The organism is Endobacterium panacihumi, from assembly GCF_050847465.1.
GTDB lineage: Bacteria > Pseudomonadota > Alphaproteobacteria > Rhizobiales > Rhizobiaceae > Neorhizobium > Neorhizobium panacihumi.
In genome coordinates this window covers 1-55,465 of record NZ_JBOZRA010000003.1, presented here as the reverse complement: position 1 = coordinate 55,465, position 55,465 = coordinate 1, and the positions used below count along the sequence as shown (strand labels likewise).

At 58.0% G+C, this 55,465-nt stretch carries 59 protein-coding genes; 31 read left to right on the top strand and 28 right to left on the bottom strand.

Going from position 1 to position 55,465, the window contains the following annotated elements:
* Positions 1-741 precede the first annotated feature (741 nt).
* The 3 genes from repC to repA all read right to left on the bottom strand — a co-directional run bounded on the left by repC (position 742) and on the right by repA (position 4,425).
* The gene (repC, locus tag ACRQ1B_RS15675; RefSeq protein ID WP_432294685.1) at positions 742-1,956 is read right to left on the bottom strand and encodes a plasmid replication protein RepC; all 1,215 of its coding nucleotides are present in this window, start codon (positions 1,954-1,956) and stop codon (positions 742-744) included.
* A 165-nt stretch (positions 1,957-2,121) separates the two neighbouring features.
* Positions 2,122-3,129 (bottom strand): plasmid partitioning protein RepB, encoded by a 1,008-nt coding sequence (gene repB / locus ACRQ1B_RS15670; protein WP_432294684.1) that lies wholly within the window; start codon positions 3,127-3,129, stop codon positions 2,122-2,124.
* A 93-nt stretch (positions 3,130-3,222) separates the two neighbouring features.
* Complete coding sequence (gene repA / locus ACRQ1B_RS15665; RefSeq protein WP_432295277.1) at positions 3,223-4,425, bottom strand: plasmid partitioning protein RepA; 1,203 nt, start codon at positions 4,423-4,425, stop codon at positions 3,223-3,225.
* A gap of 464 nt (positions 4,426-4,889) precedes the next feature.
* Here repA and trbB point away from each other — a divergent pair, with 464 nt between their 5' ends.
* From trbB to ACRQ1B_RS15605, 12 genes are all read left to right on the top strand, one after another.
* Positions 4,890-5,855: a P-type conjugative transfer ATPase TrbB gene (gene trbB / locus ACRQ1B_RS15660; RefSeq protein ID WP_432294683.1), complete on the top strand. Its 966-nt coding sequence runs from the start codon at positions 4,890-4,892 to the stop codon at positions 5,853-5,855.
* Positions 5,845-6,216: a TrbC/VirB2 family protein gene (locus tag ACRQ1B_RS15655; protein ID WP_432294682.1), complete on the top strand. Its 372-nt coding sequence runs from the start codon at positions 5,845-5,847 to the stop codon at positions 6,214-6,216. Before trbB ends, ACRQ1B_RS15655 begins: the two co-directional genes overlap by 11 nt.
* A complete protein-coding gene (locus tag ACRQ1B_RS15650) occupies positions 6,216-6,515 on the top strand; it encodes a conjugal transfer protein TrbD (protein ID WP_432295275.1) in 300 nt (99 codons plus the stop codon). Before ACRQ1B_RS15655 ends, ACRQ1B_RS15650 begins: the two co-directional genes overlap by 1 nt.
* A 10-nt stretch (positions 6,516-6,525) precedes the next feature.
* Positions 6,526-8,979 carry a conjugal transfer protein TrbE gene (locus tag ACRQ1B_RS15645; RefSeq protein ID WP_432294681.1) on the top strand — a complete coding sequence of 818 codons (2,454 nt, stop codon included), beginning with the start codon at positions 6,526-6,528 and terminating at the stop codon, positions 8,977-8,979.
* A gap of 10 nt (positions 8,980-8,989) precedes the next feature.
* Entirely contained in the window at positions 8,990-9,751 is a 762-nt protein-coding gene (gene trbJ / locus ACRQ1B_RS15640) for a P-type conjugative transfer protein TrbJ (protein ID WP_432295273.1), read from the top strand.
* The gene (trbK, locus tag ACRQ1B_RS15635) at positions 9,748-9,951 is read left to right on the top strand and encodes an entry exclusion protein TrbK (protein WP_432294680.1); all 204 of its coding nucleotides are present in this window, start codon (positions 9,748-9,750) and stop codon (positions 9,949-9,951) included. Before trbJ ends, trbK begins: the two co-directional genes overlap by 4 nt.
* Before the next feature lie 14 nt (positions 9,952-9,965).
* Complete coding sequence (trbL, locus tag ACRQ1B_RS15630) at positions 9,966-11,120, top strand: P-type conjugative transfer protein TrbL (protein WP_432295271.1); 1,155 nt, start codon at positions 9,966-9,968, stop codon at positions 11,118-11,120.
* Positions 11,121-11,135: 15 nt separating this feature from the next.
* A complete protein-coding gene (gene trbF / locus ACRQ1B_RS15625) occupies positions 11,136-11,798 on the top strand; it encodes a conjugal transfer protein TrbF (RefSeq protein ID WP_432294679.1) in 663 nt (220 codons plus the stop codon).
* Between the two features lie 16 nt (positions 11,799-11,814).
* On the top strand, positions 11,815-12,627 hold the full coding sequence (gene trbG, locus ACRQ1B_RS15620) for a P-type conjugative transfer protein TrbG (RefSeq protein ID WP_432294678.1): 813 nt from the start codon (positions 11,815-11,817) through the stop codon (positions 12,625-12,627).
* Positions 12,628-12,630: 3 nt separating this feature from the next.
* Positions 12,631-13,065, top strand: a complete 435-nt coding sequence (locus tag ACRQ1B_RS15615) for a conjugal transfer protein TrbH (RefSeq protein ID WP_432294677.1) — start codon at positions 12,631-12,633, stop codon at positions 13,063-13,065.
* A 10-nt stretch (positions 13,066-13,075) separates the two neighbouring features.
* Positions 13,076-14,389 carry an IncP-type conjugal transfer protein TrbI gene (gene trbI / locus ACRQ1B_RS15610; RefSeq protein ID WP_432294676.1) on the top strand — a complete coding sequence of 438 codons (1,314 nt, stop codon included), beginning with the start codon at positions 13,076-13,078 and terminating at the stop codon, positions 14,387-14,389.
* 223 nt (positions 14,390-14,612) lie between these two features.
* Positions 14,613-15,311: an autoinducer binding domain-containing protein gene (locus tag ACRQ1B_RS15605; RefSeq protein WP_432294675.1), complete on the top strand. Its 699-nt coding sequence runs from the start codon at positions 14,613-14,615 to the stop codon at positions 15,309-15,311.
* Positions 15,312-15,315: 4 nt separating this feature from the next.
* On the opposite strand, the gene ACRQ1B_RS15600 is transcribed toward ACRQ1B_RS15605, so the two are convergent.
* Positions 15,316-15,603: a transcriptional repressor TraM gene (locus ACRQ1B_RS15600; protein WP_432294674.1), complete on the bottom strand. Its 288-nt coding sequence runs from the start codon at positions 15,601-15,603 to the stop codon at positions 15,316-15,318.
* A 234-nt stretch (positions 15,604-15,837) separates the two neighbouring features.
* On the opposite strand from ACRQ1B_RS15600, the gene ACRQ1B_RS15595 reads away from it, so the two are divergent.
* Entirely contained in the window at positions 15,838-16,065 is a 228-nt protein-coding gene (locus ACRQ1B_RS15595) for a helix-turn-helix domain-containing protein (protein ID WP_432295269.1), read from the top strand.
* 5 nt (positions 16,066-16,070) lie between these two features.
* On the opposite strand, the gene ACRQ1B_RS15590 is transcribed toward ACRQ1B_RS15595, so the two are convergent.
* The 7 genes from ACRQ1B_RS15590 to ACRQ1B_RS15560 form a co-directional block, all read right to left on the bottom strand.
* Complete coding sequence (locus tag ACRQ1B_RS15590; protein ID WP_432294673.1) at positions 16,071-16,547, bottom strand: GNAT family N-acetyltransferase; 477 nt, start codon at positions 16,545-16,547, stop codon at positions 16,071-16,073.
* Positions 16,548-16,670: 123 nt separating this feature from the next.
* Positions 16,671-17,633 (bottom strand): threonine synthase, encoded by a 963-nt coding sequence (locus ACRQ1B_RS15585; RefSeq protein ID WP_432294672.1) that lies wholly within the window; start codon positions 17,631-17,633, stop codon positions 16,671-16,673.
* A 196-nt stretch (positions 17,634-17,829) separates the two neighbouring features.
* Positions 17,830-18,930 carry a succinylglutamate desuccinylase/aspartoacylase family protein gene (locus ACRQ1B_RS15580; protein ID WP_432294671.1) on the bottom strand — a complete coding sequence of 367 codons (1,101 nt, stop codon included), beginning with the start codon at positions 18,928-18,930 and terminating at the stop codon, positions 17,830-17,832.
* Positions 18,917-20,731 (bottom strand): ABC transporter permease subunit, encoded by a 1,815-nt coding sequence (locus tag ACRQ1B_RS15575; protein ID WP_432294670.1) that lies wholly within the window; start codon positions 20,729-20,731, stop codon positions 18,917-18,919. Before ACRQ1B_RS15575 ends, ACRQ1B_RS15580 begins: the two co-directional genes overlap by 14 nt.
* Positions 20,731-21,831, bottom strand: coding sequence for an ABC transporter ATP-binding protein (locus ACRQ1B_RS15570; RefSeq protein ID WP_432294669.1), 1,101 nt, complete (start codon positions 21,829-21,831; stop codon positions 20,731-20,733). The genes ACRQ1B_RS15575 and ACRQ1B_RS15570 overlap by 1 nt, the downstream gene beginning before the upstream one ends.
* Positions 21,832-21,900: 69 nt before the next feature.
* Positions 21,901-22,983, bottom strand: a complete 1,083-nt coding sequence (locus ACRQ1B_RS15565; protein ID WP_432294668.1) for an ABC transporter substrate-binding protein — start codon at positions 22,981-22,983, stop codon at positions 21,901-21,903.
* Between the two features lie 277 nt (positions 22,984-23,260).
* Positions 23,261-24,166 carry a LysR substrate-binding domain-containing protein gene (locus ACRQ1B_RS15560; protein ID WP_432294666.1) on the bottom strand — a complete coding sequence of 302 codons (906 nt, stop codon included), beginning with the start codon at positions 24,164-24,166 and terminating at the stop codon, positions 23,261-23,263.
* A 410-nt stretch (positions 24,167-24,576) separates the two neighbouring features.
* Here ACRQ1B_RS15560 and ACRQ1B_RS15555 point away from each other — a divergent pair, with 410 nt between their 5' ends.
* Positions 24,577-25,293 (top strand): winged helix-turn-helix domain-containing protein, encoded by a 717-nt coding sequence (locus ACRQ1B_RS15555; protein WP_432294665.1) that lies wholly within the window; start codon positions 24,577-24,579, stop codon positions 25,291-25,293.
* A gap of 28 nt (positions 25,294-25,321) precedes the next feature.
* Here the strand turns inward: ACRQ1B_RS15555 and ACRQ1B_RS15550 are convergent, their stop codons facing one another.
* The 3 genes from ACRQ1B_RS15550 to ACRQ1B_RS15540 are packed head-to-tail and all read right to left on the bottom strand — an operon-like array spanning position 25,322 to position 28,523.
* Complete coding sequence (locus tag ACRQ1B_RS15550) at positions 25,322-26,527, bottom strand: ATP-grasp domain-containing protein (RefSeq protein ID WP_432294664.1); 1,206 nt, start codon at positions 26,525-26,527, stop codon at positions 25,322-25,324.
* A gap of 42 nt (positions 26,528-26,569) precedes the next feature.
* Positions 26,570-27,625: a pyridoxal-phosphate dependent enzyme gene (locus ACRQ1B_RS15545; protein WP_432294663.1), complete on the bottom strand. Its 1,056-nt coding sequence runs from the start codon at positions 27,623-27,625 to the stop codon at positions 26,570-26,572.
* Between the two features lie 16 nt (positions 27,626-27,641).
* On the bottom strand, positions 27,642-28,523 hold the full coding sequence (locus ACRQ1B_RS15540) for a GHMP family kinase ATP-binding protein (RefSeq protein ID WP_432294662.1): 882 nt from the start codon (positions 28,521-28,523) through the stop codon (positions 27,642-27,644).
* 328 nt (positions 28,524-28,851) lie between these two features.
* Between ACRQ1B_RS15540 and ACRQ1B_RS15535 the strand changes: the two genes are divergently transcribed.
* Entirely contained in the window at positions 28,852-29,778 is a 927-nt protein-coding gene (locus ACRQ1B_RS15535) for a nucleotidyltransferase and HEPN domain-containing protein (protein WP_432295267.1), read from the top strand.
* 119 nt (positions 29,779-29,897) lie between these two features.
* The gene (locus tag ACRQ1B_RS15530) at positions 29,898-30,635 is read left to right on the top strand and encodes an SDR family oxidoreductase (RefSeq protein ID WP_432294661.1); all 738 of its coding nucleotides are present in this window, start codon (positions 29,898-29,900) and stop codon (positions 30,633-30,635) included.
* Positions 30,636-30,822: 187 nt separating this feature from the next.
* On the opposite strand, the gene ACRQ1B_RS15525 is transcribed toward ACRQ1B_RS15530, so the two are convergent.
* Positions 30,823-31,173 carry a VOC family protein gene (locus tag ACRQ1B_RS15525; RefSeq protein WP_432294660.1) on the bottom strand — a complete coding sequence of 117 codons (351 nt, stop codon included), beginning with the start codon at positions 31,171-31,173 and terminating at the stop codon, positions 30,823-30,825.
* Between the two features lie 532 nt (positions 31,174-31,705).
* Between ACRQ1B_RS15525 and ACRQ1B_RS15520 the strand changes: the two genes are divergently transcribed.
* Together ACRQ1B_RS15520 and ACRQ1B_RS15515 are read left to right on the top strand one after the other, a co-directional pair.
* The gene (locus ACRQ1B_RS15520) at positions 31,706-31,951 is read left to right on the top strand and encodes a hypothetical protein (protein ID WP_432294659.1); all 246 of its coding nucleotides are present in this window, start codon (positions 31,706-31,708) and stop codon (positions 31,949-31,951) included.
* Between the two features lie 23 nt (positions 31,952-31,974).
* A complete protein-coding gene (locus ACRQ1B_RS15515; RefSeq protein WP_432294658.1) occupies positions 31,975-32,175 on the top strand; it encodes a hypothetical protein in 201 nt (66 codons plus the stop codon).
* Positions 32,176-32,479: 304 nt separating this feature from the next.
* Here ACRQ1B_RS15515 and ACRQ1B_RS15510 read toward each other — a convergent pair whose 3' ends face one another.
* A complete protein-coding gene (locus ACRQ1B_RS15510) occupies positions 32,480-32,950 on the bottom strand; it encodes an Lrp/AsnC family transcriptional regulator (RefSeq protein ID WP_432295265.1) in 471 nt (156 codons plus the stop codon).
* A gap of 139 nt (positions 32,951-33,089) precedes the next feature.
* On the opposite strand from ACRQ1B_RS15510, the gene ACRQ1B_RS15505 reads away from it, so the two are divergent.
* The 3 genes from ACRQ1B_RS15505 (at position 33,090) to ACRQ1B_RS15495 (ending at position 35,339) form a co-directional block, all read left to right on the top strand.
* Positions 33,090-34,019 (top strand): DMT family transporter, encoded by a 930-nt coding sequence (locus ACRQ1B_RS15505; protein ID WP_432294657.1) that lies wholly within the window; start codon positions 33,090-33,092, stop codon positions 34,017-34,019.
* 469 nt (positions 34,020-34,488) lie between these two features.
* Positions 34,489-34,797, top strand: coding sequence for a type II toxin-antitoxin system TacA family antitoxin (locus ACRQ1B_RS15500; protein ID WP_432294656.1), 309 nt, complete (start codon positions 34,489-34,491; stop codon positions 34,795-34,797).
* Positions 34,797-35,339: a GNAT family N-acetyltransferase gene (locus tag ACRQ1B_RS15495; RefSeq protein ID WP_432294655.1), complete on the top strand. Its 543-nt coding sequence runs from the start codon at positions 34,797-34,799 to the stop codon at positions 35,337-35,339. The genes ACRQ1B_RS15500 and ACRQ1B_RS15495 overlap by 1 nt, the downstream gene beginning before the upstream one ends.
* A gap of 288 nt (positions 35,340-35,627) precedes the next feature.
* On the opposite strand, the gene ACRQ1B_RS15490 is transcribed toward ACRQ1B_RS15495, so the two are convergent.
* The 4 genes from ACRQ1B_RS15490 to traA are packed head-to-tail and all read right to left on the bottom strand — an operon-like array spanning position 35,628 to position 41,284.
* The gene (locus ACRQ1B_RS15490; RefSeq protein ID WP_432294653.1) at positions 35,628-36,242 is read right to left on the bottom strand and encodes a TraH family protein; all 615 of its coding nucleotides are present in this window, start codon (positions 36,240-36,242) and stop codon (positions 35,628-35,630) included.
* A 14-nt stretch (positions 36,243-36,256) separates the two neighbouring features.
* Positions 36,257-37,423 carry a conjugal transfer protein TraB gene (locus ACRQ1B_RS15485; protein ID WP_432294652.1) on the bottom strand — a complete coding sequence of 389 codons (1,167 nt, stop codon included), beginning with the start codon at positions 37,421-37,423 and terminating at the stop codon, positions 36,257-36,259.
* Complete coding sequence (gene traF, locus ACRQ1B_RS15480) at positions 37,413-37,976, bottom strand: conjugative transfer signal peptidase TraF (RefSeq protein ID WP_432294651.1); 564 nt, start codon at positions 37,974-37,976, stop codon at positions 37,413-37,415. Before traF ends, ACRQ1B_RS15485 begins: the two co-directional genes overlap by 11 nt.
* Positions 37,973-41,284, bottom strand: a complete 3,312-nt coding sequence (gene traA / locus ACRQ1B_RS15475; RefSeq protein WP_432294649.1) for a Ti-type conjugative transfer relaxase TraA — start codon at positions 41,282-41,284, stop codon at positions 37,973-37,975. The genes traF and traA overlap by 4 nt, the downstream gene beginning before the upstream one ends.
* A 253-nt stretch (positions 41,285-41,537) precedes the next feature.
* Between traA and traC the strand changes: the two genes are divergently transcribed.
* Genes traC through traG form a run of 3 tightly spaced genes read left to right on the top strand, consistent with a single transcriptional unit; the run spans position 41,538 to position 43,951 of the window.
* A complete protein-coding gene (gene traC / locus ACRQ1B_RS15470; RefSeq protein WP_432294647.1) occupies positions 41,538-41,819 on the top strand; it encodes a conjugal transfer protein TraC in 282 nt (93 codons plus the stop codon).
* A 4-nt stretch (positions 41,820-41,823) separates the two neighbouring features.
* Positions 41,824-42,039, top strand: a complete 216-nt coding sequence (traD, locus tag ACRQ1B_RS15465; protein ID WP_432294646.1) for a type IV conjugative transfer system coupling protein TraD — start codon at positions 41,824-41,826, stop codon at positions 42,037-42,039.
* On the top strand, positions 42,026-43,951 hold the full coding sequence (traG, locus tag ACRQ1B_RS15460; RefSeq protein WP_432294645.1) for a Ti-type conjugative transfer system protein TraG: 1,926 nt from the start codon (positions 42,026-42,028) through the stop codon (positions 43,949-43,951). Before traD ends, traG begins: the two co-directional genes overlap by 14 nt.
* Positions 43,952-44,682: 731 nt before the next feature.
* Here the strand turns inward: traG and ACRQ1B_RS15455 are convergent.
* A complete protein-coding gene (locus ACRQ1B_RS15455; protein WP_432294643.1) occupies positions 44,683-45,030 on the bottom strand; it encodes a hypothetical protein in 348 nt (115 codons plus the stop codon).
* A gap of 109 nt (positions 45,031-45,139) precedes the next feature.
* Between ACRQ1B_RS15455 and ACRQ1B_RS15450 the strand changes: the two genes are divergently transcribed.
* Positions 45,140-45,535 (top strand): PRC-barrel domain-containing protein, encoded by a 396-nt coding sequence (locus ACRQ1B_RS15450; protein WP_432294642.1) that lies wholly within the window; start codon positions 45,140-45,142, stop codon positions 45,533-45,535.
* Between the two features lie 287 nt (positions 45,536-45,822).
* Here ACRQ1B_RS15450 and ACRQ1B_RS15445 read toward each other — a convergent pair whose 3' ends face one another.
* Entirely contained in the window at positions 45,823-45,987 is a 165-nt protein-coding gene (locus tag ACRQ1B_RS15445; RefSeq protein ID WP_432294641.1) for a hypothetical protein, read from the bottom strand.
* Positions 45,988-46,215: 228 nt separating this feature from the next.
* Between ACRQ1B_RS15445 and ACRQ1B_RS15440 the strand changes: the two genes are divergently transcribed.
* The 3 genes from ACRQ1B_RS15440 (at position 46,216) to ACRQ1B_RS15430 (ending at position 48,139) form a co-directional block, all read left to right on the top strand.
* Positions 46,216-46,428 carry a hypothetical protein gene (locus ACRQ1B_RS15440; RefSeq protein ID WP_432294640.1) on the top strand — a complete coding sequence of 71 codons (213 nt, stop codon included), beginning with the start codon at positions 46,216-46,218 and terminating at the stop codon, positions 46,426-46,428.
* A 966-nt stretch (positions 46,429-47,394) separates the two neighbouring features.
* Positions 47,395-47,586, top strand: a complete 192-nt coding sequence (locus ACRQ1B_RS15435) for a CsbD family protein (RefSeq protein WP_432294639.1) — start codon at positions 47,395-47,397, stop codon at positions 47,584-47,586.
* Positions 47,587-47,872: 286 nt separating this feature from the next.
* Complete coding sequence (locus ACRQ1B_RS15430) at positions 47,873-48,139, top strand: WGR domain-containing protein (RefSeq protein WP_432294638.1); 267 nt, start codon at positions 47,873-47,875, stop codon at positions 48,137-48,139.
* Positions 48,140-48,306: 167 nt separating this feature from the next.
* On the opposite strand, the gene ACRQ1B_RS15425 is transcribed toward ACRQ1B_RS15430, so the two are convergent.
* The 3 genes from ACRQ1B_RS15425 to ACRQ1B_RS15415 all read right to left on the bottom strand — a co-directional run bounded on the left by ACRQ1B_RS15425 (position 48,307) and on the right by ACRQ1B_RS15415 (position 49,842).
* Positions 48,307-48,615, bottom strand: a complete 309-nt coding sequence (locus tag ACRQ1B_RS15425; RefSeq protein ID WP_432294637.1) for a DUF736 domain-containing protein — start codon at positions 48,613-48,615, stop codon at positions 48,307-48,309.
* A gap of 302 nt (positions 48,616-48,917) precedes the next feature.
* On the bottom strand, positions 48,918-49,088 hold the full coding sequence (locus ACRQ1B_RS15420; RefSeq protein WP_432294636.1) for a hypothetical protein: 171 nt from the start codon (positions 49,086-49,088) through the stop codon (positions 48,918-48,920).
* A 148-nt stretch (positions 49,089-49,236) separates the two neighbouring features.
* Positions 49,237-49,842 (bottom strand): J domain-containing protein, encoded by a 606-nt coding sequence (locus ACRQ1B_RS15415; RefSeq protein WP_432294635.1) that lies wholly within the window; start codon positions 49,840-49,842, stop codon positions 49,237-49,239.
* A gap of 452 nt (positions 49,843-50,294) precedes the next feature.
* Here ACRQ1B_RS15415 and ACRQ1B_RS15410 point away from each other — a divergent pair, with 452 nt between their 5' ends.
* Together ACRQ1B_RS15410 and ACRQ1B_RS15405 are read left to right on the top strand one after the other, a co-directional pair.
* The gene (locus ACRQ1B_RS15410; protein WP_432294634.1) at positions 50,295-50,720 is read left to right on the top strand and encodes a hypothetical protein; all 426 of its coding nucleotides are present in this window, start codon (positions 50,295-50,297) and stop codon (positions 50,718-50,720) included.
* A gap of 141 nt (positions 50,721-50,861) precedes the next feature.
* On the top strand, positions 50,862-51,443 hold the full coding sequence (locus tag ACRQ1B_RS15405) for a hypothetical protein (RefSeq protein ID WP_432294633.1): 582 nt from the start codon (positions 50,862-50,864) through the stop codon (positions 51,441-51,443).
* Between the two features lie 730 nt (positions 51,444-52,173).
* Here the strand turns inward: ACRQ1B_RS15405 and ACRQ1B_RS15400 are convergent.
* The gene (locus tag ACRQ1B_RS15400; RefSeq protein ID WP_432294632.1) at positions 52,174-52,482 is read right to left on the bottom strand and encodes a DUF736 domain-containing protein; all 309 of its coding nucleotides are present in this window, start codon (positions 52,480-52,482) and stop codon (positions 52,174-52,176) included.
* A 682-nt stretch (positions 52,483-53,164) separates the two neighbouring features.
* Positions 53,165-54,091, bottom strand: a complete 927-nt coding sequence (locus tag ACRQ1B_RS15395) for an ArdC family protein (protein ID WP_432294631.1) — start codon at positions 54,089-54,091, stop codon at positions 53,165-53,167.
* A gap of 364 nt (positions 54,092-54,455) precedes the next feature.
* Here ACRQ1B_RS15395 and ACRQ1B_RS15390 point away from each other — a divergent pair, with 364 nt between their 5' ends.
* Positions 54,456-54,698, top strand: coding sequence for a hypothetical protein (locus ACRQ1B_RS15390; protein ID WP_432294630.1), 243 nt, complete (start codon positions 54,456-54,458; stop codon positions 54,696-54,698).
* A gap of 102 nt (positions 54,699-54,800) precedes the next feature.
* Here ACRQ1B_RS15390 and ACRQ1B_RS15385 read toward each other — a convergent pair whose 3' ends face one another.
* The gene (locus ACRQ1B_RS15385; RefSeq protein ID WP_432294629.1) at positions 54,801-55,388 is read right to left on the bottom strand and encodes a hypothetical protein; all 588 of its coding nucleotides are present in this window, start codon (positions 55,386-55,388) and stop codon (positions 54,801-54,803) included.
* Between the last annotated feature and the right edge of the window lie 77 nt (positions 55,389-55,465).

Here is a 55,465-nt window from a genome sequence, read left to right as displayed (position 1 = left end):
ACAGATGAAGCATTTTCCCAGCTAAGACATGTGTCTGGTCGGGAAAATGGCCCTTCATTCGGCCCGCGATTTTTGTGAGTTATGATGATGATCTCCTGTGATTTCGATAAACTCGGATGAGGGCGGCAGACGCCTATTAGCCACTGTCTCCCGAGAAATATGCATGCAGAAACAATCATCATGTCACTACTGACACTGATCCTCGCCAAGCGCAGCTCCACGATCCGAAAGCGCTCCTGGCATATGATCGCCAACGCCTGTTTCCCTATTGGAACTACACAGCATAGGATGTGACCTTGCTGCGAGTACGTCGGCGTTGCGAGCAGAACGTGCGCGGCACTGCACAAGTCAATCCAAATCCGACGTCGAGAAGGAAAACACCAATCCGCCACATGACGAAGCCGACCCTTCTGATATCGCCGTCCTCACCTTTAGGTCAAAAAGTCTTTTTCACTTTGTCCGTGGGAACGCTCTCTCATTGAATTTTATTATCCTACTGGCAAAGCATCCCAGCATTCGAGCACCTCTGCAGCGTCGAATAACTGGCGCCATTTGCCGTTGCAGTGAAGATGTCCATTAATCACGCTTCGGGACCGGAAACTAACGCCACGCTAGTCCGCTGTAAGACCCCGCATCTGGTCGCGAGGACCCTGCCGTCAGGCAAGACTTGTTGATCCCGCCTTCCAGTACTTTCGATACAAGCTCGTCAAGTCTGGCCCTCCTGACAAATAGTTAGGTTCTTTAACCTGCTTTATCGAGACCATGTCCGTTTGCCCGAAGCTGCGCCATCACCATTGGTCCAAGCGAAAACTTACCATCAAGCGACCGGCGGGTGAGGGTGCGCAAATACCCGCCCGGCGCAGTGATCAGGTTTTCGCGTTCAAGCATGCAGGCTACGGCGATAGCTGCGTTCTCCGGACCCATTACCTCGCAGGCGTCCTGATAGGCTGACGGACTGATGCCCAGAGCCGATCGGACGACCACCCCGGCCGACATGAAATCGCGCCAGCTTTCAATCGCACCGCCGGCTGCGTAGTCAAGCATCTGAGGGCAAGCCTTCAGGACAACCGATAGCGGGAATGCTTTTGGCGGCTCTTGCAACGGTCGCTTATTCTCGCTCGGCTTTGCTCCCTGCTCTTTTCGAGAGCCAGGTTCAAATTCATTGAAGGATTCGGATTTTGAATTCTGTATGTGACGCTCAATATGAGCATCATTGCCGCTCATATTTTGAGTTTTACTATGAACTTCCAACTGGTTGACGATCTCTTCGCGCAGCAGCACCATTTCCTCGAGTAGATTGTCGATCTGCATGCGCGTCGGCGACCGTGGGATACGTCCGACAATTCCGACATACGTGTCTTCGACCCGCTGCCAGTCGCCGTCTGCACCTTCCTCCATGGCAGCCGATATCAGCTTGCGAACGTCGCGCCGGCAGATCGTCAGGCTCTCTTTTACTCGCCGGAAGGCTGCGCGGTCAGCGACGACCTTCTGTGCCATTTGTGCAAGTTCGCCGGCGCGCGCCAGAAGTGGGGAGAGATCGAAGCCGTAGGCCGATTCAACGACACCTTCATCATCCTTGCGCGCGTAACGTTTTCCGTTCGCGCTGTCGCGCCGTAAGATGAGCCCGCTGTTCACCAGCAGCGCAATATGTCGGCGTAGCGTTGCGCCGGCAATGCCGTGAGCGCGGAGCGTCAACTGTGCATTGGACGGAAACACGACCATCTGCGCATCGTGTGAGAGCTCACTTTCCGGATAAAAACTCAGCAATGCGTCCAAAACCGCCAGGCTGCGGTCCTGCAGGCCAAGTTCCAATCTCGCTTCCGAGGCGTCGCGGAACACTCGCCACTTCTCAGCCGTCCGTCCAGGCTCAATCTCGTTTGCGGCAAGCTGCCGTTTCACGAGAGCAAGCGAAACCGGCCGCCGCCCGAAGGGCGTCGTTACATTTCCCGTTTGCATTTTCTTCCACCTTCAAAAAGGCAAAGGAAATCCGCTCACCAAATAGGCGCCAAAGACTCTTGACTGCGATTCATGGAAATGCGATTCTCAGGCTGCTTAGACCATTGAGAGAGGCTTCCACGACGGCGACGTTTGGGGGCCTTTTTCTTTTGCTGTTCCTGTCCTTTATTTTTCCTCGGATGTCACAGCCTTGTTCCGGAAATCCTCATAGAGCTCCGGAAGCTGCTGCATGACGTATTGGGCGAAGTCGCCATCGCGACCGCGATCGATCTGAATTCTGCAATGCTTGGCCGAAAGCGCCAATGTGGCGATTTCGGCGCCCGCTGTTGAGCGGGCGACAAGCCAGTCAGGGGAGGGGGCAGGTGCGTCCTGTGCCTTGCCGGCACGCAGAACTGCCAAAAACCGATCGTCCGACTCCTTCTGAGTGAACGACTTTTCGTCGATCGCTCGGCGGGCCTTCTGCTCTCCATCACTGGCTTTCAAGAGATCGGCAAGTTCCTGCCATCTTGGTCGGCCAATCTTGGGTGCGCGTCCGATCGCCTCGACCAACCATGCTGGGACAGCTTTCGCGACGCTCAGGAGCTTAGATGTTTCCTGGCGGTCAACGGAGAGGGCCGTCTGAATCAGCGATCGCTGGAAGCCTCCAACCTCCAATTTGAGCGCAAAACTGGCACGCTCAATGAAGGTGAGGTCTTCTCGCGCCGAATTTTCGATACCTTGTGCGACGACGAGGCGATCATTGGAAAGTTCGCGGACATATGCTTTTACCTGCAGACCGAGGTCAGTGGCAGCTTTGACACGTCGATGGCCATAGGCAATCTGATAACGACCATGTTCGGTCGGATGCGGACGCACAAGAATAGGGATTTCTTGGCCATGTTCGCGAATGGAGGTCGTCAATGCCTCCACGGCAGCGGCGTCCTGATCCGCAAAACGATCCGCAAAAGGAGACGGATCGATCAAATCGGGATCGAGCTCGACAGGTATGGATCCGTTCGCGACCTGCTTTTTGAGTTCCTCATAGTCCCTCTCGACCGATGAGAACGTGTCCTTCAAAGACTTGACCGCACCCGACGCTACGCGCTGCACTGGCTGACGGGCGTCTTCGGCAAGCGCCTGTTCGTCGTCGCCTGCGAAGAGGTTGCGGATAGACTGTCTACGATTGCTGCTCATCTCAATCTCCCTGGTCACGGCCCCTGAAGGAACCGACGCCGTGGGCAGCTGACAAAAGCTCACCCTTGCGAACTTCAGTTACCTGCTCAGCTCTCATCGCCCCCAGACCTCGTTGATTAGACCAACTGCCTCGTTGTTGACGGCGTTAATTGATTCCATCGCCCGGTCATAAGTCGATCGACCTACTGCGCCGCGTGAAAGTTCGTAGAGGGACTGTTTTGTCAGACCGGCATTGGCGATTGCCGTCGATTTCCAAGCCGATGCAGCCATGACATCTTCTGCAAAAACGTCACGCAAAAGGCCGACGATTTCCTGCTCGGGCACATCGCGTGGATCATGCCGTGTCACAAGGAACCGCAGGAAATCGTAGTCGAGGCGGCCGCCCGCTTCCTCGATGACGGACACAAGGTCGGACGTCATCAGCAGGAACTGGCTCATGGATGCAACGTCGACCATCTGCGGATGTACAGTGACGATCATACCAGTCGCGGCATTGAGCGCCCCCATGGTCAAGAAGCCCAGCTGAGGTGGGCAGTCGACCACGACGACATCGAAATCGTCTTCCACCTGGGCAATTGCCGCTGCAACCCTTCGGAAAAACATGTCCTCGGGTCGTGAACGGTTCTGCAGCATGAAGCGGGGTGTCTGGTGCTCGAACTCCATCAGTTCGAGATTGCCGGGAACGATGCTGATTCCGGTAAAATACGAAGGCCGGATGACGTCTTTCATCGCGACGCGCTCTTCATCGTAGCGAATAGCGCCATAAAGCGTCGTGTTTTCGGCAACATCGAATTCAGGCTGGTAGCCGAACATTGCAGAAAGGGATGCCTGCGGATCGAGATCGATGGCGAGAACGCGGTAGCCCTGGAGCGCGAGGCCCTGCGCCAGGTAAAGCGAGGTGGTCGTCTTGGCAGATCCGCCTTTGAAATTGGCAACTGTAACGACCTGGAGCTTTTCACCGTCACGGCGGTGCGGCCAGAAGCGCACGGCTTCCTTCGGCCGCGCTGACGCCAGGTACTCACGCAACTGGTTGATCTGTTCCAAAGTATAGGAACGCCGTCCACCGGCACCGAGGTCGGGTGTTGGGCCGAGGCCGTCAAGTGAAAGCTGGCGCAGGTACCCGTCGGACACTCCGACAATCTCGGCAACCTCACCCGATGAAAATGAGCGGAGCGTCTTTTGCGCTGTCGGCGGAAAGGCACGTTCTCCGACTTTCCTCAAACGCGCAGACAGAGCTTCGGCGCGCTGCGTGATATGAGCGGATGTTGATGCTCTGTCGATGTCCCGGTGTACCACGTTCACGTCGGCCCCTAGTTTCAGACGGTTTCTCGGCGTTAGACGCGCTATTGCCGTCTCAAGCTAACGCACGATTCTGTCTCCGCTGCAAGAGAAATAGAGTTAACAAGAGGTTAACGCTGATTTTCACGGCTTCAATGAATCTGCGCGAGAATCGCTTATTCCATCGTGGAATCAGGATGATGCGGCCGCAGGACGGCAAATCGACGAAAAAACTTACTCACACTTTTGCGAGTGCTCAGCCAATTTTTAGAATGCGTGCCCGCCGCCGGCATGCCGCGAGAGAGAACCATCCACTCGCACTTTCGCGAGTGGATCATACTCCCAGAACGCGCAAGCCTCCTCCACGCAAGTCCGGAATGAATGCGTGGAGGCGCAGCGATGAGAACACCGACGCAAAAAACCGCGACTCGCGGGTCAGCTGCAGATGACGGATCGGCGCTTTTTACATGCGAGCGATAGACATGCACCACACAAACTCTCGGCCGCGATTGATCCGTAAACTTGAAGAGAGCCTCGGTCATCGCATCTGCGAAGCGCTTGATGATGCCACTGTCGTCGAAGTCATGCTCAATCCCGATGGCACATTGTTCATCGAGCACCTTGGCGGCGGGATGGTTGCTGCCGGCACCGTTGCCCCCGGTTTTTCAGAAATCGTCATCGGCTGTGTCGCGCATGTCTTGGGAACCGAGATTGGTGCAGATCGGCCAATCCTGTCGGGTGAACTGCCGATCGGTGGGCACCGTTTCGAAGGGCTGCTGCCTCCTGTCGTGGCGGCGCCTTGTTTTACAGTCCGGAGGCGCGCATCACAGCTCATTCCACTGGATCACTATGTAGTCAGTCAGGCGATGACCCCTGGGCAGGCTACATTCATTCGGGACGCAGTCGCCTCACATCTCAACATCGTCATCTCGGGCGGAACCGGTTCAGGCAAAACAACGCTCGCCAACGCAATCCTTGCCGAAATTGTCGCACAAGCACCGGAAGAACGGCTGATCATTCTGGAAGATACGGCCGAAATTCGATGTGCCGCGACGAATGCGATCGCTCTTCGAACCAGTGACACCGTCGATATGTCGCGGCTGCTCAAAAGCACCATGCGATTGAGGCCCGACCGCATCATCGTCGGTGAGGTGCGGGATGGCGCTGCCTTGACCCTTTTGAAAGGATGGAACACCGGCCATCCCGGCGGCGTGTGCACAATCCACGCAAATTCAGCGCGATCAGTGCTCCAGCGCCTCGAACAGCTTACGGCGGAAGTAAGCCAGCAACCGATGCAGGGCGTCATCGGGGAGGCCGTGGACCTGATCATCTCGATCGCACGCACACCTGATGGCCGACGCATCCAGGAGATGATCCGGGTGAGCGGTTTTTCAGACGGACGTTATCACATCGAACCTTTTCAGGAAGGAGCGCGACATGCCGCGTGACCATGGATTATCAAAGGTCATTTTTCTCGCACTTTTGGCAGGAGCAATCGCCACACCGGCGCTGGCGAGCTCCGGCGGTAGCCTTCCATGGGAGGGACCGCTCGAACAGATCCAGGAATCCATCACCGGGCCGGTTGCGGGATACATCGCGCTCGCAGCTGTTGCGATCGCAGGGGGCATGCTGATTTTTGGGGGCGAGCTGAACGACTTTGCCCGCCGCCTTGTCTATGTCGTGCTCGTCGCCGGCATACTGCTTGGAGCAACCACGATCGTCGGCCTGTTTGGAGCGACCGGCGCCTCCATCGGGCTGGGCACTGAGACGCAATCAGCTAATCAGACAATTGCGGATCAGGATGAATGATGGCCGACGCATTCAATAACCTGAACAGAAACCGCATTCACCGGGCGCTATCGCGTCCCCCCTTGCTGATCGGTGCTGACCGCGAACTTGTGCTCCTCACCGGGCTGGCAACGGTTATCCTCGTCTTCGTTGTCCTGACAATCTACTCGGTTTTATTCGGGATGGCACTCTGGGTCGTGGTGGTCGCCGCGCTCAGGATGATGGCGAAAGCCGATCCGCTTATGCGGCAGATCTACATCCGCCACATTTCCTATCACTCGCGCTATCTTCCAACCTCGGCACCCTGGCGTCGATACTGAGGGGCGAACAATGGTCTTACTCAAACGTTTTCGGGCGACTGGTCCTTCCTTTGCGGACCTCGTTCCTTATGCAGGCCTCGTCGACAATGGCATCATGCTCTTGAAGGACGGAAGCCTGATGGCCGGGTGGTATTTTGCCGGCCCCGACACAGAAAGTGCAACCGATTTCGAACGCAACGAGCTCGCCCGGCAGATCAATGCTGTTTTGTCACGACTCGGATCGGGCTGGATCATCCAGGTAGAGGCAATCCGTCTCGCAACAGCGGAATACGCGAACGAAGCCAGCTCGTTTTTCCCTGATCCAATCACGCGTGCAATTGATCGGGAGCGTCGCGTCTTTTTCGAGGAAAGCCTCGGACATTTCGAGAGCAAGCACGCGATCATCCTGACCTATCGCCCGGTGCAGTCGAAAGGCTCCAGTCTCAGCCGGTACATCTACGCTGACGAGGAAAGCAGGAAACGCTCCTATGCCGACACCGTCCTGCTGATCTTTTCCAATGCGATCCGCGAGATAGAACAATATCTCGGTAGCACACTCTCGATCCACCGCATGCGTACGATCGAGGTCACTGAACGCGGCGACACCCGAACGGGACGTTACGATGAACTGCTGCAGTTCGTGCGCTTCTGCATAACCGGCGAAAACCATCCGGTCCGCCTGCCCGATATTCCCCTCTACCTTGATTGGGTCGTAACCGCACAACTTGAGCATGGTCTGACCCCGAAGGTCGAAAACCGATATCTCGCAGTGGTGGCAATCGACGGACTTCCGGCGGAAAGCTGGCCCGGCATCCTCAGCAGCCTCGATCTTATGCCTCTGACCTATCGATGGTCATCTCGTTTCATTTTCCTCGACGCCGAGGAAGCTCGTCAGAAACTGGAGCGCACGCGCAAGAAGTGGCAACAAAAGGTACGGCCATTCTTCGATCAGTTGTTCCAGACACAGTCCCGTTCCATCGACCAGGACGCAATGACGATGGTGGCGGAAACCGAAGACGCCATTGCTCAGGCTTCATCGCAGTTGGTGGCATACGGATATTACACGCCGGTCATCGTTCTTTTCGACGATGACCGGGATGCCCTTCAGGAAAAGGCCGAAGCAATCCGGCGGCAAATCCAGGCCGAGGGCTTCGGCGCACGCATTGAAACCTTGAATGCCACGGACGCATATCTCGGGAGCCTGCCGGGGAACTGGTACGCGAACATCCGCGAGCCGCTGATCAACACTGCCAATCTTGCCGATCTTGTTCCACTGAATACCGTCTGGTCCGGCAGCGCATCAGCGCCTTGCCCGCTATACCCCGTGAACTCGCCACCGCTGATGCAGGTTGCAAGCGGCTCGACACCATTCCGCTTGAACCTGCATGTCGATGACGTCGGCCACACGCTGATCTTCGGTCCCACAGGCTCCGGCAAATCAACCCTTGTCGCATTGATTGCTGCGCAGTTCCGTCGCTATGAGAATTCCAAAATCTTCGCATTCGAGAAGGGATGTTCGCTCCTCGCGCTCACACTGGGCGCTGGCGGTGACCATTACGAGATCGGAGCGGATGCCGGCGATGGTCGATCGCAGCTGGCCTTTTGCCCGCTCGCCGAATTGTCAACCGACGAGGATCGTGCCTGGGCAGCCGAGTGGATCGAAAGCCTGGTGACAATCCAGGGCGTGGTGGTGACGCCGGACCATCGCAACGCAATTTCCAGGCAGATCATGCTCCTTGCCTTGTCGAACGGGCGATCGCTTTCCGATTTCGTTTCGGGCGTTCAAATGCGCGATATCAAGGACGCTCTCCATCATTACACGGTAGACGGCCCGCTTGGGCATCTTCTCGACGCGGAAACGGACGGGCTTACGCTGCAAGCGTTCCAGACTTTCGAAGTCGAGCACCTGATGAATATGGGCGAACGAAACCTTGTCCCGGTTCTCACCTATCTCTTCCGCAGGATTGAAAAGCGCCTCGATGGCGAGCCCGCCCTGATCATTCTCGATGAGGCCTGGCTGATGCTCGGCCATCCGGTGTTTCGCGACAAGATCCGTGAGTGGCTCAAAGTGCTGCGCAAGGCAAACTGCGCCGTCGTGCTTGCCACGCAATCAATCTCCGATGCCGAACGCTCAGGCATCGTCGATGTCCTGAAAGAGTCCTGCCCGACGAAGATCTGCCTGCCGAACGGTGCCGCGCGCGACACCGGGACGCGGGAATTTTACGAACGCCTTGGGTTCAGTGAACGGCAGATCGAGATCATCGCTTCAGCAACACCAAAGCGCGACTATTACGTGACGAGCCCTGACGGACGCCGGCTGTTCGACATGTCGCTTGGTCCTGTCGCCATGAGCTTCGTCGGCGCCTCGTCCAAGACAGATCTGAAAACCATCCGCGGACTCAAGGCGCAGCATGGGCCGAACTGGGTTTCACACTGGTTGTCCAGAAGAGGAGTGACAGATGTTTCACAAATCGAGGGTGCGTAAGTCGACGCTGATGGCGGCCGCGGTCTTCGCTATTCTAGCGACCGGTCCGGCTCTCGCTGGCACTGCGACCGGGGCGGCCACAGAATGGACGCAGCTTCTCAACAACGGCGAGCTGATCTCGCTGGTCGGTCAGTCAGGCGAGCAGGTTCAGAACCAGATCACGCAAATCACCCAGCTCGCAGAGCAGATCCAAAATCAACTCAACATCTACCGCAACATGTTGCAGAACACGGCGCAGTTGCCGAGCCATATATGGGGGGAGGTCGAGAGCGATCTCAATCAGCTTCGAGGCATTGTCGAACAGGGTCAGGGCATCGCTTTCTCCATGGGGAATGCGGACGATCTCCTCAAGGCACGTTTCAAGAGTTTTTCGGATTTCAGGTCCGCCTTGCCCGGCGTGGAAGATTTCTCGACGACCTACCAGACATGGTCCGACACCAATCGCGACACGATTGCCGGAACGCTGGGCGCAGCAAGTTTGACGGCACAGCAGTTCGACAGCGAAGAAGATACGATGGGGGAGTTGCGCACGATGTCGCAAACCGCCGACGGCCAGATGAAGGCGTTGCAGGTCGGTCACCAGATCGCAGCCCAACAAGTTGCGCAGATGCAGAAGCTTCGCGGTCTCATCTCTCAGCAGATGACGATGATGGGCACCTGGCTTCAAAGCGAACAGACCGATCGGGACCTTGCTCAGGCCCGCCGCGAGAAATTTTTCAACGCAGAGGTGAAATCGATCCCAACCGGGCAAAAGATGGAGCCGCGCTGGTGAAAAGCTTTGTTCTTCTGATCTGCCTGCTTGCCGCCGTCGCTGTGCTGTCGGCAACCACCGCGACAATCGTCATCAACTCAGAACCTGATGGCACGCCAAGAGGGTCTGAGGAACAGCGCTTGAGGCGTGAAAAATTCTTCGGCTCCAGCAAGGCCGATGCGCCGATCACGAAGGGACAGGAGATGCGTCCTCGATGGTAAGCGGTTCACCGACTATGCGGATCATTGTTATCAGCGCCATCTTCGCCATGACCCTATCGCCGGCACTTGCGCAGCAGGGTGAGGTCTTGACCGAACTCGAAAACCAGGTCTCAGCCGCTGCGAAGGGGTGGGAGCAGACCATCATGGAGGCCGCCCGATCGCTGTTCTGGATTCTGGCGGCGATCGAAATCGGGATTGCGGCCATCTGGCTGGCACTTCAGGCGGCTTCGCTGGACAGCTGGTTCGCCGAACTGGTGCGGCGCATCATGTTCATCGGCCTGTTTGCATTCATTCTGGCGGAAGGACCGGCCTTCGCGCGCGCCGTAGTCGACAGCCTCTTTCAGATCGGCGCCGGTTCCGGCACCGCGTCGCCTGCGGAAGTTTTTGACGCCGGCATCCGCGTGGCGTCGCAAATGTCGCAGCAGGTGCAGTTCGGCATGTTCGAGGACAATGCTCTGGCGATCGCAGCCCTTCTTGCGATGGTCGTGGTGGTGGTCTGCTTTTCCCTTGTCGCGGCACTGTTCGTGTCGGTGATGGTGGAAATGTATGTCGGCCTTCTGGCCGGCATGATCATGCTGGGCCTTGGCGGTTCGTCCTTCACCAAGGAGTTCGCCATCAAATATCTCGTCTACGCCTTCGCTGTCGGGTTGAATATGATGGCGCTGGTGATGATATCAAAAATCGGATCCGAGGTCCTTTTGGGCATGGCTCAGGCGCCGACAGCAGAGAGCGATCAGTTCATCACCACGCTCGCGATCGCCGGCATTGCCGTCGTTATATTTATCGTCGCCATGTATGTTCCAAACATCATGCAAGGTGTCGTGCAGGGCGTCTCCGTTACCGGCGGAATGGAGACAATCCGCCATGGTGGCCAGGCTGCTTCGTTCGCGGCTGGGGCAGGTTTCCTGGCAGCCGGAGCCGTTGGTGCAGGATTTGCGGCAGCGCAAGCTGCTCGGGCCGCTGGGTCCTCGTTGACCGCAGCGACGGTTAGGGGCGTTGGAAGCGGTATCGGCTCGGCCGCGCGGTCCACGGCATCCGCGGCCAAGGAAAAGGCTATCGGATCACCGGGTGCCTATGCCGGATCCATTCTCGGCCTGGCAAACGCGAAACTCGACAAGACGCACGCACGCGCATCTGCCGCTCCTGCGCCACCACGCGATGAAAGATGATCCATGGTCAAGAACATGACAAACAAGCCGGCCGCCGAAAACCCCTATCTTGCGGCACGGCAGGAGTGGTCTGAACGGTACGGATCCTATGTTCAGTCAGCCAAGGCTTGGAGGATCGTCGGCGTATTGGGTTTGACCATGGCACTTGTCGGTTTTACTTACGCCCTCTACCTGAGCACACAGGTCAAGCTCGTCCCTTACGTGATCGAGGTTGACAAGCTGGGCAATACGGTGACGGCCGGCGTTCCCCAGCAGATCGAATATGCCGATGTTCGCGTCGTCCGCGCGACTCTTGCAAACTTCATAACCAGTTTCCGCAGCGTGACCCCCGATGCGGTTGTCCAGAAACAGTATATCGACCGCACATATGCGCTTTTACGATCGACCGATCCGTCGACGGAAAAAGTGAATGCGTGGTTTCGGGGCAATTCGCCATTCGACAAGGCACGATTCGCCACGATCGCGATCGAGGTCAGCAATATCGTCGCCCTGTCGAACAGGACCCACCAGATCGACTGGATCGAATACGAGCGTGACCGCAAGGGCCGGGAAACGTCCAGTCGCCGTTTCCGCGGCATCGCCACGGTCACGCTCACGCCGCCGCAGGACGAAGCCACGATCCGGCTCAACCCAATCGGCCTTTATCTTCAGGATTTCGACTGGACTGCACAGCTCTAAGGTCAGGGGACCAAATATGCGAAAATTGGGACTATTGGCGACAGCATCGTTTCTCGCCGGGGCGTCGCTTGCGACAGGCGCCGATATGCAGTCGATGAGCTTTAAGGAAGCCAAGGGCGCTGCCATTTCGGGAAAATGGAGAGGCTCGAACGGTCTTGTCACGCATGGCGCGGACGGGAAAGTCATCTTCCTGTTCGGGCAGATCCAGCCCTCTGTGGTCTGCTCGCCTCTCCAGGTCTGCGATATCGAATTGCAAGGTGGCGAGATCGTTCGGGATGTTCTTGTCGGCGATACCATCCGCTGGAAAGTGGAGCCAGCAACATCGGGCGCGGCAAACGGCCAGGCGATCCACCTCGTGGTCAAGCCGGCAGAACCCGGGCTTGTGACGTCGATGGTCGTGACAACCTCGCGGCGCACCTATCATATCCAGCTGAAATCGCATCCGACCCAGTACATGGCGCGCGTCGGTTTTGAATATGCCGAAGATGTCTCTTCGAAACTGTCCGATATCAACAACCGGCTGGAGGCCGGCAGCATTCCAGGGGCGCCAGCCGACCGGTTGAACTTCTCCTACACGATCACTGGCCGGGCCTCATGGAAACCCAGCCGCGTTTATTCAGATGGGGAAAAGACCTATATCCAGTTCTCCCGGTCGATCCGCGGTCAGGATGCGCCGGTCCTGTTCGTCACGTCAGGGGGACAGAACCGCGTCGTCAACTATCGCATGAAACGCGACATGATGATTGTCGATTACGCGATCGACAAGGCGGTGCTGATTTCCGGCGTTGGCTGGCGCCAGCAGAAGATCACCCTGAAAAGGGGAGGCTGATGTATGCGCATCTTCTCCATGGTCATTCTCCTTTCCTCCGCCGGCCTCACCTCATGTCATGTAACCAGCAACGATTTTGGCGATGATCCGATCCCGACGAAGCTGTCGTCCCAGGCTGCGGGTATAATCGCCGGCGACCTGACTGGCCGGCTGGCAGAACAGATGACGCCGACATCGGTAATTTTGCGCCTGCAACCAGACGGCGATGAACTGGCGAAGGCTATCGATAGCGCACTGAAAGGCTGGGGTTTTACGCCGGTATCAGATCCCAATGGTGCTGCAGCAAAAACGGTTGTGATCACCTACTCGGCAGATATGCTGGATGGGCAGGTTCTCGCCAGATTGTCAGCGCCGACACTATCTCTTGCTCGGGCTTATTCGGTGGCCGCGAACGGCGCGGTGCCCGCCAGTCCGGTTTCCATCATGCGCGCCAATTGAGGGCAAGATCATGGTCCAATCACTCCAGCTCGGCGCGCCATCCAATCTTGGCGAAAGCGCCGGCATGCGCCGGGTTAACCGGGTTCCCATAGCACTAGGTGCAACGGCCACCCTGGTCTTTTTCGCAGTCGTTGTGCTTGGTCTTTCCTGGCGCGGATCGGCCTTCAACGGGGAAGGGGGGATAGAAGGCGGGTCCGAAGCGCCAGCGAGTTCGTTTGGCGATCAGCTCAAGCGCGGCATTTCCGATGGCATCATTGGCGACCCGACCGAACGGGAGACCTTTCAGCCGGCTCCGCCGGATGCTGTGCCGGAACAGTCGCATCGACCTGGCGCCGAAGCTCCAGACACCCGCCCGCAGCTGCCGCAAAGCCAGAAACCGGCAACGGACACGGAATGGCGCGAAAAACTGCTCCGCGAACAGGAAGAACAGACACTTCGTGAACGCAATCGGCAGCGTATGGCAAGGCTCCAGGCGCAAGCGGCCGCACTCGATTCTCCTCTTAACGTCGATACCTCGACCACCTCGTCAAGCATCGCGGAAAACAACCAGTCTCAGGGTCGAGGCAGCGCAAACGGGTTGGCTCCAGGCAATGCCGAGCTTTATTCCGAAGCCCTCCGCAAGGGCATGATGGGGTCTAATGCCGACCCCAATACGCAACTCGCAAAGGAAGAATTCTTCAATCAGGATATCAGGGATCTCGGGTATCTACCAAACAAGGTCGTGAACCCGCTGTCCCGACATGAGCTCAAGCGCGGTTCCGTCATTCCAGCGACATTGATCACCGGGATCAATTCGGACCTGCCGGGCAGGATTATCGCGCAGGTGAGCCAGAACGTTTATGACAGCGCCACAGGCTACCGGCAGCTCATCCCGCAAGGCGCCAAATTGTTCGGTCGGTACGATTCGAAAATATCCTTCGGTCAGAAGCGTGTTCTCGTCGTCTGGACCGATCTCGTCTTTCCGGATGGCGCGACACTGCAGATCGGAGGTATGGCCGGCACGGATGCCGAAGGTTATGGAGGCTTCAGCGACAAAGTCGACAGACACCTGTTGCGAACCTTCGGTTCGGCAGCTCTGGTTGCCATTATCGGAACGGGCATCGACATGTCCCTGCCGGAAAGTTCGACGCTTGCGACCAAGGACACGGCAACCGATGCGGCCCGTCGCAATTTCGCCGAAACATTTGGCCGTGCCGCCGAGCAGACGATCTCGAAAAACCTCAATGTGCAACCGACAATCAGGATTCGTCCCGGCTACAAGTTCAATGTCCTGGTCGATCAGGACATTATCTTTCCTGCCGCAACCGGCGCCCCGTCACGTTAGTCGCCACGGCCATTTTCCAGCCGTGCCTCAACCTGTTTACTCGCGTCGTGAAGGCGCCCGATCCCACGGTGACGCTTCTTCCATCCGTCCCCTTGAAAACCGGGGTTGACCGATTGCAACCGGTCTGTCATTCACGAAATGCGATATTTTGTTGCATTTTTTTCGATGCCTATTTCAGTTGCATTTTCACTGCGTTCATCGCCTCTTTCAAGGGAGCCGTGGATTGAATGTCTGGTTTCAGCATCTGACCGAACGAATATCGGTCGTCCAAGATGACGCGTCGGCCGACGCCGTCCTTGCGGAACTTACGACGCTCGCCGGGTTCAGATCGTTTGCCTATGTCAGCCTGCAGGCGGCCACCCAGAAGGTCATAACCAACTACGCCCCTGATTGGGTCGCGATCTACAATCGAAAATCCTACATTCGGATCGATCCCGTCATGAAGGGGCTACGGGACAGGATCGAAGCGTTTCGCTGGATATACCCGTCCGACACTCGCGCGAGAGCGCGAAAAACATACTTTGACGAGGCTGCAAGATTTGGAATTCGATCGGGCGTCACTATTCCAATCAATCCTGGGTTCGGTAATGTTGCAATGCTGACGCTCGCCTGTGACGACCCAGCATTTTCAGAAAGCAAAATATTGAATCCGGTCATCGCCGCGGCGGCTGTCGGCCAGATGCATGCGCACCTCGACCACCTGAACCCCACACCCGCTCTGAAGGTTTCAGCATCGCTCAATGCCAAACAGCTACTTTGCCTGCGATGGCATGCCGAAGGCAAGACAGGCCGCGACATTGCGGTCCTGATCGATGATACTTACGGCAACGTGCGCTACTATCTCACCGGCGCCAAGAAAGCCTTGGGCGTAACTACACTCGGCCAAGCGGTGAGAACCGCGATGTCACTCGGCCTTCTGTGAAAAGCTAGTTGGCCATGTCGCTCGATACGTGCGGAATGTAGCCAAGAAGATCCACGAGGGTGGACACTGCCGTCTGCTGTGTGTGGAGGGTGATCATGGCTGAAAGATATGCGTACTCAGCCTTCGCCCTCTCATCACCCGCTGACGTATTCATCTGCAATTCCAGCTTTGTCGCGACGTCGATCAGTCGACGATGCTCCCTTATTTGCTCGATCGTAAGTGTCTCGATCAAATCCTGAGGCTGTGCGCGCAACAGCCCGATCAGCGGCCTTATAGTCGTCTTGTCCAGCACGATTTCCCGCGGTCCCTTCGAGAGAACTTAACTGCTTCCGGTCCAGATCGCTTCTACTGCGCCAACATTTCTTACAGGGCCCAGACGCCGAGCACTTATCACAATCGCCTGGTGCCCGATATAGACAATGTCTGGGTAACAATACCCTGCAACGGCAAGGGAATTTTACGCCGCGCCGTCTCTGTAGAGAATACTCCGTGGTGGAATACTCTACAAGCGACTGATGTCGCGGGTATGGAAATACGTGAGGTTTTTGCAGAGAATCTTAGGGTGGCACGGCAGGCAGCAGGGCTGTCGCAGGAGGAGCTTGCCCACCTCGCGGACATCGACCGGACCTATATCAGTTCGCTGGAGCGCAGCGTCTACAATGCCAGCATCGACGTGGTCGAGCGTCTGGCTGTGGCGCTGAATACAGAAGCGGCGGAACTACTGCGGCGCGCGCCTTCGGAAAAGGAACGGTGACCCGGTCAATCGAAACCGGCTGCCTGCCGCTCTTCGTCGATCATGAAATATCGCTTGCCGATCTCTTCGACAGCTCCAATCCGCTCGTAGAACGCGATGGCCGCCTCATTCGAGCTCGCCACGCCCCACTTCACGCGAAAGCAGTCTAGCGACCAAGCCTCGGCACACACAGCCTCCATAAGGGCACGCGCGACGCCACCGCGCCTGCAAGCCTCATCGACCATCAGGTCATTGAGATAGAGCATGGGCCTGTTGCGGAACGTGACATCCTGCAGGAAGTAGAGAGCATATCCTTCAATTGTTCCACATGCACCTTCACTGACGAGAAGATGGCCGGCGGGTCTTTCGCGACCGAAACACAATGCAACGAGCGCCGGCTCGTCGAGGTTGAATGTGCCGCCGTATGGTTCGCTCCTTGCATGCCGCGCCATCAGATTCACAATGTCGCCAAGGTCGCCTTTTCGAGCCTTACGAATGATCATCTGTATCCTCCGCGCGTGTGCTGCGGCGGATCACAATAGATCATCCTGACATTTGCGAATGCAAAGTCTCGGCAAAGCCTCCACGACGGAATATCGGTCCGACCTCATTGGCATTCGCCAGCGTCAATCGTCTTCCTTATAGCCATGCGAGGTTGCGATCAGCAGTATGGAGGCCTCTTCGGAAATGACCGACGAACGGCGCAGCCCGGCAAGACCGGATAGGACAATTGCGGAAGCGCTCTCGACGAATAGGCCCGCCATGGCGAATTCCCTTTGAGCGGCCATCGTCTCAGTTTCAGTGGGCGCGACAACGCTTCCGCCCGACATAGCAAGGGCTGCAATCGCCTGGTATGTGACCGTGTCACCACCAAGCGATTGCAGCCGCGACGTTCCCTTGAAGGATCCGGTATAGTATTCACCCTCCAACACGCGGGAAAGGCGAGGGAATGGCTCGGCAGCGTGGATGCGTGGCATCGTCTGGAGACGCCCCGAGGCGACCAAATCGGCATAACCTTTCACCAGCCCCCACAGAAGATCAGCACGCGACACGGGCACGACAATATCGGTCGGTTGTTCGCAGCCGAGCGACAGATAGAGCTCGAAGGCGATCGACCGCAATCCATCGACGGCAAACGGGTTGCTGCCAACCGCCGGCATCGTAAAATTCGTGGCCGGGTACCATTCTCCCGCCTCAACCCTTTGATTGATCAGTTCCCAGCGTGCGGCGACATCCGGCGCAATCACGATCCTTGCACCGCTCAGAGCGATCGAACGTTGCCACCGGCGCCCCATTGTTTCGGTTGTCACCACCACGCAGTCGATGCCCGCATTTGCCGCATAAGCGGCCATCGAAGCCCCCGCATTTCCGCTGGAGGCGACCGCCACTGTCGTCGCGCCGACATCCCGTGCTCTTCGGATAAGGCCCGCGCTCATGCGATCCTTGTGTGAGCCCGTCGGGTTGGCGCCTTCGCATTTGACGAGCAACCGCCTGACCTTGTTGCGTTGCGCCAGCACGGGCAAGTCGACCACGGGCGTCAAACCTTCCCCCAGCTGTCGCTCACCGGGATAGGCGAGCCAGAATGCCATGTCCTCTGGTGTGCACAGGCTGGGATATCGATCAAAATGAGGTGCGACGCTTGCCGGCTGCCCCGACGCCGCGCATCGCGGGCATCCGGTAAAATAATCCCCCATGGGCCACAAGCTGGCGCATCGAACGCACCGCATACCGGACAAGAACGGGCTCGGGGCACCGAAGCAAGGAGCCGGAAGCAATGACTCCGCCTTACACGCAGCCGTCATCACCGGCCTCCCTATCGCTCACGAGGGTAAAGAGTTCGTCGCCGCGTGCGACCAGAGCCGGGATATGCAGCGAAAGCACGCGACCGTGAAAAGGAATACGGATGTCGTCGGGCGGCGCCATCGGCATATCGGGAAAATGGATAAACCCCGCCACCTGGCCGGCATGAACAGTATCCCCCAACCCGACACACGGCTCGAAAATTCCCGCCGTATGAGCGTGAACACGACTGTCGAGATCCTTCGTTACCCAGCGGGTGCCGTTTGCTGGTACGGTGTCCTGGGGTGACAGGATATGAAGCTGCGCCAGAACCCGTTTGACGCCTTCTTTGGCCAGATCAAGCCCTAGGCGAGACACGGTTTCGCCGCCACCGAGTTCGGCTGTAAGGCACGCAACATCCTGGCGCAGGCATTCGCCCGCAAGTGTCAGACTGCCACCTCTTCCCTTGCCCTTGCTGACAAAACTCATCGGTGCACCGAAGGCCTCGGCAAGATCCGCGAGATCTGCGACCTCCTCTGGAGTTCTGCCTTCCTGCACGATTGCGCAGGGGACAAAATGCCCCGACCGTCCGCCGGCATGAAGATCGACAACCACATCCGCGAGCGGGAGAAGAACCGTACTGACATAGTGCGCGATGACCGCGGTCGGGCCGCCGGGCGCTGTGCCCGGGAAACAACGATTGAGGTTCGCGCCATCCAGCGGCGACGATCGGGTAGCGCTCATCACTGCCGGATAGTTGAGCGCCGGAAGAATGATGATGCGGCCACGCACCTGGCTCGCTTCGAGCTGTCGAGCCAGATGCATCAAACCGACAATGCCTTCGTATTCGTTGCCATGGTTGCCGCCGACAAGAATTGCCGTCGGGCCGGGCCCATTCCTGATGCAAATAACCGGGATGGGGACATAGCCGTAGCCATTTTTCTCGGTCGAATGGAACAGCCGCAGGAATCCGTCCTGCTTTCCATCCCGCTCATAGTCGATCGGCGTGACGATCGGCGACTGCGCCAATCTTTCGCCCAGTCCAATGACGGCGGTGGATCGGCGGTTGGGCATCAGTGCTCTCTGGAGCATGTCAGGCTTTGCCAAGGCGGTTTCCTCCCTTGCGGCGAATGAATTCGGAGATCAGGATGATCATGGTCATGAAGACAAAAAGAAGGGTCGCCACCGCCGCAAGACGCGGGCTCACCGAAAGAAGAGCGTCCTCATACATCAGCTTCGGAAGGGTCGTGATCCGCCCTCCGGTTACAAAAAGCGCAATCGTCAGCTCGTCGAATGAGACGATGAAGGCGAACATGAAAGCCGCGACGACGCCGGACCGTATCAGGGGGAAAGTCACCCGCCGGAAGATGACGGCATTGGTGGCTCCCATGGTGGCCGCTGCATGATCGAGGTTTCGATCGTAACCCTTGACGACGGCCAGCATGGTCACGACGACATAGGGGATCACGATGACGGTGTGGCCGAGGATGACGGCAATCGTCGTGCCGGCGATGCCGATGCGGGAAAACAGAAAAAACAGCCCGACGGCGACGAATATGTTGGGCACGATCATGGGTGCCACGACCAGCCCGAAAAGAGCCTGCTTGCCCGGGAACCGATCTCGCGCCAGAGCAAATGCGCAGGGCGTGGCAAACAGCATGGCGATGATCGCCGTCACAAGTGCCACCAGGAGGGACCGACCTGCCGCGTCGATCCAGATGTCGGACTGAAACACGTCCCGGTACCATTTCAGCGAGAACAGGCTCGGAGGCCAGGTCAGGAATGACTCGGATGTGAATGAAACCGGCACGACGAACAGCGTCGGGATCGCCAGGAAAGCCAGAACCATGGCACAGGCTGCGCGAAGTGACTTAGGCAAGCCGCCAGCCCCTCGACGCACATTCGGTCGCCCGGCAAACAGCGATATTGCCGTGTCGGTGACGGTTGCCAGAAATGCCGTCGCAAGATTGCCGATCCGAACGGCATATCTGCGCACGATACCAGCACCGGGATCGACACGCGACGACGCTCCGCCGCCGGGTTTGGACAGGCCAAGCACACTGTCGTAGACGAAAAATATGACAAGGAAGACGAGCAGGAGCAGAACCCCGATCGCGCCTGCGAACTGCCAGTTCAGCACTTCGCGGATCTGGAAAACGATCAGTTGCACAATCATCGTATCCTGCGGCCCGCCAAGCAGAGCCGGCGTCACGAAGAAACCAAGCGAACTGATGAAGACAAGCAATCCGGCAGACGCAACACCGGGCATGGTCAATGGGAAATAGATCCGCCAGAACCGTGTTCCTGCCTTGGCGCCCATGGTCGCGGCCGCTCGGGTGAGGTTTCGGTCGACACCATCCATCACCGAAAGCATTGTCATCGTCGCGATCGGGATAAGAGCATGGGTCATCCCGATCATGATGCCGGTGAAATTATAGATGAGCTGAAGCGGTGCATCGACGATACCCATTGCTTCCAGGATCTGATTGACGGCACCCTTGCGGCCAAGGATCACGTACCAGGCGAATGTCTTGACCAGGACGCTTGTCCAGAATGGCATCAGGACGAGAATGATCAGCCAGTTCCGCCGGGCCTTGGACGAATTCGAAAGAAGATATGCGACGGGATAGGCTGCGGCGAGGCAGAACAGTGTGGTGCACAACGCGACTTTAACAGTGGCCCATAGCACTTTGCCGTAAAGCGGCACTTCTGCCAGGCGTCGATAGTGCTCGAAAGTCATGGCGTTCTGGCGATCCAGAAAACTCAAACCCAGCAACATCGAGACGGGCAGGATGAACAGCCCGATCAGGAAAATGATGACGGGCAAGGTCTTGAGGTTGATCCCTGTCCATTTCATGGTCGTGCGTTGAACGGCGACGGCGCCGCGGGCAAGTTCGATGTCAGCCATTACGCCGCCTCCCGGTGATCGTCGTTGAGGACCCTGCCGACATCCGAGTTCCATCCGATCGTCAGTGCATCGCCCTTTGCGATACGGGGAGAGCGGCTGGTCAACGTCGACAGCTGCAGCACCGATGACGGGCCGAATCGCATGAAGAGCTTGGTAATCGCACCCGAGACAACAACCTCATCGACAAGGCCGCGAAACATGTTGTCCCTCGTCATGCCGTCGCCCAGAATTTCGATCGATTCCGGCCGTGTGAAATGCACCACATCCGCCCCGCGACCAATGAGCGAATTCGAACGCGTCTTGATCGTGCCGATACCGGGAAGCTCGATCAGTAAATTCTCGCCGTCCTCGCCACGGATCCGGCCGGCAACGAGATTGGATTCTCCGAGAAAGTCCGCCGCAAAGACTGTTTTCGGCTCGAAATAGAGATCATTCGGCGTTCCGATCTGCTCAATCGAGCCGCCATTCATCAGGCAGATGCGATCCGACATGACCATCGCTTCTTCCTGATCATGCGTGACGTACAGGACCGTCATGCCGAGCTTTTCGTGCAAGCGCTTGATTTCAAGCTGCAGATGGTCTCGCAGCTTCTTGTCGAGCGCACCCAATGGCTCATCCATGAGGACGATCGAGGGGCGAGCGACGAAGGCGCGTGCTAATGCGATCCGCTGCTGCTGCCCCCCTGACAGCTGATTGCAGTAACGGTCTCCGACATGACCAAGCCGGACCATTTCCAGCGCCCGCTCTATAGCCTCTGTCCGCTCCCCCTGGGGGATCTTTCGCATTTCGAGGGGGAAAGAGACATTCTGCGCAACCGTCATGTGCGGGAAGAGAGCATAGTTCTGAAACACCATGCCTATGTCGCGTGCACAGGCGGGGGCATGGGTCGCTTCGTTGCCGTCGATCCATATCTTGCCCCCGTCCGGCTCGTTGAGGCCGGCAACTGCCCAAAGAAGGGTCGACTTGCCGGACCCCGACGGCCCGAGCATGGTCAGAAACTCGCCTTCGGCGAGCTCGAGATCGACATGGTTCAGTGCGATGGCAGCGCCATAACGTTTGGTCAGGCCGCGTATGGCCAGCTTGTTGTTTCGTGTCGTCACTTTGGGATGTCCTGTCAAAAACCGGAGGAGGGACTGCGATGGTGACGCAGTCCTCACGACAGCTGCGCCTTAACCGAGAAGCCAGCTCTCGAACCGTTCCTGCGCAGCGGCACTGTTGGCCGCCCACCATTTCGCGTCCATCACGAACATGTCGGCGAAATATTTCGGGTTGGTGGGGAGAATGTCCGCCAGTTTGGTATCGATGTGTTCGAAGGCGCGGGGATTGCATGGGCCACTGGTCGAATGCTTGACGAACTCGGCCTGATTTTCGGCCGAGGCCGTGAACTCGATGAATTCGCGCATCAGCTCGACATTCGGGCCGCCCTTCAGAATGGCGAATCCGGCAAACGAGAACATCGCGTCTTCCCAGACGATCGTGACCGGCGCGCCGTCATCGATGGCGACCTGGGCACGCCCATTCCACGTCAAAACGCAGTCCACTTCGCCGGTCTTGAGCATCTGCGAGGTCTGGGCACCGCCGGTCCACCAGATGGGGATATCCTTCCTGATCCTGTCCAGGCTTTTGAAGGCGCGATCGAGGTCCAGCGGATAGAGATCTTCCTTGGAGACACCGTCGGCCAGTAGCGCAGGCTCGAGAACGCCACTCGGATGTTTCCGCAGCGAGCGGGTTCCGGGAACACCGGCCACGTCCCAGAAGTCTGCAAAGCTACGCGGAGGCGTCTTTCCCATCGTGTCGGTGCGATAGGCGATCGCCGTTGCGTACCCCATGGCGCCGACCAGATAATCGTCACGGAGCGTCTCGGGGATCTGAAGAGCATTGGGACCAAACCCGGCGGGGCCTGCAACGCGATCGAGATAATTGCCCTCGGTCAGGAGGACTGCATCGCTCATATCGAGAAGAGCGCCGTCCCAGGCATAATTGCCCGCTTCGACCATGGCCTTGATCTCGCCCGTCGGCCCGTGAGACGATTGCGTGCCGACAACCTCAATGCCGGTTGCCTTGCTGAATGGCTCAAAAAAGGCCTTTTTATAGGCCTCGCCTACAGGCCCTCCCGGATCGCGAATGGTGAGGCTGCGGCTTTGTGCTTGCGCCGTCTTCACGAATGGCGCCGCAAGCAGCGTCGCGGTGGAGCCTGCAAGAAATGTGCGTCTGCCGACGAGCGGGCTGTACATGCGATTTCGGTTTTCCATTGTCGTTCCCTTTTTTGTTTGCCCGCTCTCTGATGGCGGACCATTGGCGATCGTGAACCATGCTGACCGGCAGCCGGCTCCCCGGGCGCGCCTTTGGGCACGCACGCTCCGTGATCGAAGGCGTCGGGAGAAAAAGAGCCTGGAAAGCCGGTGCAGCATGGTTCGCTAAACCCAGGCCAGATTCAGCGAAAAACGGGGTTGCCGTCCAATCGAATTATGACGGCAATTGATGCATGAATGTAATATGAGCAGGCGCTTCCATAGGGCGCACCAGCAGTCAAATCGACGCGAAGCGATGTAGTACTTCGTCTCTCTCCTCCATCAGGACGCTCAAGAACTTGCGTGTAACGGCCGATTGCGGACGGCTGCTGGGCACGACGATCTGGTAATCGATCCTCACGGCTGGGCGGAACCGCCGCATGACCAAACCCTGTTCTGTAAAATCCGATGCGGCAAACGGGCTGATCACCGAAACACCCGCACCGCTGATCACGAAATTGCAGACCGTCGCTGCGAACTGGGTTTCGATATGCTGACTGAGCGCAAGCTCCGCTGCCTCGAAGATTGCATCGACCTGGCGCCGGGTGACATCATCCTTCACGAGCCCGATGAAGGGCATCTCGGCAAGATCGCTTGGCACGATCTCGTTTTTGGTCGAGAGCGCATGGCCGGCCGGCAGAACGCAGACCGCGTCGACACTGGCAAAATGCTGCGCATGATGATCGCTGTTGCTCGGCATCGCCGGCAGGAAACCGAGATCGAATTCCTGCGTCGCGGTGACCGCACGTACAGCACCCGAACTGCGAACCTGCAGCGATACGTCGACGCCGGGATAAAGCTCGCAAAATCTGCTGATGACACGCGGAAGGAAACCGAAACCAAGCGCAGGCAATGCGGTAATGCGCAGGTGGCCGGTGTTGAAGTTGCTGATCGTGTCGGCAATGTTGCGGAGCTTCTCGAGGCCGACAAATGCCCGTTTGACCTCCTCGTAAAATGCCAATCCTTCCGGGGTAGGCTGCAGGCCTCTGCCGACGCGGCGAAACAGCTTGAGGTTGGACACTTTCTCCAGTCTCTCGATTTGCCGGCTCACCGCGGGTTGCGACAGGTTGAGCAACTCGGCACCGGCGGTGACGCTTCCCGACCGCATGACAGCCTGAAACACCTCGATCTGCCTCAGGTTCATCGGTCGTCCCTCCGAAGAACCTCAGACAGCAAGGTGATGTGGGTTGCGACACCAGGTACTCGCGCTAATGCGCCATCCGGCAGCGGCGCAGGAATGGTAAAAACCGCACTGCAAACGATGAACAGCAATGATCGACCCCGAACCGTCCGGCGCGGGCGTGACGAAGGGCCATCTCGGTCCGGACGTTACCTTTGAGGCAGATTGCACGACGGTGGGTTCGCGCGGTCTCGGGATCGATGAAAGCGAACCGAATCATGACACACGCTCCGATCACGATCAATGCCGGATGCACACTTCTGCGAGTTGACCTGCCGGTGGCAAAATCCACGAATAGGGCGACAGACAACGGCGCCATCGGATGACGAGAGTGTTTCCGACGGCAGCGATCGAGACAAAGCGGAAGCGGGCTTGTGGCAAACGTGATCATCATTGTGTCGATCGACGCCGAGTTCTACCTCATCAGCCGGCACATCCTGGAGAGTGCGGGTTTCCAGCCCGTGCTTGCGGACAACAGTGATGACACCATTCGGCTCGTGCGTGACACCCAACCTTTGGCGGTGATCGTGGATTGTCGGTCAGATACGTTCGTCATGGCATCAGAGATTTTCCAGAGCTTGAAAAGCGTATCTGAAACCAACAGCACCATGACGGTTGCCCTGATCGGCAACGGGGCAGGAAAGGATCATCTGGACCTTCTCAAAGCTGGTGCGGATGAAATGTTGAGGCGGCCCTTTGCACCTTCAAAACTGCTTCAGCTTCTGGGCGAGGAGCGCGACAAAAACCTCTCGCTTATCCCAGATCAGGGGCATGAGACAGCTTTTCGCTACGCGGATCTGGAGCTGAAAATGTCAACGCATAGGGTGAGAAGGAGCGGCATTCTCGTCAGGCTTCCGACATTGGAATTTAATATCCTCAGACTGCTGATCGGCGAGCCGGAACGAATATTCAGCCGAGAGGAACTGATTGCGGGCGCATGGCCGCCGCGGGTTTATGTCGAACCGCGCACCGTCGACGTGCATGTCGGGCATCTTCGCCGACTTTTGATGGGGAAGGGTGGATCGGATCTGGTCCGGACGGTCCGCGCCGCCGGCTATTCTCTCGACAGCAACCCGCGTGACGAGGAATAGGTCGCAGCCGCAGGCATCACGTTCCGTCTCAGATCGGCATTACCTGCGCGCCCAGGAACTCAAAGGCCTGATCCAGCGCTTGCGTGGTTGCCGCGTGATCCGATGTCACGGCAATGACGTGGCCGACCCTATCGCGAAAATCGCCGTGCCGTGTGACGACAAAACCATCCGGTCGATAGATCTCGACATCAACGATGCCGGCGACAGAGGGGGCCATTCTGGCATTCGCTCCCCAATGGAGCACGCCGTCGGTCTCTGGATTGATGAAACGGATAGCCGCAACGTCCTGCCGCTGGCGCTCCAGATTGACCGTTTCGCCGATCGCAAGCCTGACCGTCTGCTCGACAGGATCAACACCATAGGCCAACCGCACCAGTTCCGGAATGAGTTCACCTGCCATGCGAGGATTGATTTCAATAATCACGGGACCTTCTGGTCCGATCCGTAACTCGGTATGGGCCGGTCCCCAATGGAGCCCAAGCGCGCGGATCGCCGTCCTGACGGTCGTGCAGATGGCCTGCGCAACATCAATGCCCAGCTTCGCCGGGAACACGTGGCCGGTTTCGACGAAGAATGGATGATGACCGAGTTGTTTGGTGGTGATGCCGATAATGTCGTCGCCAATTGTCTCGACGGAAAATTCCGGTCCGACGATATATTGCTCGACAAGAAGACCGGGTGAGCTCGTGAATTCTCCACTGTCAAGAATATGGGACGCCTGCGCCCCCACATCATCGAGCGTGGCGCATAACCGAACACCCATGCTGCCGGCACCGACTGCAGGCTTGACGATCACCGGCAATCCGATGCGTGCCGCGAATTCGATTGCGTCCTGCGCGCTTGTCGCGAGCAGATAGGCCGGCGATAGTAGACCGGCCTTGCGGATTGCGTTGCGTTGGTCGAACTTGTTGAGGCAGCGGGCAATGGCGTCGGGGTCCGGTCCGGGCAGGGCAAGTGTATTGCAGGCTTCCGCCGCGACCGCTGCAAAGGCGCTGGACGTGGTCAAAAGACCGCAAACCTCGTAGCCGGCGCCGAGTGCGCGGCAGCATTCGACGACGCGCTCCGGATTGCCCGTCTCGGCTGCGACCGTGACCAGGCCCGGCGTATCGACATGTCTGTAACGGCCGGCATCCTTGCTCAACATGATCGGCACGTGACCGAGATTGCGAATGGCACGATGAAACAAATGGCCGGAAAAGCTGCTTTCGATCGTCACGACGGCTTTTGCACTCATGTCATCACCTCTTCTGCTCTATCGGGAAGCGGCCGGCATCGGTCATTGAGGTTCGACCTTGCGCGGATCGTTCTGCGACAACACCTCAGTGAGATCGCGGCGCCGCCATTCGAAGCGGGACCAGCCATGCATCTCTACTGCGGGGGAGGGGACGGGGATCGGCTCCGCACGAGCAGGCGTCCCCCAACCGGAAATGTTGGCACGAAGCCAGCTCTCGTCGTAAGCGGTGTCGGCGTATCGATGTCCTTCGTCCGGGCAGATCGCAACGACGGTCTTTCGGGGGTTTCGATCCCGCCACCAGCGGGCAACCCTTGTCGCCACACCACTGGTCGGTCCCATGAACAGGCCGTGTGTGCGGTGAAGGTCATGCGTGGCGGTCATGATCTCTGCGGCTGTCAGCCAATGGACCTCGTCGAACTGGGTATGGTCGACATTGCCGGGACAGATGCCGCCGCCGAGACCGCTGACCTGACGCAGGATATTGGGCTGACCGAAAAGCACGCTGCCGGGCGTATCGACACCGATCACCTCAAGCTCCGGAAACACAAGGCGAAGATGGTGTGCCGTCCCGCACATCGATCCGCCGGAACCGACCGGGCCGACCAGGCAATCGATTGGCCCGACCCTGTCGATGATATGAGCGGCCACTTTGGAATAGGACATGGGATTGTCCGGATTGCTGTATTGCGCTGGCCAGTAGATTTCCGGATCATCCTGGAGGTGCTGCTGCAATCGCTCGAGCCGGGCCTGCTGATAGCCGCCCGTGGGATGCGGCGCCTCCACGATATCGAGATCTGTGCCGAGTTGGCTCAGGCGACATCTCAATCCACGGTCCAGCGCCCAGTCGCCAATGATCCGAAGGCGGTAGTCATGCCGCGCGGCCAGCATCGAGAGCGCCAATGCAAACGTCCCGGAAGACGATTCACAAATCCGGCCGCCCGCTGCGAGATCCCCGCGCTCGACGGCCCGTTCCAGCATGAAGCGCGCCGGCAGGAGCTTCATCAGAAAAAAACTTGCTGCGAAAAGACCTTCACCGAGCGGGACGATGCGCGGATTTTCAAATGCCTCAAGCCCACGAAGTTGCGTGTGTTTGACCATGCAAGCCTCCAGCGATTCATGCATGAAGAAGACGGTGGGGCAGCCCGAGTGCGCTTATGGAACGCTCGGCATGCGAAATGTTGTCGTCGCGGCCCGGGCTATCGGGATCGAAAAGCATACCGACCAGCGTCCCGCTATGGGCGACCTGAATACCGGCCGCATGGTTTTGGGAGGCGATACTGAACAACGCCTGCAGATGCGGTTTGGGAAGAAACCGATCGTTGATCCGGGCACTTGCCGAGGCCACACGACCCAACAGCCCGATATCCTGGCGGTCGATCGCAGTGCGCAAAAGGCTGCGTAGCGGACGAAACGCCTCGATTTCGGCGGAAGAATAGCGGGCAGGGCGATGATCCACCGTTGAGACCGTCGTTTCGGGCGCTGTGTCGATGCTGATGACGTCGATCGAGGGCAGATGCTTTCGGAAGGCCTCGATGACCGTGCCTTCGCGCTGCGCAAACAGGACGGCATTCTGCGCGAAAAGCGTTGAATCGCAGGCGGTTTCCGCAGCAACCGCGATCTTCATGATCGCCTCTGGAGCCGCGGTTTTGCCAAGACACCCGAGGACGGCAAGAATGCTCGCGACAACATCGGCCGTCGATGATCCCATTCCCTGGCCGACGGGAATGTTGGTGGCGATCTGCAGATGCCCCCCGCAGGACCTTTCCGAGAATGCAGCGAGCGCGAGCTTGCCGGCGCGCCGTGCCTTCTCGCAGGAGAGGGGTGCGACGGTCACATCGGCTGCTTCGGTCAACGTGAAAGTCGCAAGCGATGTCAGGGATGGGCAGGGGAGGGATAGAAGGCCACGCCGAAGCTTCCGGTCGCTGTCTTCAAACACCCCCTGCAGCAGCTCGCCGTGATGCGCGTGACCTGTTCCGGTGCCCCAAGGTTTCGACATTCTGCCTCCGTCCGAGCCTTCGTGCTGCAGGTGACCCGTCACCCGAAAAACCAGCGTCTCAAATGGACAGGGTGGCCGCCAGAAAGGGCGACACAAGTCTCGGCGAAATCTTGACGATGTCCGTATGACGATACGGCGATGCTCCGCGCCAAACCTTGCCGGTTCAGTCACGCTGCACGACATTCTAAACCAGCAGGAGGCCCGGGACTTACGGCTGCCCCATCTCTGACGATCCATGAATTCCTTCCCGGCAGCCTCACTTCGTGCTACCAGATGGTGTCATATTTTATGCATTGACCCGCCGCGACAGAACGCAGAATTTTCACCCATGATGAAATCATCCATCGACCATATGCCACCCCGTAAGCAGCGCGAACTCGCCAGGGTTCTCGAAATCCTGCACGAGGAGTTCGAGGATGCGCTCAAGGACGGCACGGCGGATTTCAAAAAGCGCGGGCGCATCTTGAAAATCATCCTGTTCGGGTCGTATGCCAAGGGCGGCTGGGTCGATGAGCCGTTCACGATGAAAGGATATCGCTCGGATTTCGACCTGCTGGTGATCGTCAACAATCGCAAGCTCTGTGACTTTGCCGAGTTCTGGTACAAGGCTGCCGACCGCCTGATCCACGACAAGGCGATCGAAACGCCGGTGAGTTTTATCGTGCATTCGCGCCGCGAGGTGAACGCCCACCTCAAGGAAGGGCATTACTTCTTCTCCGATATCCGAAAGGAAGGCATCGCCCTTTACGAGTTGGACGATGAGCCGCTGCAGGAACCACGTCCTCTGTCACCGGCAGACCAGCTGCGGATCGCTCAAGGGCATTTCGACCAACGAATTGGCGAAGCCAGTGCTTTTCTCGGCACTGCGCTCTTTCAACTTGGAAATGCCAAAGAGAACGGCATCTCTTGGCGCAATCTAGCGGCTTTTAGCCTCCATCAGGCACTCGAACAGGCGTATTCCTGCGTTCTTCTGACGCTGACCAACTACGGTCCGCCCTCCCACAACATCAAGCTGCTTCGATCGTTGGCGGAGGAACAGGACCGCCGTCTGGCGGAAGCATTTCCACGCGACCAGCATCGCGAACGAGCATGGTTCAACACGCTGAATGAAGCCTATGTGAAGGCACGCTATTCAAAACATTACGAGATCAGCGTCGAGGCCTTGTTTTGGCTCGGCCAACAGACCGCGCTGTTGATCGACCTCGTTCAAGCGGTATGTAGCGAACACCTCAAAGGCATTGCGAAAGCAGCTTGACATAGCACTATCGCGGCTGCGCGTCCTTTCGCTTTGCGCCGATTGCGGTCGTTGCCAGCAATGTCAGAACGCGCGAGAAGACGGTATTTCGAAGCGAAATTCTGCATAAGGAGATGACGATGGGCCGTTTTAGTGACAAACGCATTCTTATCACCGGCGGCACAAACGGTATGGGTTTAGTCGGAGCCCGGCGTATCATCGCCGAAGGCGGCTTGGTTCTTCTGACAGGAATGAACAAGGAGCGCCTAGCGTCTGCAAAAATGGAGTTTCAAGACAAGGCTGTCGTTATTGAAAACGACGCTGCGCAACCAAACGCTACGGCATTGGCGGAAGCTGTTGCCTCAGTAGGCCCACTCGATGGCCTGTGGCTCAACGCTGCATTTGCAACTCTGGGATCGCCGGAAGGACTGGATGCTTCGGAGTTCGACCGCATGATGGCGACCAACGTACGTGGCCCGATGTTGCAGCTCGCCGCATTATCTCCACACCTTGTTGCCGGAGCATCGATCGTCGTTACATCGTCCAGTTCGACCTACGAAGGAGCGGCGGCAACCGGTCTCTACGCGGCAACAAAAGGTGCAGTTATTGCGATGGCTAGGTCGTGGGCTACCGCGCTTGCGCCGCGCGGAATTCGGGTAAACACGCTCGTGCCCGGACCGATTGAGACCAATTTCCGCAGCTTTCTTCCAGACGAAGCACGGAAGGGATTCGAGAGCTTTGTTGTTGATCAGGTTCCTCTTGGTCGTGTTGGCACGCCCGAAGAAGCTGCTGCCGTCGCCCTTTTCCTTCTATCGTCGGACTCGTCCTACGTCACGGGAAGCCAATACGCGGTCGATGGCGGTCTGATCATGCAATGACCGGTTTGGGCAAAGGGCCGTCATGGCGCAGAAGTGCCAAAAGGAGACAAGGCGTGACGCTTCGGCAGCCGGTGCATAAGGACCACACATTTCGGACGCCCCAGGTGGCCGAGTGGCGTCCTGAAAGGTATCCAACCGTCAGGACCGGCGGTGGATTTCGGCCGCGCGGCCATTGTCACACTGTTCGCTACTTTTGAATGACGCAAAAGCGGTTTCCGTCCGGGTCAGCAAGGGCGACAAAGTCGGCGTGGGGCGGATAGTCCCGGCCAACCCTAGTGGCGCCGAGTTTCAGGAGCCGGTCAATCTCCTTTTCCTGGTCATCGGCATAAAGGTCTAGGTGGTGCCGGGGTCGTCTACCGGTAGCCGGCTCATCTGCTTTATCAATTGCAACCTGCACGCCTTCACCACTGGTTGGTACTAGCACCGCCCAATCGACTTCCGGCTCTTCTCGGGGCTTGTAGTTGAGCGCCGAACACCAGAACTGAACGGCTCTTGGCACATCTTCCACCCCCCAAACAATTGAACCAACTCGCAGCATCGTCCAATCTCCCATTAGAGTTTTCTTCTATGAATAACTCGGTTAAGATAAGATGGTTCTCCGGAAGGCCAGTGATACAGGCGGTCGCCAAAGGCAATCTCGTTCACGAACCTGCAAAATCTGGTCCGGTCCATTGTGCGCCGGAAGTCGACAGTTCCCTTACCACCCCAACGCGGACACTTGCAGACAGGTCCCGGGACACTGTTTCGGGCCGAAGCGGCTTTCTCCTTTGCGCCAAAAGGGTCATTGGTCGAACTCGCGTTCCTTGGAAAAAAAATCAAACCATGGTCGTCGTGATCGATTGTCCTCTTCAGGCAGAGTTTAAAACCATCTGGCGCTCACGGAGAGAATCGCTTTTTCGCATTCGGCTTTTGCCATCAATCCCTCGGAAGTGTTCACAGCGGAGATTAAGAGGACTGAGCAACAGCGATGGCTTGATCAGCGCTGTCGTTACTGATCGCAAGCCGGTCGAGGCAAACGAAGATTGAGTTTCGATGAAGCTTTGCTAGAATCACTGAAAATGGAGGGGGAGATGGCAGAACTTCAAGACAGCTGGCAATTCGATATGCGACCCGCATCTTACCGGTTAGTGGAGGAGCAAGGCAGATTGTTGCTTTCCACCTCAACCTCTAGTGCCGGCAACCAAACAAAACACGACGAGGTCTTCAAGTCGCATGCCGAAGCTACCTCGTTCGTATTGCAGCATGCCGGTGAAAAGCCCTTTGTCGTGCTGACCGAACATGATGACGGTCGCTACACTCTGGAAAGATACGAATAGCATGGGCATTGGGAGGTTGAGGAATGCATAAGAGCAAGCAGTTCACGTCTGACGAGCTTGGTGTTTTGTCAAAAGCCAGCATCCAAATATGCGAAGCTCTGCTCATCGAGCCGAATAGCGAACAGGCATTAGAGGTCAGGCGGCATCTATTCCGCGACTGTTCGGGCCAGGAACCTGTTGATGCGATTGTCGAGCGGTATCTATCGACGCGGGTTCGGGCGTAAACAAATGCGTCCGGAGCGAGGCATCGAACCCTAGGCATCATATGAGGACAGTAGGACTGGCGCTGACCGATACCGCTGACCTTGCATCTACTCATCCACCCACGATCTTCCGCAAATTTTCCGGCTGTTCGGCTTTTATTTGCTGCTTTCAGGCTTTTGTGATAACCGGCGTCGCGTCGAGCATGAAGACGATGCGGATGGCGATGATGAATTAGGCGAACCAGCGCTCTCCATCGGCGGTTCGCCAACGTGCACTGCACAGGAACGTCGGAAATTTGCCCGTGGGGCAAACCGGAAATCGCTGCTATCGCAAATGTCCTGTCGGCAATGCCGTCGTATATTTCACCTGATCGAGCGCGAAACTGGACCGGATGTTCGCAACGCCCGGGATCTGCGTCAGGCAGTCGAGAACAAAAGCCTGGTATTTCAGGAGGTCCTCGATGACGACGCGCAGGAGAAAATCAGCCTCTCCCGTCATCAGGTAACATTCCATCACTTCCGGCCGGCGGCTGACGGCACCCGTGAAAACTTCAAGAGACTGCTTGTCTTGTTTGGCCAATGTCACATGCACGAACACGTTCACAGCCAGGCCAAGCTTCAATGGATCGACAAGCGCCACCGAGCCACGCACGATGCCGGCAGACCGCATGTCAGAAACGCGCCTCCAGCACGGGGATGCGGACAAACCTATTTTCGCGGCGAGATCCGCATTGCTGATTTCGGAATTGCGTTGAAGCTCGTCAAGAATGCGCAGGCTTGCATCATCGAGCACCATATCCGACTGAGACACGTTTATCCTCATTTTTTAGCTTCCCCGGTACATTTATCCGATATTTCATCAAAACGCACAAAACGAGAAGAGATATTCCGAATATAGCCGGCTAATTTTGGTCATGCCAACCGGAGCGATCTTGATGAGCCTGCGCCAGCCCCTCACGACCAAGAAGACGCAAGTCAATCTCGCGACATTTGCGTGGCTGACAGCCATGGTGCTGCTATGGGGCCTAAGCTGGCCCGCCACCAAACTTGCACTCGGCACGGTGCCGCCCCTCTGGCTGGCGGCAAGCCGATTTGGCAGCGCAGCGGTCTGCCTTTTCCTCTTCTGCGCTCTGCGCGGCAGGCTGAAGTTCCCTCCGGTCAAGGACTGGTCGATCGTTGCGAGCATCGGTCTATTGCAGATGACCGCATTCTCCGGTCTTGGCATGATTGCGATGACGCATACGGATACAAGCCGCGCCGTTCTGCTTGCCTATACGACGCCACTTTGGGCCGTCCTGATGGGCTGGCTACTGTTCAAGCAGGTACCCTCCGGCAGGCAGCTGATGGCGTTGGGCGTCGGCTTGGCGGGGATCGGGATCATCTGCTCGCCGCTTGAGATTGATTGGACAAACCCGAATATCCTTCTGGGTTGTGCTTTTCTGTTGGCGGGCGCCGTTTGCTGGTCGATTGTTATTCTGCACATCAAACGTCATACGTGGGCCGCTTCACCACTCGATCTCGCGCCCTGGCAGATGTTGATCGCGACGATCCCGCTGAGCGCCTTTGCCTTCGCTCTGGAAGGGCCGCCCACCGACATCACCTTTGACAGGGAGCTTATCGAACTCCTTTTCTTCATCGGCCCCGTTGCGACATCCGTATGTTTCGTGATTTCAGCCGAATATGGACGCCGGATCACGGCATTCGCAATGTCCAATTTTACGCTCGGAGTCCCGCTGATCGGGATCCTGTCCTCGATCATGCTTCTGGGAAACAACATCACGCCGCCATTTGCGCTGGGCCTGGTCCTCGTCATCATCAGCATGATGCTTGCCGCCTGGGCCACAAAGCAATCTGCGGCCAGGTAATGCCAAGTTTTCCCTGCATCAGTGCCGATGGCCTCGCGAACCGGCAGGTTTCATCGCAAATGTTTGCGTGGTATTCGTAGCAGTTCTAGAAACGGCGGTATTGCGTATGGGCCTTGTGAGCATGATCCTTGAACGTCGAGAAAGTGGTGTCTCGAGCGTAGACCAGTTGTTGAATGAACCAGATGATCCCTCGGCAGATGGGCTCGCGACTAAGCCGTCGTCTCCAGACGCCAAAAACCTCCAAGCAGCAATCTCGCTTCGGACCTTCGCGATGAGGATCGACACGGCCAAACGGCGCGCTCAAAAGCTTGGATAATTTGGTCACTACCGTGTGCCCAGGAACCAGAGACAATGCGCGACGTTCATTGTGTACGCATAATTAACGTACGCAGAATCGTTTGCCAACTTGACGGGTACGTCATTTTGACGTACGAATTTCTGCGCTATTACACCGGAGCAGGAGGCGACTATGCTTGCTTTCAAAGATATGACTGCCGAAATCGATGAGCCCAACGACGCACGTATGAACTTCCGTACGAAGGCCCGCATCAAAACGGCAATTCAACGCGCTGCTGCGCTATCCGGTGTAGACGACACCGCCTTCACGATCAACGCCGCTTACCAATCCGCCATCGCGACAATTGCCGCTCATGAACGGACTCTTCTGCAACCGGGCGATCATGCTGCGTTTTTTGCTGCACTGGATAACCCGCCAGAGCCGACAGATAGACTTAAGGCGGCTTTCAAGCGTCACAGCGAGACTGTCGTTTCAAAATAATGCCGCAAAACGAAGCACCCAAGCCAATCATAGAGCCGCTCGATCCCCTTAAACATGATCGGGCGGCTTTCTCGTGCGGGATTGAGCAGGTCGATAATTTCTTTCATAAGACCGCAAACAAGCTTCAAAACAGCGACAATCTTCGTGTTTTCGTGATGACGCAGGACGGAGGCCCTGTGATGGGCTTTTACGCCGTCAACAGCCACGCTGTTGACTATACCGAGCTTCCGAAACGGTTCGCGCGCGACCGGCCCGGACATGGGTCAATTCCTGCGGCCTACATCTCAATGATCGGCCGCGATCTGAAATTCGCTGGCAGCGGATATGGCGGTGATCTGCTGATCGACTGCTTGACGCGAATAGTGCGTATCTCGGATGACATCGGTACGGCAATCGTAATGCTCGACGTCCTGAATTGCGGTGATGCAGAGCGGACCGAAAAACGAGTAAAGCTTTACAGTGATTACGGCTTCCAGCCTCTGTCAACAAATGCGATGCGGATGTTTCTCCCAATCGCGACGATCAAAAAGATGCTCGGCTAAACTCAGGGGCTCTTACAGTTTCCGACGACAGTAATTCGTCGGCTCCTTAAAACCTTGACAGATAAGACAGGTTCTTGGGTTCGTCCCCCAGCAATAGCAAACGAAAAATAAGCCCGCTGTCCTCAGTCCAAGCACAGAGGACGGGAACGACGCAAATTCAGGACCTTACCGTTTCCTTGGAGCTGAATAGTCGCAAGAGCACAATGCTGAAAAAGCTCAGAGTAACAGCCACCAGAATCGCGCCAAGTTGAAAGGCAGGCTGTCCGCATCCTTCCGCAAATCGCCCGCCTAACGCGCAGTGCCCTGGAGACGAGACAAATCCACACGGATCGTAGCAGTCCCGATGTCAGGTTCTTCGGTCGCCTTACCGGCATCTCGGACAGAAACTCGTTTGGTGACATCGACAGCTGAACCGGCGTCGTCCCTCGCTCCGACGGCGATCTGCCCACCCGGATCGCCGGCCTGAAACACATTTTCACCTTCGAACTCGCCGGTCCGCCACGCAAAGGTCGCATCCTCGAAGACCTGCGGGAAGACGTCGTTATTCGGGTTGCCATACCATTTGGCAACAATGCGAAGAACCTTGGCAAACATTGCCGTTCCCGCCTTCAGGTTTCCGCATGGTTCGACCAGATCAGGGGTGAGCTGAGAGACATCCGTTATGCCTATGCCAGCAGGCAGCTGCGTCAGCCCGACCCGAACGACCGCGTGGCCAACGTTCTGGTGGATAATGTCCATCGCCTCCTCCGGTGTCTTCGGCTTAGGAACGAGGATCAGCCGGCCGCCGGCCTTGACCGTCACGGCAAGAGGATCGGTCGAACCGACCGTCGCGACGAACTGCTCAACGATTGCAGGCTTCAAAGATGGATCAGCACATTGTTGGATCAGGGCAGCGTCCAGCATGGATGGTTCCTCAGCTACATGTTGAAAGACAGAATGAGAGGCTTTTCGAAGAGACGCGACCATGCAACGGCACTGGCGTGTTGTATGGCGACAATTGAGGTGCCTGCTGTCCACCACCCGTTACCAACGCCGACAATGATGGCCGGGTCGTACAGCATGGACTGGAGGATAGGCCAGACAAGCAATTGCTCGTAGCAGATAAGCGGGGCGATCGGCGTTCCGGCGATCTCGACCACAGGATTGGCGAAGAAGTGTGCTCGCGCTCCACCTATTCCTCCAGTGATGACGAGCCAGGGTTGCCACATTGAACCCGGGACTGGCATTCGCTCGCGATAGGCGATACGGCCCCCCTCGGCGGAAATCTCCACGAGGATGTTGTCGTAACCACGCTGATCAAGCGCGGTCGCCCCTGCGAGCACTGTCAAACCGGTTCCCCGCAGTTCGCGAACCCACAGCCGCTCGACAGTCGAGCTCCAAAAGCCGATCGCGCTCTCCGGCAGAACGACAACATCACGATCGGATCGTCCTTCCGCTTTTGCCTTTGCGACGAGGTAACGTTGCCGACCAGGGCCGATGCTTCGGCCCAACGATGAGCCCAATGACAGGCGGACACCATGCCAGTGCGTGGGCAAATTCTGCGGCGTCCACTGGGCGGTAGACCAGAGCCAGAAGCCGGTCATGGCGACGGCCGCAACCGGCCGAAGCCTGGTTGTCATGACCACAAGGCCGATCGCCATTGCCACCAGACCAGCCCACCCCCCTCCAGGGAAAACGATGCCAGCCGCGGTCAATGGGTGAGCCCAGCCGAGAATTCCAAAGGGAGGCATCGCCATCATCACCATGATGACGCCGTAGCGGACCGCTCGTCGCAAGCCCGCCCTTGTTGTCCATAAAAGCGCGTGGATAGAGACGAAGCAGGATGAAGCCGTCAACCAGAGCAGAAAGCCGGGCCAGATATCCGCGCCGTAGAATGTTGCGACACCCTGCGGAAGGCCGCGGGACGCCGCCAGGAAATAGCCGGCTGCAACGGTAGCGGCCATGCGCCGGGTACGCGCGAGAGACCAGATCGCCGGATAGGCCATCGACAACGGAAGAGCCAAAGGCTCACCGCTCCAGCCGAGCAGGCCGACGGCGATTGCCGACATGACGAGCGCACAATCGAGAAGGTAATTACGGCGCATAGGTCAACACCTCAGACGCCAGACCGATAACCCCGGATGCCGGTACTGGCCCGAAGTATCGCGAGTCAAACGAGCCGACGAAACTTGAGTAAAGAAACACATGACCTGCTGGCACCGTGCCGCCATCGAACGCTCTCAGCTTCCGTCCCTTTCCATCTCGTGATACAGGCGACGAGTGCGGCAGGTTCAGTCCGTCGATCCGCACCATCTGATCAACTTCGATCTTCTGGCCGGAGACCGCAACGATCATCTTGATGAGGGGCGCATAGCCACCCGGGCAAAATCCCCGGCGCAAATATTCTCGGCCACGCGCCTCCGCCATATCGGCGGTCTGCGGCGGGCAGACGAAGACGAGGTCGCCGACGGCTGACGGTCGTTCAAGAGGATGAATACGCCAGATCCCGAGCGGCTCGCTCGCTGTCAGGTTGACCCTGAGACCGAGCGTAAAAGCCGGAACAGCGATGGCGGGGACGATAGATATCAGCGAAACGGTAATCCAGGCCCGCGCCCTCACCCATAGCGGGGAGGTCGATTTGAAGGAGCGGCTCGTCATTTCAGGGATAGCCCTTTGCTGGCCGTCTGGCGCATTGCGTCAGACTGTTTGAGTGCGGTGGTCGCTCGCTCGTGAGCCGCCAGCTGCTGAACGGTACGCATCGCGCTCCAGGCTGATTGGACTTCCGCCTTCTGGATTGGATTCATCGAGACGGTGAGGTTGCGATAGGCTTCTCCGTCGGTATCCTTGGCGGCAATGCCGAGAAAGGTTCGTTCGCCGAACCGGTCCGAGACGGCCTTTGCAAAACCTTCGAGTTCGGCCTTCACCATTTTGTCCGCAAGCGCATATTCGAGACCGGCAGGAAGATCGTTGCGGTCGATGGCATCGCGAACTCGTTCGAGGACCGATTTGGCGCTTTGCGACAGGGCCGGGATGTCGATCGAGACGGTCTTTCGCGCCGCGCGTTCCTCGGCCTGATGCTTCTGTTCCGCAAGTCCTCGCATTTCGATAAAGCGCTCAAGATTGCGCGACAGCGCCGGCACGTTCAGCATGGCGGTCTCACGATCCTGCTTGTCGGTCTTGTTCGCAAACATGCCGGTGCGGCCCTTCAAGGTGCCGAAGCTCTCCGGCTCGTTGGCGACCCGGAACAGGGTAGAAGCAGCAACTGTCTTGTCGGCCAGCATCGCGTCGACGTTGATTGCCCTGAACGCAGCTTCCGGTTTGGCGTAGACGAGGTGAAAGCGCGTCGACACATCTTCCCATTGTTTCTTGAGAATGGGATCTGCAGCCAGTTTGTCTTCGACAGATTGCTCGATCGACATCGGGAGGGTCGTGATGCCGGATACCATGGGTCTGGCCTCCTTACTCGTGGTGGGGGACTGGGTTCTCTTGGGTGGCGCGATCAGGCCAAGCCGTGCCCCGATGGCGGCAAGTCGCTGGCCGAGGTCGACCAGGCTCTGTTTCTGGCGGAGTGTCCATTCGCGATGGTCGCGGACGAGGGTGCGGGCGACATTGACGAGATAAAGACCACGCGCTTCTGCAAATTGCAGCGCCTGGCGATAGAGGCCTCGATCGGCGTAGTCGAGCGTGGTCTCCTTGGCGTTTTTCCGCGACAAGAGTTCAATGAGACCGCCAGCCTTGGCGAATGACCGTTGACCATAATAGACGTCGAGATTTTCACGGTGACGGGTCATGGCCACATAGGTCAGGTGCCGATCGAGAGAGAGAGACGCGAGCACCTTGACCCGATCGACCGTCGCACCCTGGCTTTTGTGAATAGTGGTGGCATAGCCATGGTCGATGTTGTTGTAGAAGCGCTGCTCGATCGAAATCTCGCGCCGGTGCTCGCCTTCACCGACAGCGGCAACGATCCTGCCGGGAGCCGCATCGATCACTTTGCCCAGCATCCCGTTCTTGACGCCGAGAGTACCTTCGTTTCTGAGAAACACGATCTGGTCGCCAGCGGCAACCGCCCGCAAACCGTCGGCAGTCATGAAGGCAGAACCCGCGTCGACGAGGCCACGCTCGACAAGCTTTGCACGTGCCAGCTCGTTCAACATCCGCACATCCCGGCGAAGGTGAGCAAGGATCAGGGAAGACTTGGCGGGATCGTAATCCTGGTCCCAATCAGCAAGGAGTTTCGAGATTGCATCGACCTTGAGCTTGGCGCCGATCAACCGTCCTTGTGATTGATATGCATCGAGCGCGAGAGCCACCTTGCCTCGAGCAAGGTTGAGGGAGGCATCACGCATCCATTGCTCGCGTTGCCGGTATATCGTTTCCAGCTCCGCATAACCGATCCGATCGGAGATTGCCCGGAATGCAGCCCCCGCCTCGATGGGCTGAAGCTGCTCTGGATCGCCGACCAGCACGAGCTTGGCGCCAGACTTCGTGACGGTCTCGACAAGATGGGCCATTTGGCGCGACGGGACCATGCCGGCTTCATCAAGAACGAAGATCGTCTTGCCATCGAGTCTGTTGCGATCCTGTCTCCATCGCAAATCCCAGGACGAAAGTGTCCGTGATGCGATACCTGCTTCCTTCTCCAGACCCTCGGCCGCCTTGCCGGCAAGCGCGCCCCCGACAACACGGTACCCGGCAGCTTCCCACGCCTCTCTCGCCGCCCTCATCATGGTTGTCTTGCCGGCGCCGGCGCGGCCGATGACAGCTGCAATCCGCTCTCCGCCGGCTACGCGTTCGACTGCCGACCTCTGCTCGTCAGACAGCCGAACATGGCGGGCAAGAACGCTATCCAATGACGCCTGGCCGATGCCGTGCGACAAGCGATGGGAAAGCCAGATCGCCCTGTGCGCCATTTCGGCTTCGAGCTTGATCAGCTCGCGTGTCGTGTACTTCGCCGGCGCCCGGATACCGGTCACGAAGTCGAGCCGCTCACGATCGAGCCGAAGTGTTTGCGGGCTCTGTAGGATACGAACCATCAGGTTCTTGAAGAGTGCGGCATCGTCGATATATCGGTGCAGGATTTTTGCGATATCGCGCTCGTCAAAGACGCTCCTCTCCCGCGTTATCAGGTCAAGCACGATCTCGGGATTGCGCTGGATCCTGCGGGCGTTTTCAGCGCGCCGCTCCTCCTGCAGCCCGCACCGCTCGAGTGAAACTTCTCTGCCGGTTTCACCCGCTTTGCGCTCGACCGCCTTCGTCCCGACGCCGAGGTGAATTGTCGGCGCCAGTTCGATACCCTGTTTCTCGAAGGATCGACCATCGATGCGAATGTCGAGACCGGCAAGTGCAAGATGTTTGTTCTGATGTTCGAACCAGCCGTCGCGAAACGCCTTGAAATCATCTGCACCGCCGGCCCACTGCTCGTAGACGATCTTGCCAGCGTCGGTGCGCAACGGATGTCCGTCCGGGCCAAGAACCGCAACCCTTTTTGCACCAAAACCATCGTCGGCGAGAGGCCTCAACGTCGTCATCATGTGAACATGCGGATTGCCGGGGACATCGTGATAGACCCAGTCGGCAATCATTCCCCTGGCCGCGACGTGCCGATCGACGAAGTCCCGCACCAGAGCGATGTTCTGCTCCGCCGAAAGCTCGAGCGGCAAAGCGATCGTGACGTCCTTGGCAAGCTGCGCATCATGGCGCTTTTCGAAATCCTCGATCTTGTTCCAGAACGCCTCCGACGCACCGGCAACCGACCGATCGGCGATCAGGTCCTGTAACCAGCGAGGCGCGTCGGCTGGGATGGCGAACTCTTCATGGAGCAGGCCTTGCTTGCGGGTATAGTCGATGATCCGTGCTTCCCGCTCGAACTCCATCTTCGCGCAGTGCCGGTAAGCTGCCGACAGGACGGCGCTGCGGCCGGAACCGCGAGCGACGACGTTGACGGAGAAATGCGGGACGGGCACGGAAGGCGGCTCCTGCTTGCACACGAATTCAAAATGTTCGTTGGGAACGTCGGCCCCGCCAGGGCCATCAAAGCACGGCGTCGCGGCAGAGACGTATAATTGCGCCATTTGGACCCGCTCCTTCGGAACGGAATGGATCATGCTCAGCGGCGTTGGCTGCGCCAACTCGCATTTCTGCGAGTAGATCGTCCCGCCGATCTACGGGACTGTCATGCTGCTCGATCTCGAAACAGCACGAAAGGACCGAACGGAAATGAAGAAACCATCTGCAAAGATCCGCGAGGAGATCGCACGGCTTCAGGACCAGCTGAGACAGGCCGAGACGCGAGAGGCCGAGCGCATCGGCCGCATCGCCCTGAAGGCTGGCCTTGGAGATATCGAGGTCAGCGAAGACGATCTGCAGGCCGCATTCCAGGAACTGGCCAAAAGGTTTCGCGCGGGACGGCCTGCCTCGAACGGCAAGGAAAGAGGAGGCGCCTCATCGGATCCGTCGCTCTCAACTGGCACGGCTCAAGGCAGCGCTGGCGAGGCATGAGCGCATGCAGAAGATTACAACGTCGCAAGCGCGCAAGAAGGACACGCGCGACAAGATCGAATTGGGCGGACTGATCGTCAAGGCCGGATTGCGCTTCGAAAAACGGGCAATGCTGTTGGGAGCACTGATCGAACTTCGAAACCGCCTCGGGCAGGACGATCACGAACGTCAGCGTCTGACGGCGATCGGCGTAGAGGCATTCGGCAATGGCAGCGAATAGGATTGCGCTGCTCATCCTCCCAAGCGTTGCGATGATTGCCATCACGATCGGCGTCTCCGGGATCGAGCAGTGGCTTGCCTCCTTCGGGCGATCAGAGGCCGCCAGGTTGACTCTCGCACGTATCGGCATTGCCGTGCCATACCTCGGCTCTGCGCTCGCCGGCGTAACATTCCTCTTCGCGACGGCAGGGGCGATCGGCATTCGCGTCGCCGGATGGGGCGTAGCGTCAGGGGCCGCGGCGACAATCGCGATCGCGGCGACGCGCGAGGCGGCCCGCATCGCCGGGTTCGTCGAACGGTTGGGAGACCGTCAGCCCGTTTTGTCTTATCTCGATCCGGCAACCGTTTGTGGTGGTGCAGCAGCCCTTATGGCCGGTTGTTTCGCATTGCGCGTGGCACTTGTCGGCAATGCCGCGTTTGCACGCGCAACACCCAAGCGGATTGTCGGGAAGCGGGCGCTTCATGGTGAAGCCGACTGGATGAAGATGCAGGAGGCGGCAATGCTATTTCCCGAGGATGGTGGCATTGTCGTCGGAGAGCGATATCGCGTCGATCAGGACAGTGTGGCTGCCCAATCGTTTCGTGCCGACAGTGCCGAGACGTGGGGCGCAGGCGGCAAGTCGTCGCTGCTTTGCTTCGATGGCAGCTTTGGCTCCTCGCATGGCATCGTCTTTGCGGGTTCGGGCGGCTACAAGACGACATCGGTAACGATCCCGACTGCGCTCAAATGGGGTGGAAGCCTTGTCGTGCTCGATCCCTCGAACGAAGTCGCCCCAATGGTGTCGGAGCATCGCCGCGATGCAGGTCGCGATGTCTTCATTCTTGATCCCAAAAACCCCGGCATCGGGTTCAACGTGCTGGACTGGATCGGGCGCTTTGGCGGCACGAAAGAAGAGGACATTGCAGCTGTCGCCTCCTGGATCATGAGCGAAAGCGGCCGAGCTTCAGGAGTACGCGACGACTTTTTTCGCGCGTCTGGCCTGCAGTTGCTGACGGCGATCATCGCCGATGTCTGCCTGTCCGGCCATACGGAAAAGGAGCACCAGACGCTCCGGCAGGTTCGCGCCAATCTATCCGAACCCGAGCCGAAACTGCGCCAGAGACTTCAGGACATATACGATGGATCCAAGTCGCAGTTCGTGCGCGAAAATGTTGCTGCCTTTGTGAACATGACGCCAGAAACCTTCAGCGGCGTATATGCCAACGCGATAAAGGAGACCCACTGGCTTTCCTACAAAAACTACGCGGCGCTGGTTTCTGGATCGAGCTTCAGGACCGATGCCGTTATCGAGGGCAAGACCGACGTTTTCATCAATATCGATCTCAAAACCTTGGAGATCCATGCAGGCCTTGCGCGGGTCATCATCGGATCGTTCCTGAATGCAATATACAACCGCGATGGCGACATGAACGGCCGAGCCCTGTTTCTCCTCGACGAGGTCGCCCGCCTCGGCTACCTGCGCATTCTCGAGACCGCGCGGGACGCCGGCCGCAAATATGGCATCACCCTGACAATGATTTACCAGTCGATCGGTCAGATGCGGGAGACCTACGGGGGGCGCGATGCGTCGAGCAAGTGGTTCGAGAGCGCAAGCTGGATCTCGTTTGCGGCGATCAACGATCCGGAAACGGCCGACTATATTTCTCGCCGGTGCGGCACAACGACGGTCGAGATCGACCAGGTGAGCCGCAGTTTCCAGTCACGGGGATCGTCACAGACGCGCTCGAAGCAGTTGGCGCCCCGTCCCTTGATTCAGCCGCATGAGGTTTTGCGAATGCGAGGAGATGAGCAGATTGTCTTCACCGCCGGCAACCCGCCATTGCGCTGCGGCCGCGCGATCTGGTTCAGGCGCAATGACATGCGCGCTTCCGTCCAGCGCAACCGGTTTTCCGTCACCTCGGATGAAAACTGACAAGAGTGCTTTTGGCCCGTGCGGTTGCCTGCCGCCTCGAAGCTCCTCACACACATGGGAACGGGTCTGGCGGCAGGGACCACGGCAGACACGGGCGCAAGGCATTACATCCGATTATACGCCGGACACGCTGGCACGCTGCGGTCCTGACAATTCTTTCCATGGAATAGGTGACGGACTTGAGTGCCTTGAAAGCAATCCCGAGATGCGGCCGAACCGCTGAGCAACGCCATGAACTGTTAGCTCAAGCGAACATGGAAATGCCCTATATCAGGAGACCTCGTCAGCGCCAGGCCTAGCCATACCACGCGTCTGATAATGGCATTTTTCTGCAAATCCGTCAGTTTTGTGAAAGCAGTGCGGGACCACCATTCATTACATTGAACGTGCTTCCTAATTTTGAAATATGGAAGCCCCTCTTGCAAAGGGTACAGGCTGGCTGTCGCCTTCGCGTCGAAACGGGGGCGACAGTTTGCCAACGGCGGCCCGGCCGCCCGGGCTCGGATCAGTCGGCGCCAGTCCGGATCCGAGAAAGACAATGAAGAACATCGGAGGTTTCAGCATAGCGCCGGTTCGCCGACAGGCAGAGCCGGAAAACCGGGAATTCTCGTCACGCTTTTGACGGAGAGAGGGACGCCGCAGGAGCGTCAGCATAGCGGCCGCAACGCGGGACGCGGGACCGACTTCCCCCGGCAAAAACGTTCCGCTAAGCTTCCGCGTTCAATGATCTATCAGTGGAAGGTCGGTCCATCGATGGGTAGCGCTTTTACTGACCTGGCGATGACCTTTCGGAGTTTTCGCCATCTGGGCGGATCCCCCTCATTTTCCCGCTCCTGTAAGGCGGTCAGGATCCAACCCACACGGGCGATGTCATCCGTTGCGCGGTACTCATCGGATTTCTTGAAGCAAGCCACAATTGGGGGCCGTGCGTCGCCATCTGCCTTCTCAATGCCTGCCACATGCGTCTGAGCTTCCACATACGCACCGGCGATCCGTTTGAGGTCTCGTCCGCTCGCTTGCGAAACCATATCGGCTGTCCAAATGAGCGTTTTGGTGAGGTCTGCAACTTCATCAGCCATCGTATCACTCCCATGATACACAACGCTATCAGCTTAGGATTAGTATGGTACAATCGTCGCGCCGTTCTGTTGGCTGTACGTACCTAAAACCAACGAAGAGGAGGCAGATATGCTGAATCAGGAAAATCGCGTTACCGGTCAGGATCCTTACGTCAAGGATACCCACTCATTGATCGCGTGCGACAAGGTCGAAGGCACAAAGGTCTACGGTGCCGACGGAAAACGTATCGGCTCGATCCAGCGCATTCTTCTTGAGAAGCGCGACGGTCGAGTGGCCTACGCTGTCCTAAGCTTCGGTGGCTTCATGAGGATTGGTGATGATTATTACCCGCTTCCATGGGACAAGCTGGCCTATGACGAAGGGCTGGATGGCTACCGGATCGATTTGACCAAGGACCAGATCACGGGCGCTCCGCGCTACGCCGATCTGGAGGACGATACGTGGTATCGCTCCGGCGATCGACGTGTCGATGATTGCTACGGCGGCACGCCGACCCGGATGTGATCGCAGTAGGATCAAGGGATTGAGGCTCCGCATTGCGGGGCCTCTTCTCATTCGCCGTTTCTCACCCCCGACACGGATTGCCCACACCAGTGCTGGCGCCTATTGCTGTGCTGGCAGTAGCATTGGTACACCAATCGGACCGTCGACAGAGTTAGTCGAAGTCCGCCGTCGCCTCACGATAGGCTCCGATCGACGCGGCACGAAAGAATGCGAAGCACGATTTCCGTGTCTTTTCAAAACGGGGTGTTAATTGACCCCGGATGATGACGCCAATAGATGAGCCGCCCTCAATGGGGCGGCTCGTCGGCGATCAGCGCTTCGAAAGCGGCCTCTTTCTCGGCAAGTTTGGCCTCGGCCGTCGCAATCTCAGCTGCGATTTCGCGGCGCTCGGCGTGATCCAGAACCGCTGCGTATTCAGCCTTCAGTTCCTGAATGTGGTCGTAGGTGGTCATCGTCAGCTCCTTTGAATGAAAACAAAGGTCGCCAACCGATAAGGGAGGGTCTGGGTCAATGACGGCCAAAGGCCGCCTGCGGTGCGTGGGGGAACCGATTTCGTTGCGAAGCGACGAAATTGGCGGGACCGCGCATCATTGACGCAGGCCTTTCCGCTCGGTGTAATCGGGCCATGTTGAGAGAGATAAAAACCTCTCCGTACTCCGCCCTCTTATTTGACTTTTACGATGACGGTCACGCGCCAGACACTTCGATATCAAGCCGCAGCCAGCAGGGTGTATGCTGACGCATGGGCGCTCATTGATATCTTCACCGGCCTGCCGATTTTCGTCGGTGGCATCGTCATGGACGGCCTATCGGATGAACAGGTCAACGAAATGGTCGATGAGCTTAACCATCACGATCTGGAGATGCGCGGCAAGCTGCGGCCCGGTCCGTAATCCAACATTGCATCTCTCAACTATCACTCGACATATGATAGCAATCTGGCGGCCTCGATCACGGAAGCTGCCGCGCCCTTCGTATCAACGGGGGTAGAGGTGTGATCCTGCGCAATCCGTTTGCCGAGCAGCTCCATGTCATGCCAACCGTGGTGGGTGGCGGGCGAGGCGACCGCTTTGCGTCGAAGGCTTTGGCTCCACTCATGCAGAACGGTGTCGCGTTCCGTGTCGGATCGAGCCGAGGTTGCCGGCGGTCAGGATCACGAAGTCCGATAGAAGGCTGGCAAGAAAGGCGTGTCGAAAGCTGCTGTGAAGGGCGCCACCAAGGAAAACGACAACAGCCGTGATAAGGTCGAAAAAGAACTGAGCAAAAAGCACTAGGGCTTGTCAGCGCCTTGCAGGACCTGCGCCAATGTCTTCAATCTCACCTGCCTTAACCGGTCCGTCTTTTCGAGACGGGCCTTTTTCTCGGCTGCCATGATTTCAGCCGAAACCCAATGCGTGTGTTCAGCTTTCTCCAACGTAGCACGCTGATAGGTCATTTGTCTGTCCCTCCACCTGCGAGAGAACGTAGGGCGCACGCGGTCAGAGCCAAGCGAAAAACGTTAAAGCGTACCGCAAGTGGCTCCTACTGGCCTTGCCTGATTGGCACCGAGCATACATTTAGCCAATAGTAGTTGTGCGTCGAATGTCCCCCTCGGCGCTTGCTGCTCCCCTTTGGAGGTTCAACCTCCCATTTCAAAGGGCCGCGGTTTCGCAGGCCCTTTTCTTTTATGCCCTGCAAAGAATTCACGATCGTTTTTAAAAAAGTGAGTTGCCGAAAGTCGGAACGATCCTGATGGCAGCGGGTTGGTAGCACAGGTGGTTTGATGATGAGCCGACGATGGACTTTACCGGCGGTTACGACCGGGTAGCGATTTGCAGCCGTCCGCACCACTTAAGAATGATTTAGAAAGAGATACGACCATGGGTTCGACATCCGACAAGATTTCCGGCAAGGCCAACGAGCTGACCGGCCAGGCGAGGCAGGCGGTCGGTGATGCTACCGACAATCGCAGTATGCAGGCCAAGGGCGCCGCACAAGAAGCGAAGGGCGACGCTCAGCAGGCAAAGGGCGAAGCCAAGGACGCAGTAAAGAGCGTCGTTGATAAATACTGATAAGACCGTGCTTCACGCACAAAACTGGCCCGCTTTTCAGCGGGCCTTTTCTTTGCGCCATTGATGTGAAGGCTGCGGCCACCAGGTCCTTTGCGGATGGGGTCTGCAGATTGGTCAGGGACGTCATATCCCTGCTCGTTTAACCGTGGCGCGGTGGTCGTCTACCCCGACCAAAATGTGCATCGCCGCAGGTGCCCCCGGAAGGCATCACACGAATGAATCGGTGCCACCTGACCGATTCAAAACTCTCGTTGGACGGCAGATTCACGATGCGCGAATCTCGGCCATGATCACGCAACCCTACCGGATTTACATCGAGCGAACCGATCGGCAAAAGAACATGGCGCGGTTTTATGCCCTTGCCATTGAACGCACCCTGTTCGGAGAAATCTGCCTGCGACGCCGCTGGGGTCGGATTGGCACGCAAGGGCAGGAACTGGCCCATTATTTCGTGAACGAAAAAGAAGCGGTCGCCCTGTTTCTCGACCTGACGCGCCGCAAGCGAAACCGGGGCTATTCCCCGACCAAACGCGGGTCCGCGCCCAGGCACTGATCCCTACCCGGATATCAAACTTCATCGCCTGCAACGTCAACTCATCGACCAACATCTCGCGGTCGGTTCGTCACGCCCAAGGCTTTCTCGACCAGGGCGGACGCCGCCCGGCACCTTGCCGGTCCTTCAGCACGGTTCGGCCCCGCCTTGGGCGGGGCCGTCCGGTATTAGTCCCGGCTCGGCCGGGACCAGATGAGTTGGAGATCATCTTCGCCTTCAACTTCCGTCAGCGTCGCGTAGATGGGAGCCGGGAAGCTCGGATCGTCAAGCTTGACCGAGAGGTAGTCGCGGCCCTGTTCGGAAGTCTTCTGCCAGGCGGCGCCGAGCTCGACCGGGCCGGCGTAGACGCGGAATTGCGGGCCCTTTTCGGAAGGGTTTTCGACGCGGGCGATGCGGGCCTTGACGTTGAGAGCGAGTGTGCGGATCGAACCTGTGAAGCCGTTCTTTTCAGAGGTGAATGTGCCGATCGTAGCCATAATCGTGGTTCCTTTTGCTGTATCTAGCCGCTCCATTGCGGCCTCGATAGCAGTCCAAAAGACCGGTAACGATCGGTCCGCACCCGAAGGGCCGCAATGCAATGGAGGGCGGCAGGACAGGAGATTTGTTGGATGGAAAGGAGGGCGGCGAAGCTGTCCGGGGCAAGAAATCTCATGACCGCCGTTGCGGGAAGACGATTGAGGCGAAGCCGCTTGCCGGTCAGACCTGCCTTATCGAGCCCGCCTGAGGAGCGCTGGTAAAAACAGAAAAGGGACGCCGCAGTGGCTGGAAGTCGTTCATCTCAGGTGAAATGCACGGATCCAACGGTACAGTCTTCTTCGCCAAACACCGTACCGGCCGCATTGGTCGCTGCCATCTCGGTCCGAACTGCAACGCGATCGGTCATCATGCCGACCCGACTTGCCGTCGCAGCCAAGAAAAAACCGGGCAGCAAGTTCGAGATACCGACCATGCTGATGACGACTTCCTTACAAACTCACAAGTGGCGTTGATGGAAGCCGAAGCAATCGGTCCTGCGACCAATTCTCCGCAGTTCGGCTTGCCCGCATGACGCACCGTCGGCGCTCACACCACAAGCCGCGCACTGCTTATCGAGAAGGTCAGCAGAAACCGTTCATTTTGAGGATCCTGTACGCCTCGATTGATGCCTGAAGTTGGCCTTCAGTGTCCCGCTCACCCTTGTTGGCGTCAGGATGATGCATCTTGAGCTTTTCCTTGTAGCGACGACGGATCTCGTCTGCACTTGCGTCCTCGGCCAAGCCCAGGGTTTCGAAGGCGCGCGCTTCGAGCACTTTCAGCTTCCGCTTCTGGAGTTCAACCTTCTGCGCCTGACGCTGCGCCGCGCTCCTGCGCGCGTTCAATGACTTGGCCGAGCCTGAACGCTGTGTCGAGGGGAGGGGGATTTCCTCAGCTTCGCGCGCGACCTGTCCCTGCGTCGCGCGTGCACCGGAGGCCGCTTCCTTCTGATAGCGGGCGGTCTGGCTTTCGGATTGTCCCGTGGCACTGTACCCGGCATTGTAAAGCTTTACATGCTCAAGACAGAACAGCAGATAAAGCCCTTCGGCATCACGCCCGACCGGCGCACGATGCGTTCCCGTCTTGCTGCATCCATCCCATTGGCATCGTGGACCTGTAACATCCGGCGAAGGTGCGGCTTTCTTGCGGATTGGCTTCAGGCCGACAAAGATTTTGGAATCATTGGTCATGCCTGGTCATACACCATACACCAGCATCGTAATTCAAGTCGGTGACAAGAACAGGAAGCTAAAGTCTCGAATGCGAGTTTTCAGCAACTCGGCGACATCCACAAGCAGCATTCAGTCCACACCATCCTGCGCTTTATGCCACGGCAAGAAATGCGATGTCTGCACAAGGCACTCGTGCGGTTTCGGTAAAATTATACGGAGGAGAAGTGAAGGGGCTGTGTCGGGTGGCTGAAACAGCAGAACCGGACCGACAGGTAGACATGCCACGGGATAAGTTGGCGGTAAAAGAATGTCCGTAAATCGATCTCGTTTCCTAAGCTGCCGAAGGGGCATCCAGTTGGCCCAAATATATTAACTCTGAAACAAGCATCTGGACATGTCGCATTGCCTTCACATGTTGACTCTGCGCGCATGTCCATCAATGAGAGTCCTGCCCAGCAAGGAGATTACTGATGGCTGATGAGATGAATATTGGCGTCAACGCCGAAACTGCTACGCCGGAAGCTGCCACGGCCATGCCGGTCGCGAAAAAGACCCGTGGTCCCAATCGCAAGAAGCCTGCTGCCGAAGCGGTTGCTGCAACGACCACAGCAGAAGCACCTGCCAAGAAGACCCGTGCAAAGCGCGGCGAAAAATCCGCAGCTGCACAGCTGGTCAAGGCCGCAAAAGCCGAAAAGGCAACCAAGGCGCCGCGTAACCCCGCCGCTGTGGCCAAGCCGGTTAAAACCTCCCCGGCACCGGCTGTTGCAGCCGCCGTATCCGACGAGTTTTCCGACCTGCTGAAGCTCGAAGAAGAAAACAGGCTTCTCCGCAAGGAACTTGGCGACAAGTTGCGCGCCGAAAATGAAGATCTCAAGAAGAAGCTCGGCAAGGGCTGATTTTTTCACTCGATCGCGGCCTTACACTCACGATCGGGAACGAACACAGGCCGGACCTTTTCTGAAGGTCCGGCATTTATTGATGCGGGATGCATCCCATCTTTTGATCGAGGTTGAATTGCGATGAGAACACCATGGAAAATGCTTGCGGACCTGGTGTCGGGAAAATCATCCAAGGACGAAACCGAGACAGAACTGCAGACAAGGGCCGACGAGGCAATGCCGGCTGCAACTGATGCGCACGAGACCACTGCAAGCGCCGACGCCGCTCCTGCGGCGATAGAAAACGATGTTGCGACTTCGTCCGAACCGGCAATTGTTATCGAGCCGGAAGCCCTCGAGAGCACGGCAACAGTCAATGACGCTGAAACTTTGACGACAGCCACCCGCGTCAGTCAGCAGCGGACCGCCGAACAAGATGTGGACGTGGTTACTCCGTCGGCAAAGATCGGACGATCAATTCAACCTCAGACACGCCGGCGGGCCACGAAGGCACCGGCAGCTGCCAAAGCCAAACGCGTTGTCACCACACGGCAAAATGCAGAAATCGCACCTCCGGCTGTCGCGCTGGCGCAGGTGGCTAAAACCGCACCCAAATCGCACTCGGATGAGATGACCGATCTTGACCGGGACATCGAAGCGCTGCGCAAACAGCTTGCCGAAAAGCTGAAACTCCAGAATGCGCAATTGCGCAAACTCATCGATCGTTACGAGGGCCGATGAAGGCGGCCCCTATCGTCATTCATTCGCGCTAGGTGTTGCGGCTCGCAGCGGTGGAAACCGGTCGCAGTTTTGATGGATATCCCACAAAAACCTCGACAGGCAGGCAGGTTATGAAGCAGCGCGCCTCATTGTAGAAACCTGCATCATTCCTTCCTCATGAATACCATGTTCGGCTTCAGCTCCATGATAAAAAGGCGATATCGCGTATAGGTTTGATGCGCATGATTTTAGAGCTTCGGGAACAAGGGAGTGCTCATTCCCACAGGCAAAGAACAGCAGGTCCGTTCGTGAACTAGGCGATCCTGCGAGTTTACCAACCTGCATATGTCGGATGAGATGTGGGGCAATGCGGTGATAGGCGGTGCATATCAATCAGACACGCGAGAGCAGACACCACCTCCGGCCCGCCAGACGTAACCCAAGGGGCCGCCCCTCAGCGCATCTTATAACTGTGCACTGTCCGTGCATAAGTTAGGCAAAAACACCCGCACAGGGCTGCCGGGTCGGTGACCGAATAAGAGAGATTGTATACCCGGTCCGACGCCGATTTTACGATCGCGGGAGATCCGTGCCTGATCCGCATATTGATACGTTGAAGGTGAAAGCGCGAATTTTCAACGACTCTATGGCGGCTGCAGCGATGCTTTCTTAACAGCCCGCGGACACCATCTTCAAGCCGAGCATCCGATCAATCGGTGGGCCCCGCCCTTTCGGGCGGGGCCATCTGGTTTCAGTCCCGGTTCGGGCGGGACCAGATAAGCTGGAGGCCGTCTTCACCTTCGACTTCCGCGAGCGTCGCGTAGATCGGAGCCGGGAAGCTCGGGTCATCCAGCTTGACCGAGAGGTAGTCGCGGCCCTGCTCTGACGTCTTCTGCCAGGCCGCACCAAGCTCGACATTGCCGGCGTAGATGCGGAAATGCGGTCCCTTGTCGGAGGGGTTTTCCACCCGGGAGATGCGAGCCTTGACGTTGAGGGCGAGAGTGCGGATCGAACCGGTGAAGCCGTAGTCTGCAGTGGTGAAAGTGCCAATGGTAGCCATTGTCTGAGTTCCTTTTCGTGTTTCGGGCCGCGCCCATCGCGGCCTCGATGGCTGTCGTTCAGACCGGGGACGATCGGACCGCACCTGATAAGGACGAAATGAAATGGAGGGCGGCAACTGCCACTTTTGTGAGTTGGCGAGGAATGTCGGCTCAGCCGACAGGGGTTTAGAAAAGTGGCAGTGCCGTTGCGGAAGACCGATCGAGGCAAAGCCGGTCTTCGGTCAGACATGCCTCATCGAGCCCGCAGATGGGTGGCCAGCAAGTCGTCTCTAAGGAACCAGTCCATGGCGACGCTCCACGCAGGATCAACACACACCCCACGGCTGATTCCGTCGAACAGGTCCCGCCTTGATGTCCGGCTCGCAACCGGTTGAAAACTCCGACACGCACCGGCTTGTCTCTATCAGTGCCAACGCTATCTTAGCGCATCGATTCGCCAGGCGGAGGACCAATGGCAAAGCAGACAAGGCCGTTCATCGTTGAGATCAAATCGTCTCGAAAGCCCAAAACGGCGCCCGAGAAACCATCGATATGGGGAACGTTGAACCTGAAGCCGGATCCGGACTTCGATATGCCCTCCAATCCGGGACAGATGCGCGATGGGGCGCCGGTTACCGAGGCCGGCCGGTCCTGACAGATCGCAAGCCGGTACCTTCACCGGCTCGCAAGGTTTGCGTCACATCAAGCGGCTCGCTGCCCTTCCATAGCCTCATCCTGCAATCCATGCAGAAACGCGATGGCACGCTGCGCATGCGCGGCCGCCTGGAAAATAGCCCGCTTGTCATTGGCCAAAACCGACAGCCAGGACTGCAGATAGGATGCGTGATCGGGCCGTGGATCAAGTTCCGGCACGATGCCGAGATCGGCGCAGAGGAAGCAGCTTCCAAGTTCGGCAATCAGTTCTTCGCGCGCACGCTCACTTTTGTCCCTGGCATATCGCGACAGATCACGCCCGACGCGGTGTTGCGGCGCCGTCCAATGCGTGGCTTCATGGCTGAGCGTGGCGTAATAGCTTGCCGCATCCTTGAACGTCTCGAAATGCGGCATCTGGATATGATCCGAGCCCGGCGCGTAGAAAGCCTGTCTGCCGCCATGTCGGATGACCGCTCCGGTCCCACGAAAAAAACGCTCAACGGTGCCGATCCGTTCAATGGGGTCGAGAACCGGCTCCTCGTGGTGATGATAGTGGTCGGGTAGCCCGTCGATCTGTTCGAGATTGAAGACGGTATAAGCCTTGAGGAAAGGAATATCACGCTCGATCTCTCCGCCTTTGCCGTCCGCCTCGGATCTTGTGAAGCGGCTGGCGAAGACGACCATAGAACCGATCTCGCCTTTGCGGACGTTCGCGCCGAGCTCCAGCGCCTGCCTGAATGTCATCCACATTGGCGAGACGAAACCGCGCGCCATCTGTTCCGACCAGAGCAGAAGCACGTTCATGCCGGAATAGGCTAGACCGTTGTGACGCAGCGGTCGCGTGATGCGCCCGTCCATGTTTCCGGTGCTCCAGGGTTTCATCCAGGGGCGGACCCCGGCGGCCAAGTCCCCGACAATCTTGTCGGTGATGCGCGTATAGACGTCGGCACGATGGGTTTCATTTTTCCTGCTCATTTCCGTCTCCATAATTTCAGGAACCGCGCCAATCGCGGTCCCGTCGCGGAGGCAGAAGGCAGGAGCCCCGAAGGCGGGGCCAGGCACCGGAACGGCCGCAACAGCGTGGAGGACGGCGAAGCCGTTGCCTGGCGCCGACGGCTCCTGCAGGTCCGAAGCACGAGACGGGACTACGTTCAGTGGCGGCCAACCGCAAATCCGTGCGAAATTATCGCGCTCACAACACGACATTGGCGTGCTAGAACCGTGTCCACGTTTCAATTTCCGCGCGAGCCCGGATGTCGAAGCGATTGGCGGGGCAGGGGATCCAGACATGCCAGAATGGCCCAAAGAGAAGCTTTTGAAACATGGTCCGGAGCTTCCCATGGAAGAGCGTATCCGGCGCTATCAGGAAAACATTCGCACCATCAGGGCATCCGGTTGCGCTGTCCCAACCTCCGCCATGGTCGATTCGCTTGATCCTGCGGTGATCGAGTTGTGGTTCGCCGACAACGCCTTTTCGATCGACCGGATTCGCAAACTGACGGCGAAGCTCGCCGAGCTGCCCGATGATACAGAGTTCCCCAGCCCATTCATTCCCGTCGCCAAGGGCGAGGGAAAGCGGTGACTTGAATTGCAGCCGCAACAACAATGAGCGGTGGCACGCCACCTCTCATTGTTGAATGACGGATGGAGAGGCGGGGCCGAAGCCCCACCTTGGTGCGTGTCCTTAGTCGAAGGCGGACATCTGTGCCTCAGCTGCCTTGCGATCGACGGACTGCCCGGGATTTTCGACCGGGCGATCGAAAGGCTTCCAGCTCTCTCCAATAATGTGCTTGTAGGCGGCGACGGCTCCTTCGGCTGCCATCCGCAACGCATGGGCCTGGATGCCCATATCGGCTGCGAACTCCCGCTTGCGGTGGGCGGCGCTGTCGTAACCGACGGGACCGTCCAGATCCTCGTCGCGGGCGTCGTTCGCAGCCTTGGCTGTGGCATCGCGTGCCTGGGTGACGGCGTTGCTGTAGAATTGCCCGGCACCGTGGGCGGAGCCGACATAGGCACCGACGATCCGCTGCAGGTGGATCTGCATGGCACGTTCGCCAAGACCTTCGCTTAAGCAGCTTGCTGTCTCGGTGATGAGCCGTTCGTGGAGGTCGCGGATCCCGTCGCTGTCGATGACCGCGGTCCCGAAGCTCTCGGCGATCTTGATCGCCTGGGCGCTGTCCGGGCAGGTGAGGCGGACCATTTCGACCGTTGCGCCTTTGCGGAGCTGCACGACCCGGGCGGTCTGGCGAGGATTGGTTGCGGGCTTGGCCATGTTTCTTCCTTTCGAGCCGAAGCGGTTCCGGCCCCGTGCCGGCTTGCCCTTCGGTGCGGTCGACCCGAACCGGCGGA

Coding starts and splice junctions, on each gene's coding strand:
- repC (WP_432294685.1), bottom strand. CDS start 1,956: ATGCAAACGGGAAATGTAACGACGCCCTTCGGGCGGCGGCCGGTTTCG.
- repB (WP_432294684.1), bottom strand. CDS start 3,129: ATGAGCAGCAATCGTAGACAGTCTATCCGCAACCTCTTCGCAGGCGAC.
- trbB (WP_432294683.1), top strand. CDS start 4,890: ATGCACCACACAAACTCTCGGCCGCGATTGATCCGTAAACTTGAAGAG.
- ACRQ1B_RS15655 (WP_432294682.1), top strand. CDS start 5,845: ATGCCGCGTGACCATGGATTATCAAAGGTCATTTTTCTCGCACTTTTG.
- ACRQ1B_RS15650 (WP_432295275.1), top strand. CDS start 6,216: ATGGCCGACGCATTCAATAACCTGAACAGAAACCGCATTCACCGGGCG.
- ACRQ1B_RS15645 (WP_432294681.1), top strand. CDS start 6,526: ATGGTCTTACTCAAACGTTTTCGGGCGACTGGTCCTTCCTTTGCGGAC.
- trbJ (WP_432295273.1), top strand. CDS start 8,990: ATGGCGGCCGCGGTCTTCGCTATTCTAGCGACCGGTCCGGCTCTCGCT.
- trbL (WP_432295271.1), top strand. CDS start 9,966: ATGCGGATCATTGTTATCAGCGCCATCTTCGCCATGACCCTATCGCCG.
- trbF (WP_432294679.1), top strand. CDS start 11,136: ATGACAAACAAGCCGGCCGCCGAAAACCCCTATCTTGCGGCACGGCAG.
- trbG (WP_432294678.1), top strand. CDS start 11,815: ATGCGAAAATTGGGACTATTGGCGACAGCATCGTTTCTCGCCGGGGCG.
- ACRQ1B_RS15615 (WP_432294677.1), top strand. CDS start 12,631: ATGCGCATCTTCTCCATGGTCATTCTCCTTTCCTCCGCCGGCCTCACC.
- trbI (WP_432294676.1), top strand. CDS start 13,076: ATGGTCCAATCACTCCAGCTCGGCGCGCCATCCAATCTTGGCGAAAGC.
- ACRQ1B_RS15595 (WP_432295269.1), top strand. CDS start 15,838: ATGGAAATACGTGAGGTTTTTGCAGAGAATCTTAGGGTGGCACGGCAG.
- ACRQ1B_RS15590 (WP_432294673.1), bottom strand. CDS start 16,547: ATGATCATTCGTAAGGCTCGAAAAGGCGACCTTGGCGACATTGTGAAT.
- ACRQ1B_RS15585 (WP_432294672.1), bottom strand. CDS start 17,633: ATGGCATTCTGGCTCGCCTATCCCGGTGAGCGACAGCTGGGGGAAGGT.
- ACRQ1B_RS15575 (WP_432294670.1), bottom strand. CDS start 20,731: ATGGCTGACATCGAACTTGCCCGCGGCGCCGTCGCCGTTCAACGCACG.
- ACRQ1B_RS15565 (WP_432294668.1), bottom strand. CDS start 22,983: ATGGAAAACCGAAATCGCATGTACAGCCCGCTCGTCGGCAGACGCACA.
- ACRQ1B_RS15560 (WP_432294666.1), bottom strand. CDS start 24,166: ATGAACCTGAGGCAGATCGAGGTGTTTCAGGCTGTCATGCGGTCGGGA.
- ACRQ1B_RS15550 (WP_432294664.1), bottom strand. CDS start 26,527: ATGAGTGCAAAAGCCGTCGTGACGATCGAAAGCAGCTTTTCCGGCCAT.
- ACRQ1B_RS15545 (WP_432294663.1), bottom strand. CDS start 27,625: ATGGTCAAACACACGCAACTTCGTGGGCTTGAGGCATTTGAAAATCCG.
- ACRQ1B_RS15540 (WP_432294662.1), bottom strand. CDS start 28,523: ATGTCGAAACCTTGGGGCACCGGAACAGGTCACGCGCATCACGGCGAG.
- ACRQ1B_RS15535 (WP_432295267.1), top strand. CDS start 28,852: ATGATGAAATCATCCATCGACCATATGCCACCCCGTAAGCAGCGCGAA.
- ACRQ1B_RS15530 (WP_432294661.1), top strand. CDS start 29,898: ATGGGCCGTTTTAGTGACAAACGCATTCTTATCACCGGCGGCACAAAC.
- ACRQ1B_RS15525 (WP_432294660.1), bottom strand. CDS start 31,173: ATGCTGCGAGTTGGTTCAATTGTTTGGGGGGTGGAAGATGTGCCAAGA.
- ACRQ1B_RS15520 (WP_432294659.1), top strand. CDS start 31,706: ATGGCAGAACTTCAAGACAGCTGGCAATTCGATATGCGACCCGCATCT.
- ACRQ1B_RS15515 (WP_432294658.1), top strand. CDS start 31,975: ATGCATAAGAGCAAGCAGTTCACGTCTGACGAGCTTGGTGTTTTGTCA.
- ACRQ1B_RS15510 (WP_432295265.1), bottom strand. CDS start 32,950: ATGGTGCTCGATGATGCAAGCCTGCGCATTCTTGACGAGCTTCAACGC.
- ACRQ1B_RS15505 (WP_432294657.1), top strand. CDS start 33,090: ATGAGCCTGCGCCAGCCCCTCACGACCAAGAAGACGCAAGTCAATCTC.
- ACRQ1B_RS15500 (WP_432294656.1), top strand. CDS start 34,489: ATGCTTGCTTTCAAAGATATGACTGCCGAAATCGATGAGCCCAACGAC.
- ACRQ1B_RS15495 (WP_432294655.1), top strand. CDS start 34,797: ATGCCGCAAAACGAAGCACCCAAGCCAATCATAGAGCCGCTCGATCCC.
- ACRQ1B_RS15490 (WP_432294653.1), bottom strand. CDS start 36,242: ATGCTGGACGCTGCCCTGATCCAACAATGTGCTGATCCATCTTTGAAG.
- ACRQ1B_RS15485 (WP_432294652.1), bottom strand. CDS start 37,423: ATGCGCCGTAATTACCTTCTCGATTGTGCGCTCGTCATGTCGGCAATC.
- traF (WP_432294651.1), bottom strand. CDS start 37,976: ATGACGAGCCGCTCCTTCAAATCGACCTCCCCGCTATGGGTGAGGGCG.
- traC (WP_432294647.1), top strand. CDS start 41,538: ATGAAGAAACCATCTGCAAAGATCCGCGAGGAGATCGCACGGCTTCAG.
- traD (WP_432294646.1), top strand. CDS start 41,824: ATGCAGAAGATTACAACGTCGCAAGCGCGCAAGAAGGACACGCGCGAC.
- traG (WP_432294645.1), top strand. CDS start 42,026: ATGGCAGCGAATAGGATTGCGCTGCTCATCCTCCCAAGCGTTGCGATG.
- ACRQ1B_RS15455 (WP_432294643.1), bottom strand. CDS start 45,030: ATGGCTGATGAAGTTGCAGACCTCACCAAAACGCTCATTTGGACAGCC.
- ACRQ1B_RS15450 (WP_432294642.1), top strand. CDS start 45,140: ATGCTGAATCAGGAAAATCGCGTTACCGGTCAGGATCCTTACGTCAAG.
- ACRQ1B_RS15445 (WP_432294641.1), bottom strand. CDS start 45,987: ATGACCACCTACGACCACATTCAGGAACTGAAGGCTGAATACGCAGCG.
- ACRQ1B_RS15440 (WP_432294640.1), top strand. CDS start 46,216: ATGACGGTCACGCGCCAGACACTTCGATATCAAGCCGCAGCCAGCAGG.
- ACRQ1B_RS15435 (WP_432294639.1), top strand. CDS start 47,395: ATGGGTTCGACATCCGACAAGATTTCCGGCAAGGCCAACGAGCTGACC.
- ACRQ1B_RS15430 (WP_432294638.1), top strand. CDS start 47,873: ATGATCACGCAACCCTACCGGATTTACATCGAGCGAACCGATCGGCAA.
- ACRQ1B_RS15425 (WP_432294637.1), bottom strand. CDS start 48,615: ATGGCTACGATCGGCACATTCACCTCTGAAAAGAACGGCTTCACAGGT.
- ACRQ1B_RS15420 (WP_432294636.1), bottom strand. CDS start 49,088: ATGGTCGGTATCTCGAACTTGCTGCCCGGTTTTTTCTTGGCTGCGACG.
- ACRQ1B_RS15415 (WP_432294635.1), bottom strand. CDS start 49,842: ATGACCAATGATTCCAAAATCTTTGTCGGCCTGAAGCCAATCCGCAAG.
- ACRQ1B_RS15410 (WP_432294634.1), top strand. CDS start 50,295: ATGGCTGATGAGATGAATATTGGCGTCAACGCCGAAACTGCTACGCCG.
- ACRQ1B_RS15405 (WP_432294633.1), top strand. CDS start 50,862: ATGCTTGCGGACCTGGTGTCGGGAAAATCATCCAAGGACGAAACCGAG.
- ACRQ1B_RS15400 (WP_432294632.1), bottom strand. CDS start 52,482: ATGGCTACCATTGGCACTTTCACCACTGCAGACTACGGCTTCACCGGT.
- ACRQ1B_RS15395 (WP_432294631.1), bottom strand. CDS start 54,091: ATGAGCAGGAAAAATGAAACCCATCGTGCCGACGTCTATACGCGCATC.
- ACRQ1B_RS15390 (WP_432294630.1), top strand. CDS start 54,456: ATGGAAGAGCGTATCCGGCGCTATCAGGAAAACATTCGCACCATCAGG.
- ACRQ1B_RS15385 (WP_432294629.1), bottom strand. CDS start 55,388: ATGGCCAAGCCCGCAACCAATCCTCGCCAGACCGCCCGGGTCGTGCAG.